The following is a 57,671-nucleotide window of genomic DNA, read 5'->3' as shown; positions in this document are numbered from 1 at the left end:
TGGTCGTTATGGCAATCGAGATGCCGGACGGTTCTATTGTAACAGGAAGAAGCTCCCGCCGTATGGTTGCGGCAGCAGCGGCAATCCTCAACGCGATTAAGAAATTATCCGGTCTTGCCGATGACATGCTGATTATCACACCGCAGGTGTTAGAAACTACCCAGAAGCTGAAGACAGATATTCTGGACTATGATAGGACAAGCCTGAACTGCGAAGAGGTTCTCATGGCATTGACCGTATCCGGCACACAGAATCCATTTGCATCCGTTGCAGTCAGCAAGCTGCCGCTTTTGAAAGGCTGCCGTGCCCACTGCACTGCGATTTTGAGTGACCGTGACGAGCAGACACTGCGCGCTCTGGGCATTGATGTAACCTGCGACCCGGAATACGTTACCACTAACTTATATACGAATTAAGATGAAGAACAAGACGAAAATTACGTTAGAACGATTTGAAACTTCAAAATACAGGCTCATTGTAGAGGGGATTGGGGTCGGTCTTTTGACCGGGCTATTGGTATCTTCTTTCCGCATGGGTCTTGAACAGGCAGAGTCTCTCAGAGGCTCTGTTCTTCTTGCAGTGAAAACTGGTGGGGTGAGCAGCCTTATTTGCGCATTGGCAGCGCTGATCTGCGCTTATATAGTGGTCTGGTACGCAAGCCGCAGGGTGCCTCTGTGCACCGGTTCCGGCATTCCCCAGGTCAAAGGGGAGCTGCTGGGACAGATGGAACAAAACTGGTGGCAAGTCATCTGTGCCAAGTTTATCGGCGGCGTCTGTGCAATCGGCGCAGGACTTTCTCTCGGTCGTGAAGGCCCGAGCATTCAGCTGGGGGCTATGGTTGGAAAGGGCTTTTCACGTCTGTCGGGCAGACTTCGCACTGAGGAGAAAATGCTCATGACCTGCGGCGCTGGTGCAGGTCTTGCCGGCGCTTTCGGTGCACCTCTTGCCGGCGTGGTCTTTTCTCTGGAAGAACTGCATAAAAATTTTTCCACGGAAATACTGCTGTCCACCATGGCGGCGTCCATTGCCAGCGATTTTGTTTCTTCCTATATCTTTGGGCTTAGCCCGGTATTCGGCTTGTCTGTAGAGGGAAAACTGCCGCTGTCCCGGTACTGGATGATTATTCTTCTGGGGATTGCGCTGGGCGTCTTCGGCGTATTTTATAACTGGGTCACTGCAAAGGTGCAGGATGCTTATGACAGATTGCCGCGGCGCTCTATGCGCATTGCAGTGCCTTTCGTCTGCGTTATAGGACTGGCGGCATTTTTTCCTTACGCCCTTGGCAGCGGTCATGGGCTGGTAACGGAAGTTGCTGCCGGAAACTTTGGACTGTCTATGCTGGCGGTGCTTTTGATACTGAAATTCTGTTTTTCCATGATGAGCTTCGGCTCCGGCGTGCCGGGCGGTATATTTCTGCCTCTTTTGGTACTGGGCGCAATCAGTGGCGGGCTCTTTACAGTGGGAGCCGGAAATATTTTCGGATTCGAGGATATTTACCTTGCCAATTTTGTAATCCTGGGCATGGCGGGACTGTTTTCTGCAATTGTGCGTGCGCCGGTTACCGGTATCATTCTGATTACGGAGATGTCAGGTGACTTTAAAAATTTCCTTTCTGTTGCGACAGTGGCGCTGGCTGCTTATATTACAGCGGACCTGCTCCATGGAAAGCCTATTTACGATCAGCTTCTTTCTCGCATGCTTTCAAAGCAGACAGCTTACGGGACTACAGAGGAAACCCGCGGACACAAGGTGCTGATGGAAGCGCAGGTTTATATCGGCAGCCGTATGGACGGTGAAAAGATCGAAAAAATGCTGCTGCCGCCGGGCTGTCTGGTAGTCTCTGTGGAACGAGAGAGTAGGGAAATCGTGCCCAGCGGCAGTACCGTGCTGCGGGGCGGCGATAAGCTGATTTTGCTGTGTTCCCAGGGAGATGTGCAGAAAGTAGAGGAGAAGCTGGATAATATTTGTAGGAAGATTAAGATGTAGTTTTGCGTACCGGTGAGGTTTTATGGAGAGAATACGCTATATCGACAACCTGAGAAGCAGCCTTATTCTGTTTTTGATTCCCTATCATGGGGCAATGGCTTGCAATTGCTGGGGTGAGGGTAACTACGTGCTGGCTTATGTATTTGCTGTGATACTGAGCAGTCACAGAGTTTGCCAATGTACAGGAAATGGAGAAGTGTGTAGAACTGATTTTGCGCTTTGTGAAAAGGTTTGCAGAAACAGCATAGGCAGTTTGAATTGTGAAATAGTAAAACCCCTGGGGCAGCGGCAATGATGATAATGCTGTACCGTCAGGGGTTTTAATTATTGAAAAAACTGCTGCTCGCTCATAAAGCGTTTTAGCATAAACAGACAGAAGTACGGAAAGGTGTAAATTGGATCGTTATGACCGATATTTCCAGCTGTAAATTTGATTCCATGGCAAATATCGGGATAGTGTTCGCTTGTAATCAACTGCTGCAAAGATTTAGAGCGGTTGTGATTTGATTTGATTTCGACGGGAATCAGTTCGTTTGCTGAACGAATAAAGAAATCTTCTTCTAATGTCGAGTTTTCCTTCTTATAGTAATACAGACTGTATCCCTGCTTGATCAAAGCTTCCGCAGCAAAGTTCTCATATAATGCACCTTTGTAAACACCGAGGTTTCTATTGGCACGCAAATCTTCTTGTGCTTCATCGTCAAGGGAGGCAACGAGAAGCCCTGTATCGGAAACATATACTTTGAATTTATTTTCATCAATGTTTCCTTTTAAAGGAAGTTCTGGAAAACTCATGCAGTAGCAAATGTTAATGAGCCCTGCGTCGCTGAGCCAGTCGATACACCCTATGTATTCCTTTGACCGGGCGCCTTTTACCACTTTGGAATACTGAAATTTCTTGTTTTCTTTTGCAAGCTGCGCAGGGATAGAGCGATAGACGTTAATGATTTTAGTTTGGTCAAGGCCCTCTGCATATTTTCTGACATCGCTTTCATAGTCAATCAGCAGCTGCCTCTGCAGGGCGAGGGAGTCCTGAAAATGATTTTGCTCAATGTATTTTGATACAATATTGGGCATGCCGCCGAGAATACAAAATTCCAAAAATAGTTTTGAGTAGATATCGTATTCTAATGATGAAAAGGCTTTTCCATTCAGCATGTGGGAAAGGATGTCATCTGTGGTATCAGAGCAATATCCCTTTGCCCAGAGGAACTCCTCAAAATCCAAAGAGTGCATCTGATAATCCATTTTATAGCCGACACTGATACTGGCAATGTGCTTGTATTGGATGCCTAAAAGAGAGCCAGAGCAGATAACATCGAATCGACCATCTTCTTTGAAAAATTTTAAAGATGTTGCTATTTCAGGAAAATCTTGAATTTCATCAAAAAAGAGAAGGGTTTTTCCGGCATAAAATTTCTTGCTTGGATCAATTAGGGTAATAAGTTTGACAATTTCATCAGCAGAAAATCCATTTTCGATGATGGTTTTATACTTTGGTTCTGTAACAAAATTGATTTCTACAACATGATCGTAGTTTTCAAAAGCAAATTTGCGAATTGTTTCTGTTTTTCCAATTTGCCTTGCACCTTTTATGATAAGGGGAAGGCGGCTTGGCTGAGCTTTCCAGGAAAGCAGATATTTGTCAGCTTTTCGTTCTAAGTATTTCATGATAATTTTCCTTTCAGGTATAGTGTAACACGATGTTAAGAAAAGAACAACACTTTCATGAGCGTATTTTTTATGAAAATCACATTTTCATGAGCGTATTTTCGACATTTTTCGCATTTTTATGAGCGTATTACCACTTAAGGCGGATTTTCTACAGCTTATTGCTGCGTTGTTTACTTCTTTTTAGGGATGTGATAGGATTGGTGCAGGAGGTGGAATGTGAGAATCAGGGTAGAACAAATAGCAAAAGGGCAGGAAGAAGAAATTATCCTCCGATGTTATGAGGTCAGCGATGATTTGCAGAGACTGGTGCATCAGATAGAAAATTTACAGTCCGGTCTTACAGCTTATCGCAATGGGGAAATTCATCGCCTTTCTTTTGATGAGGTATACTATTTTGAAGTTGTGGACGGAAAGTCCTTTCTATATTGTAAAGACTGCGTCTTTGAAAGTAAATTAAGGCTTTATGAGTTCGAAAGGCTGAGCGCTGAAACTAAATTTTTGAGAACATCCAAATCCATGGTACTCAATGGGGATAAAATTGACTTTATTAAGCCGTCCCTTTCGGGACGGTTTGAAGTGACACTGCTGAACGGCGAAAAGGTTATCGTTTCAAGGCAGTATGTCAATGCTTTGAAAAAGAAAATGGGACTATAGGAGGACGATAGATATGAATATGCGAGAATTAGTGCGAATGATGCTGCTGCAATTTTTCATATGTTATACATGCACCATGGCGGCGACCTTATTTTTCTGTAAATTTGTTAATACGCCGCCGATTATGATGCTGGAAATTGATTATCTTTGGCATTGTGGAATTTTTTCCATTTTTGCAATTTTGCCGGGCGCTGTTTACTACAGCGGAGAAGAACTGAGCACGAAACAATGGAAGAATCGCACTATTGCACATACGATTTTGCTTTTAGCGGTTTTGATGACGGCGGGCAGAATCATTAATATGTATGAGGATTTGATTGGAGGGGTTCTCTTTTTTATCACAGTGTTAGTTATTGATGGTTTGGTACGGTGGCTGACCTATTTGGGCGATCAAAAAATTGCAGATACAATCAATAAAGAATTAAAGGAAACGAGGGAAAGAGATGAAGCATATCATTGAGATCGAACATCTGAGCAAAAGCTTTGGTGATGTGAAGGCGGTACAGGATTTGAGCTTTCACGTGAAAGAGGGAGAGTTGTTCGCTTTTCTGGGTGTCAACGGTGCAGGCAAGAGCACGACGATTTCCATTATTTGCGGTCAGCTTTCGAAAGACGCCGGAACGGTACTTGTCGATGGCAAAAATACCGATGAAAGTATGAGTGCTGTAAAGCGGGAGCTGGGCGTAGTGTTTCAGAATTCGGTGCTGGATAAAGCGCTTTCTGTGCGCGACAATCTGAAAAGCAGAGCAGCGCTTTACGGTATTTGCGGAAAAGCCTTTGAGGAAAGACTCGCAGAGCTTGCAGAGCTGCTGGATTTCGGCGATCTGCTGAAGAGAACCGTGGGAAAGCTTTCGGGTGGTCAGAGACGGCGCATTGATATCGCCAGGGCGCTTTTACATAAGCCTGGCATTCTGGTGCTGGATGAGCCGACGACGGGTCTTGATCCACAGACGAGAAGGCTTCTTTGGGATGTGGTGCGCGAACTTCGCCGCAAAGAGAACATGACGGTATTTCTGACAACCCACTACATGGAGGAAGCGGCAGAGGCGGATTATGTGGTGATTTTGGACAGCGGAAAAATTGCTGCGGAGGGAACGCCACTTGCACTGAAGAACGCTTATACAGGTGACTTTATTATCATGTATGGTATCTCAGAGGAGCAAGCAGCAGGTTTTGGTGTGCCGTATGAAAAAGTACCTGGTGGCTACCGGCTGACGGTTGCGGATACAGCGGCGGCAACGAGTTTTATTGTAGCGAAGCCGAAGCTTTTTACGGATTATGAGATTACGAAGGGAAAAATGGATGATGTATTTCTTGCGGTAACGGGCAAGGCTCTACAAGGAGGGGAAGAAAAATGAAGGGATTAAATGCGCTAGTGTGGCGAAACACAAAGTTGTTTTTTAAGGATAAGGGAATGTTCTTCACATCGCTGATTACACCGCTGATTTTGCTGGTGCTATTTGTAACGTTTTTGGGCAATGTGTACCGGGATAGTCTGGATGCGACTGTTGCTGATATTCCTGGAGTTACAGAGCTGGATAGCAGTTTGGTCGAGGGATTTGTTGGCGGCTGGCTTTTTTCCTCCCTTCTAGCGGTTTGCTGTGTGACTGTGGCTTTTTGTGCTAACATGCTGATGGTACAGGATAAGGTGACGGGTGCAAGGATCGATTTGACCATGGCGCCGGTTGGTCACGGCACTCTTGCTATGGGATATTATATTTCCACGGCAATCTCTACGCTGATCATATGCGTTGTGGCGCTGGGCGCGTGCCTTGTTTATCTGAGGAGTTTGGGATGGTATTTGTCAGGGGAAGATGTGCTTTTGACTTGTCTGGATGTGGTGCTGTTGACCATGTTTGGCACGGCGCTTTCGTCAGTGATTAACCACTTTCTTTCAACGCAGGGTCAGATGTCTGCGGTCGGCACAATCGTCAGTGCAGGATACGGATTTATTTGTGGCGCCTATATGCCGGTTTCTCAGTTTTCAGAAGGCATTCAAAAATTTATTTCATTTCTGCCCGGCACTTATGGCACTGCGCTTTTGCACAGCCACCTGATGCGCGGCACATATGAAGCCATGGAGGAGGTGCTGCCCTCTCAGGCGGTGGACGGTTTGCGCGGCGCTTTTGACAGTAATCTTGAATTTTGCGGACACGAGGTCACAGAGCCTGCGATGTATCTGGTGCTTGGCGGCGCTGTGGTGATTCTCATTGGCGTATATGTGGTGCTGGGGAGAGTGCGGAAAGCGTAAGCGAAAAGTCTCAAAAAGAAGAATATGTTTCAGGAAAATCGCATATAATAAAATTAACTCTCGAAAATATTGATTTTTTGATAGTTAGATGATAAAATATAGTAAAAACTATCTGAAAGGACGTATTTTTATGGGTTATGAACTTCTGAGTAAGATTTATTATAAAAATAAAGATATTTTTGAGACTGAATTTGCTGCACGAAAAAATCGAGCGGATACGATTTCTCTGGGTTTTCAGATTGGTGACTATGAGGCCTTTTATGTGAATCACCCGGAATTTGCGTTGCAGATGGCACGCCTTTATAAAAAATTTGCGCAGCTTGAAAAGCTCTGCGCTGTGCTTCCTGGGGTCGCATATAAGTTTTACGAGAGAAACTGCCTGATCGATGAAATTATCATTACTAACGATATCGAAGGAATAAGAAGTACGCGCAAAGAAATTATCAGCGTCATGGAGACAGATGAGCATGCACCCAAGAAAGGACGGTTCGCCGGACTCGTTGAAAAATACATGTTCCTGGAGAATGGGAGTGCACCTTATGAAATTGCCCTGGAGACGAGTCAGGATGTTCGGAATCTGTATGACGAAATTGTTCTTGCTGAGATTGAGAAGCCAAACTGGCCGGACGGAGAGATTTTCAGAAAAGATTTGGCGGAAGTTATCTCTGGTACGCAGCAGGTAAAACACAAAGGCGTCTATCCAGAACAGAAAATCATCGAATATATAGATCAGACGCTGGCGCTTTTTAAGCGGCAGGACATTCTGAACCTTCATAAGGTTGCTATTTTGCATTACATGATTGGCTACGTGCATCCATTTTATGACGGAAACGGAAGATTGAGCAGATTCCTGAGCAGTTATCTTTTGAAAAAAGAGTTCAACACGCTGACTGCTCTTCGCCTTGCCTACACTATTAAGGAGAACAAAAGCGAGTATTATAAAGCTTTTGATATTTGTAACAATGGGCTGAACAGAGGAGAACTGACCTATTTTCTCATCTATTTTTCTGAAGTTGTAGAAAGGTCAATTGATTCGCTCATAGAGAAGCTGGAAGAGGGAAGAGATATGCTGAATGCATATAGGAAAGCGCTGAAAATAAAATATGACGGATGTAATGAAAACGAGCGCAGAAGAACCATTGATGTTTTATGGTTTTTGATACAGAATGCAATCTTTTCCAACGAGCCTTTAGGTAAAAGCCAGCTTGCCGGACTTTTGCGGGTTGGGGTATCTGCTGCGCACTCATATGTTATGGATTTGATCAACTCTGGTGTACCTATCGCTATCGAAAAAGAGGGACGCAAGCTGGTTTATAAATTAGAACCTGCGTCACTTTTAGAATTTCTGCGCAGCTAAAGTAATAGAAAGGGACTGACTCATCTTGAGCCGGTCCCTTTTAATGTTGTCATTCATATGTTTATGCGGCGAGTTCGCCTTCATTTTCGAAGAAGTAAACAGTAACGATTTTCTTATAAAGACGTTCGTGCTTTTCAAAGTAGAGTTCGATTTCTGTTTCCTCTCCGGAATAATAATCCTCTGGCGCAAGCAGACAGGTTACGGTGATCGGATACCAGCCTGTGTCATTGGCATCCTCAATTTCTAGTTCGATATAGTAATCGTCATAAGCTAAGGTTAAATCGTCCTCAGTATTAATTCCTTTGACATAAATCTTAAAGGACGGATTTTCCGGCGTCAGGTTAAAGTATTCTTTCGATACCCGGATTTCTCCAGCGAAACTGATTTTGCCGGACTTAGGGATGCTCATTTTGCTGTTATATTTGGAAGACTTACCGAGTGCTTTAACCTTATAGTAGTAGGTCTTGTTATTATCAACGGTTTTGTCGTTGTAGTAGGTTCTGGTAGTAGTAGCGATTTTTTTATAAGTGCCGCTCTTGGACGTGGCGCGGTAAACATTGTATTTGACTGCCTTGGTGCGTTTGCTCCATGAAACTTTCAGGTAATTGTCGTCTATGTTCTTTACGGTGACGGTAGGCTTGGTGATTGGAGTCTGCTTGGACGTGGCGGCAAAGGACAGTGATGTGGTTGCCATCATAACGATTAAAAGCAGTCCAATTAAACGAAATACTTTCTTTTTCATTGCAATCTTGTCCTTTCTTTAATTTTACATGATTTTCTAAATTTTACCATAGACAGGGCGGTTTGTCCAGTAGGAGAAGATAAAAACGGTTAGAAATTTTATGGAAATATGAAATAGTTATCGTTGAAAAATAATGGGTCAAATTGGTTTTTATAAAAAAATGTAAAATTTTTTTGAGAAAATATAACCAAAACTACTGGAAACTTCGTCAAGATGTGCTAATCGTATGATTGTAATTTAAAAGGCAAAATCGTTGTGAGGCGATGCTGGCAAGCATTGGTATTATACGTGCTTTGTAGAAATGCGGCGATTTATTACAAGCAATGCTTATTTATTTGAGGAAATTAGCAACGTGGAGCTACAGCAAAATGTTTTGATATCAATTTTATTCAGGACGAAGGCATTATTAGAGATATTTTACAGCGCCTGAATTTAGAGATGGAAGAATAAGTATCCAGCAAAATTCCTTATTGGAAATAGGCTTCTACTCATGGTATACTAATATCAACGTTAGGTACGTAAATCGCTGAAAAAGAAGATTTCTTCATGGGCGGACTTATTAACAAACTGAATCAAATTATGCAGATTGATAACACCAAATATGATGGTATTCTAATTGTCAATAAGAATGGGATTGTGGAATACAGCACATGGTTTGGAAGAATGTCTAATTCTGTCATTCCGGAGTGGGAGAGGTCGATTATAGGCGAACACCTGACGGATTTTTATGAAGAATTATCTGAAGAGACAAGCACTGTATTGCAGACTCTTAAGACGGGAAAAATGTCCATAGACGAGCCTCAGGTCTTAACGTGGAAGCATTGATGGTACTTCGAGGCAGTACCTATCCGATTGTGGAAAATGGCTTGATTGTAGGCGCTGCTAATGTGGCGCAGCTTCTCTATTTGCAGAATTTAAAGACTTCGGAGTATATTAAGCAGAAGCTGTATGTAACAGACGATATTATTACGCAGAATAAAAAAATGGAAGAAATCAAGGCGTTGATTTTAGAAGTCAGCAACAGCGATTCTCCGGTGATGATTTACGGGGAAACAGGCACCGGGAAAGAGATGATTGCTGAATCAATCCATTCAGAGGGAAAGAGAAGAGCCAAGAATTTCATTGCACAAAACTGTGCAGCGATTCCCCCACATCTTTTGGAAAGTATGTTTTTCGGAACGGAAAAGGGCGGCTTTACCGGGGCAGAGTCCAGAGAAGGGCTTTTTGAAATGGCAAGCGGCGGCACACTGTTTCTTGATGAAATCAATTCCCTCGACTTAGGGATGCAGGCAAAACTTTTGAAAGCAATTGAAGAACAAAAAGTGAGACGAATCGGGGGCAGCAAAGATATTCCGTTTAATGTGAGGCTGATTTGTGCTACCAACGAGCCTTTGGAAAAACTTTTGAGAGAAAAGCGGATTCGTGAGGACTTGTATTATCGCATTTGCGTTCTCCAGATTGAAATTCCGCCTTTGCGACAGCGACCAGAGGATATTCTTCTTTTGGCGGAGCATTTTATCGCTTATTATAATGAAAAGATGAATCGGAGCATTAAGGGTATCAGTTCTTTAACTGAGCAGGTTTTTGTTCAATGGGATTGGCCGGGTAATGTGCGGGAACTGAAAAACATCATCGAAAGCGCATTTAATCTTGAGAAGAAGGCGCAAATTAGTTTGGAAAGTGTAAATCCTTTGTTTCGAAGAATGCAGCTTGTAAAAACAATCAGTGATGAACAGAAGGTAAAAATACCGGAGCATAAACCTGCACCGCTGGGAATTCAAAAAATAGAGCCGGGCAGTCAGCACAGCTTAGAGGATATGCTTAAAGCCTATGAGAAAGAAATTATAGAGATGATAATGGAGCAGGAAGAAAAACTGAGTGATGTGGCAGCACGCCTTGATATCTCGCCGCAAAAGCTGCAGTATCGCTTAAAAAAGCTGGGCATATCCCATAAAAAATATTTATTTATAAAAATATTTTTATAAATAAATATTTTTTTACAGATATTCCAGGATGGAACCAAGCTGCAATAAATATGTAAAATCAATGAAACGCTTGAAATTCAAGCGTTTTTTGTTGTGCTTTTTTTAGAATTCTCGGTTGGCATACCCTTTGCGATAGGTAATCGTAAAAAGGAATTGAAGGAGATGAAAGTGTGAAGAAGAATTTACCAAAACAGATTGATGTAATTGATGTAACTCTTCGAGACGGATTTCAGCATGAAGAGCTGTTTGTGCCAACTGAGGCGAAGCTTTGGATTGCGGAAAGACTGATGAATGCCGGCTTTAAGCGGATTGAAATCGGCACGTTCAGTCATATTAAGTACGTGCCCCAATTCAAAGACATTTTAGAAGTTCTGAAATGTCTTCCTCACCGTGAGGATGTGGAGTACACGGTTCTTGCGCTGAATACAAAGGCTTGCGAGCGAGTTGCGCAGGCTCTTGAAGAAGGTGTTCAGATAGATAGAGTTCTCTGCGGACAGCTGGCGACCAGCGAGGCTTATGCCAGAAAGAATATGAACAGAACCCATGAAGAGCTTTTCCTTGAGGCGGAGAAGAACGTAAAATTTCTCCATTCCCTGGGAATTAAAAAAGTCTTTGCGAATATCGGAACCATTTTCGGCTGTCCGATTCAGGGAGAAGTCCCTATAGAAAGGGCATATGAATTTGTAGACAGAGCCTTTGATATCGGATTTGACGAGATTGAACACTCCGATCCTGACGGCATTGCAGATCCGGAGAGGGTTTATAACTACTTTTCACATGTGATGAAAGCCTATCCGGATACGTCCATGCATTCTTTCCATGTGCACGATGTGAGAGGAATGGGAATGGCGTCCTACTATGCGGCGATGGAAGCAGGCGTTGAAACCTTTGACTGCACCCTGGGCGGAATCGGCGGTCAGGTAGCAAATATTGTAGACCGTGTGCCGGTGAAAGGGATTGGCTCATATTACTTTGATACAAAGCGTACAGGCCTTGTGGAAACATGCGACTTCGTATCTATGTTAAATACAATGGGTATTGAAACAGGGATTGATGAAAAGAAGTGTTACCAAATTGAGCAGATGGTGGAAAGAATTCTGGGAAGAACCCTGGACTCCTTTACCGCCTCAATGAAAGAGTTAGGAGAGTAAAGAAATGAAAACAAGCAGTTATTCAGGATTTTTCAAATTATCCGTAGAAGAAAGAATGAAAGAAGTTGCGGAGTTCGCAGCGCTTTCCGCCAAGGAGCAGGAGATTCTTAAGAATGCAGACGCTTTAGATATGGATAAAGCAGATCATATGGTGGAAAATGTAATCGGAAAATTTGCTTTGCCTATGGGCGTTGGAATCAACTTTGTCATCAACGGTAAGGATGTGGTGATTCCTATGGTTACAGAAGAGCCCTCTGTTATTGCAGCCTGCAGTAATGCCGCAAAAATGGCAAGAGGCGCAGGCGGCTTTGTTGCAAGCACTTCTGGAAATATTATGATTGCGCAGATTCAAATCCTTGACATGGCGACGCCCTTTTGCTGCAAAGAGCGCTATTTTGGAAAACAAGGAAGAGATTATCAAAATCTGTAATGAAAAGGATCCGGTTTTAGTTAAGTTCGGCGGCGCAAAGGATGTAGAGGTTAGAGTCATCGACTCAATCGTAGGACCGATGGTCATTGTACACCTTTTAGTTGACACTTTAGATGCAATGGGTGCAAATGCCGTAAATACCATGGCTGAAGCGGTATCTCCATATATTGAAAAATTAACAGGCGGCGTTGCAGAGCTGCGAATTTTATCCAACCTGGCTGACCACAGAATCGTCAGATCCAGAGCAGTATGGAAGAAAGAAGCTATCGGCGGTGAGGAAGTTGCAGATAAGATTATCAACGCATATGCCTTTGCCGCGGCAGACCCATATAGAGCGGCTACCCACAACAAAGGCATCATGAACGGCATTATTCCGGTAGTAATGGCAACAGGAAACGATACTAGAGCCATCGAATCAGGTGCCCATTCCTATGCAGCAAGAAATGGAAAATACACTTCTTTGACCACATGGGAGAAAAATGAAAACGGTGATTTGGTTGGTTGTATTGAAATGCCAATGGCAGTAGGTCTTGTAGGCGGAGCGACAAAGATTCACCCTGCGGCACAGACAGCTGTAAAAATCTTGGGCGTTAAGACAGCGGCAGAGCTGGGACAGATTATCGCCTCAGCAGGTCTTGCAAATAATCTGGCTGCGATGAAGGCTCTGGCAACAGAAGGTATTCAGAGAGGCCATATGTCTCTGCACGCTAGAAATCTGGCAAATACAGTAGGCGCAAAGGGCGAGATCTTAGAGAAGATCGTAGCGAAAATGGTGACGGAGAAAAACGTCAGATTAGAGTACGCACAGGAATTATTTGACCGCTATCAAAAGGCATAATAAAAAGGAGCGAACAAAGTGAGTAATCAAGTTTTCATAAACGGTAAGGTATTTACCGCAGATACAAAGGAGCCTTTTGAAGAATGCTTTGTGGTAGAGGACGGCGTTATTTCATGGATTGGAAAACAGGAGGACTTGCCGGAAACAGGATATCCCGTTACGGATTTAGGCGGGAAGCGGGTGATACCGGGCCTAGTGGACAGCCATATGCACCCCGTCATTTTGGCGGACTGTGCCGCTAAAATTTCCTGTCTGCCTCCAAAGGTACATTCTATAGAAGAACTTACGGAGGTTATCAGAGAGAAAAGCAGCGATAGCAAACCAAATCAATGGATTCAGGGCTGGGGCTATGACGAAGAAAAATTTGCAGAGCACCGCAGCCCAAACAGATGGGATTTGGACAAAGCGACGACAGAATATCCTGTGGAGCTGCTTCGTTCCTGCTCCCATATTCGCAGTGTGAACAGTAAAGCGCTGGAACTTGCCGGAATTACAAAGGATACACCTGACCCGCCGGGCGGGGAAATCGACAGAGATGAAAACGGCGAGCCTACAGGCATTTTAAAAGAAAATGCAAGACATCTGGTTGGGGAGATTTTGCCGGAAAAATCCAAAGAGCAGGTCATCGAAAGTCTTGTTTCTTTGGGAGAACTACTGCTTTCACAGGGCATTGTAGCTGTGACGGATATGGGAAATCTGGACTCTGTGGACTATTTTGAGTACTATGAGGAAGCCGCAAAGAGAGGCTTTAAGCAAGATGTAGCCATGTATTATATTTGGGATTTAATTCGTAAAAATCCTGAGTTTAAATGGAGCGAGGAAATTGCAGAGCCAAAGCGGCAAATCCGCAAAGCCGGAATCAAATTGATCGGTGATGGAAGCGTAGGCGGCAGGACTGCCTGGATGGATAGACCTTATTTGGGCAGCGATACGGAGTACGGCATTTCAGTCTGCAGCGATGAGGAAGTAGAAAGTGCGATAGCCTTTTGTAAGAAGAATCATTGCCAGCTTTCGGTACACACGATGGGAAAACGTGCCATCGACCGTATGACTGAAATTACATGCAGAGAGGGTCAGTGGCTTTCAGATAAGCCGTCTATAAGGCTGGAACATATCACTGATCCGTCAGAGCAGGCCATCGACAGGGCGGCGAGGGAAAACATCGCATTTTCCACCCAAAGTATTTTCATGTATGCGGAGATTGAAAGCTATCGGAACAATCTGGGAATGGAGTGGATAAAGGAAATTTATCCGATTAAGCATTTGCTTGCCCGTGGGGTTAAAGTAGCCTTGTCCACAGACGCACCGGCCACATCCTGGGCAGAACCGTCAAATCCGTTTCCAAACATAAAATGTGCAGTAACAAGAACTGCCTATGACGGAACGGACTGCGGCAGAGAAAACTGCATAGATGTAGAAACTGCTCTTCGCATGTATACCAAAGAGGGTGCGGAGATTGCAGGTTTTAGAAATCTGGGACAGCTGACCGCCGGCTATCGTGCCAGCTTTGCAGTTATATCTGAGGATATTTTTACAATAGATCCACAACGCATCGATGAAATCGTTGTAGAAAAAACCTATTTAGACGGTGATTGTGTATATGATAAAATGAAAAAACAATAGATATAAGGATCGAGATTTAAATTTACAGGATATATTTTTTGATACATAGAAAGGATTTACTATGCAAGGTATTATAAATTTTTGTGTCGCATGTGCGAACTGGTTTTGGGGGCTCCCCATTTTGATTTTAATCGTTGGCGGTGGACTGTATATGAGTTTTCGCTTAGGTTTTCCTCAGATTACAAAACTCCGTTACATCTGTTCACAGACTTTTGGAAAGATGTTTGCCAAAGGGGAAGATGATAAAATTTCTTCTTTTGCAGCAGCATGCTCTGCTTTGCTTTGGCTTCCTCCATCGGAGCCTCCAACATTGTAGGTGTGCCGGTAGCCATCGCTTTAGGCGGTCCCGGAGCGATTTTCTGGATGTGGATTATTGCGATTGTAGGCGGCTGTACAAAGTATGTTGAAATTGCGCTTTGTATGAAGTACAGGACTAAAAACGAAAAAGGTGAATGGGTCGGCGGCGCTTTCAGCTATGTAAAGGAGTTATGCGGAGGGAAAAAGGCAGGACATGCAATCGCTATTTTCTGTGCATTTTTCACCATGATTGCAGGTATTCCGTCTGTAGCGTCTCAGACTTTGTCTGCCAGTGCGCAGGTTTCTGTTTTTGGTATTAACGGAACAGTATTCGGTATTATCGTTGCAGTAATTGTTGCAGTTATTGTTTTCGGCGGAATTAAAAGAATTGCCAAGGTTATGGAAAAAGCAGTGCCGATTATGGCAGCGTTGTACCTGTTAGGTGTAATTATCATTCTGGTACTTAATGCTGGTGAAATTCTTCCATCACTGGGAAGCATCTTTGTGTATGCTTTTGCACCGCATGCGGCCGTTGGCGGCTTTGCAGGATCCACTGTAGCGCTGGCGCTGCGTTGGGGTTCTGCAAGGGGTGTGTACTCCAATGAAGCGGGATTTGGTTCAGCTCCGTCAGCTCATGCGGCTGCAGATGTTGATCACCCGATTAGACAGGCAATGTGGGGTGTTTTTGAAGTAGGCGTAGATACGATTTTAGTTTGTACGGCTACAGCGCTTGCAGTGCTGACTACAGGCGTTTGGAAGATGCCCGGTATTGATGCCGGCGCTTTAGGACAGGCGGCATTTCACACTGTCTTTGGTGTGGCTGGAGATTACTTTGTAGCGATTTGCGTGTTACTGTTTGTAATTACGACGATTACTGTGGTTATTTTCTACGATGAAAGACAGGCAGAGTTCCTGTTTAAAACACCAAAAGCCGGTGTTGCATGGAGATTTATTGCAATTGCAACGATGATTATTGTAACCTTCGGTATGGAATTGACCGTGGTATATCAGCTCAATGACTTCTTTAATGCGTTGTTTATCATACCGAATATGGTTGCTGTTATCTGGCTGGTGCCGCAGGTTGTTAAGCTGCAGGATGAATTCTTCCATACACCGGGCAAATACTATCTTGCCGACATGGAAGAAAAGAGAGCGAAGAAATAGAAAGTATGTTGTTAAACAAAAAATATATTCTGTAAAGTAATGAATCTTATTTTGGGTAGGTACCGGAAAATCGAAGAAATTACGGTTTTTCGGTACGAATTCATGGAGGAAATAGGTATGAAACCATTAGAAGGTGTAACAGTACTGGATTTAACAAGAGTAGTAGCAGGCCCTTATGCGACTATGATTTTATCAGATTTAGGCGCACGGGTCATTAAAATCGAGAATCCGAAGGACCCGGATTATACCCGCGACTTTGAGCCGTATCTTGTAGACGGCGAGAAAAAACAGAGCGCCTTTTTTGCACAGTATAATCGAAATAAGCAGGCCATTACCTTAAATCTCAAAGAGGAGAAGGGGAAGGAGCTTTTTAGAGAGCTGGTTGAAAAGGCAGATATTGTCATTGAAAATTATCGAGCAGGCGTGATGGATAAACTGGGCGTCGGCTATGAAGATTTAAAGAAATATAACCCTAAAATTGTATATACTGCGATTTCAGGATTTGGACAGACGGGACCGTACTCCTCATGGCCTGCTTATGATAACAGCGGTCAGGCTCTCAGCGGTCTTTGGTCTATGAACGGTATGCCAGGGGAACCGACTAGAATTGGAACGATCATCGGCGATTTGGCAGCCACCTTTTTCGGCGCCATTGGAACACTGTCAGCGTATATTCATGCCCAAAAAACCGGAGAGGGGCAGCTTGTCGATGTAGCCCAGCTGGACTCCTCTTTGGCGCTGACGGAAAATGCAGTGTCCAATTATACTGTTGGAGGCAAGGTGCAGACGCCTCTCGGCAATGATCATCCCCTTTGCAGACCTTACGGAAAATTTAAAGCCAAGGACGGGGAAGTTTTCTTCGGTGGCTATACAGACAGATTTTGGAAAACTACCTGCGAATTCTTCGGCGAGCCGGAGCTTTTATCCGACCCTGAAATTGACACCATGCCGAAACGTTTTGACGAAGAGGTGTACGAGAGAAGAGTTTTGCCTAAAATAAATGAATGGTTTTCTAATTATACATGTCAGGAGCTGCAGGACGCCCTTGCCGACAAGTTACCACTTACAGCAATTCATGCAATTGATCAGGTGCTGGAGGATCCGCAGCTCAATGCCAGAGAGATGTTTATCGATTATACATACGGCAGTGCGCAGGGGAAATTATTCGGAACGCCGATTAAACTGAGCAAAACGCCGTGCGATACATCGGGAAAAGCACCGGAAATCGGACAGCACAATCAGGAGGTTTATAAAGAATTCCTTGGGCTTTCTGGATCGGAGATTGAGAGATTGCGTGAGAAAGGAGTTCTGTAATGAAAAATATCTCTTATGAAGTGAAAGACGGGATTGCCGTTATAAAATTTAACAGACCGGAGAAATTGAACTCTCTCACCCTGCAGATGTATGAGGATTTAGGAGAAGCCTTTAAAAAGGCGCAGGCAGATAATCAAGTTGCGGCGTGTATTTTAACCGGCGCAGGAGAGAAAGCCTTTTGTGTTGGTGCGGATTTGACAGAATCCATTCCTTATTTAGGACAGGGTCATTATATTGACGAATGGGATCCAGCCCATCTCAAGCATGTGGATATGTATAAACCTGTAATTTGTGCAGTCAATGGACACTGTATGGGCGGAGGCTTTGAAATTATGCTGGCGTCAGACATCCGAGTAGCGTCCAGCGAAGCCACATTTGCTCTTCCGGAGGTTTCTTTAGGCATTGTACCGGCAGGAGGAACTCTGGCGAGATTGGCAAGACAGATTCCTTACATCAGAGCGATGGAACTGATTTTGATGGGTGAGAAAATCAGCGCCAAAACAGCTCTTGACTACGGGGTGCTGAACCATGTTGTTGCACCGAAGGACGTGATGGATAAGGCAATGGAAATTGCAAAGAAATTTTGCACTCTAAGTACGACGGCAGTGCAGACTGCGAAAGAATCAGTACTGAAGCTGCGGGAAATCCCGCTGGAGCAGGCTTTTGAGACGGAAGCACTGCTTGGATACAAAGCTTTCACCAGTGAAGACGCAAAAGAAGGCCTTGCTGCATTTTATGACAAGAGAAAACCGGAGTTTCCTTCTCGGAAATGGTAAAAGAGGGGGGTTCTGCTACAATGATTTGAGGAATTGAGCGGAGCCCTTATGTTAATTTTTGATACTTCTACCGCAGAGATTTCTGTGGTATACTGTGAAAAATGGAAAGAAAGGTAGGCAGGAAGGTTATGTTGTGCACAATAGAACTGATTTTAAAGCAGCCGTTATTTGAAAATGCGAAGGTTCTTGCAGGAAAAAAGTATCTTGATAATGTAGTCAATCGAACCTCTGTCTATGACTGTTCGGTGAAATCCGGCATCTTTGACAAAAGTATTGTGAAAAAGGGAGATTTGTATATCTCCGGTCTCGATCAATTTGCAACACAGCCGCAGGAGTTTACGAAATTTATTCAGGTCTTGGTTAATTTTCAATGCAGTGCGCTGATTATCACAGATGAGAATGCGCACCTGATTACCGAAGAAATAAAAGAGCAGTGTAATAGAGGAAAGCTGCCATTGATTATGGTGAGCTGGACAGTTTCTTATGCGTCTATTATGGAGACAATTAATAATATAATCATTCAGAAGTATTACCATATTTTTAATGGGAATAAATTAAATGAAATTCATACAGGAAAGCTTAACGATGCAGAGAAAAAACGGGTGTTAGAGAGTATTAATCCTAAATTTAAAAAACTGTTGCAAATAGTTATTGTTCGCGGAAATCTACATTCACCTATGATGGAGAATGATTTGATGGCGTATTTTTTAAAAAGGCAGAAGGACGTCTATATTTTCCACGATAATCTGCATTATTTTTTAATCAGTCATGACAGTGAAGAGGAGCTTAATCAAATCCAAACAATTTTTTGTAACTATTTGGAACAGTATTTTTCCAATTATACGGCAGGGGTCAGTGCAGTACACCCCAAGAAGGAAGTGAATCTTTGCCTCGATGAGGGACTTCTTGCCCTGGATACCGCCTATTATCTCCAGGAAAAGAGAATTGTCTATGACAACAAATCCATTTTGACGTTGATTATGAAGTTGAAGGATAGCAGTGAATTATACAGTTACTATGACAGCCTGAAATCTTTGATTTCTATCTATCGAAGTGAAAATGACTCGACCTTGTTTAATACATGCAAAATGTTTGTACAATGCAAAGGCTCTTACCGTGAGACGGCGAATCTTATGGGGCAGAGTGAAGCAACAATTCGGTATCGTATTAACAAATTGCGCCAGATTTTAGGATTTGAAGATGATATTGTCCAGTTTCATACCTGTATTACCATGCTTACGATGATAGATCGAATGTTATAATAGCTTTATCCCAAAAGGGCTTCGGAGGATTATCCGAAGCCCTTTTGGCAGAAGTATCATACAAAAGGATACTATGCAAGGTATGGGTTTCTTAGTTGTGTGGATACATTGCTTCCAGCTCAGGGTCAACCATTTTACCCTTATCCATAATCTGAACGCCGTCAATCCATACGGAAGTATCGATACAAATACCGTCAGTATGAGAAATCGCCTGCTGACCATCAGGTGGAGCAATAATCGGGCTTACATAACCGATTCCCCACTCCGTAACGCCCCAAACTCTTTCGTCTTCAACAACGTTACCTGAAAGCTGCGCGCCAGGATTGAAGCCGTATGCGACATGAGCCATCTTCAGCATGCCCGGATCGTCAAAGCTCTTTAACCATTTTTCGTATGCTTTTGCGTCTGCGCCGCCTTCAACTTTTACGATTTCGCTGTTCTTTACAGTTAATCTGATAGGAACATCAGGATTTCTTCCAAAAGGAGGAGTAACGGTGCCGTCGAAGACGATGGTTCCGTTTACAGAACCAAACTTAGGTACTACGTTGAGCTGACCTGCCATCATGTAGATACCGCTCTTTGAAGCAAGACCTGCATCTACTAAAATTGTGTGTTCCGGATTGGTTTCAAAGGTAACGTCAGTCCCTGCAGGGGTCGTCATGCGAGTCACCTTTGCAGCTCTGTTTAAATCAGCAACCTTATTCATAAATGCTGCCAGCTTTTCGCTGTTAAGATCTTTTAAAGTACGGATCAAAACATCTTCGGTATATTCTACCAAGCACATGTAGCGCATTTTTTTGTTTGCTTCAATTGCACGCAGGTATGGGGTAGAATAGAGCAGCCATTTCTGGTTGAATTCAATCCATACGTCGCAGTTGGATACGGCGGCAGTTAACGGCTCAATTGGCAGTTTTGGGTCTGCGGCCTGTCCAATGCCGTCCGGTGCAGGAAACTTAATCATCATAGGAAGAGCTCCTGCAGCGTGAGCGCTGGACATAACAGCGTTTACCACATTCATACATGAAAGGGAATCGCAAGTGATAACAACAGTTTCGCCCGGCTTTACCTTAAAAAGATCGCCAATTAAAGTGTCCGCAGCTTTTTGTAATTCGTAATCGTACATTTTATAACCTCCTTGTTTACAGTGAGTGTTTTAGTGCATTCTTCGAGGAAAAGTATAGTGGACAGAGGAAAAATTGTCATTGAGAATATTTGAATATTTTTAAGTTTTCATTCAAAATATTTTAATGCGGAAAAGACAGATATTATATAAAATGAAAGCACCGTAACAGGTGCACGCATTTCGCTGCTAAAAGGTGCATTCTTTGAAATCTAATCAGTCGCCAAGGGGCGGGGCGGAATTGCGGAAGGTATTCATTAAAGTATATTTGTTATCGAGAAAAGAGGATGAGTTATGAACGAAAACGAAAAGAAACGTAGTGGCGTTGAAACCACCACACTAACTCAAGTTGCACCGGAAGAGAAAAAGGGCTGGATTGAAATGGCTTTTTTACATGCCGGCGTTATGATTAGCGTTCCGAGCATGCTGATTGGAGGATTACTTGCTTCTGCAATGCCGCTGACACAGGCTCTTTTGGCAGGCTGCATCGGATATGCTTTAGTTATTGTTTTTACTTGCTTGGGAGGTATGGAGGGAAGCGACCTCAGCGTACCGGCATGTGTGATACTACAGTCCAGCTATGGTAAAGCGGGCTCAAGATATTTAAACAGCCTCTTCTTTACCATTTCAATGCTCGGATGGTTTGGCGTTAATACCGCAGTTTGCGGCAGTGCATTTACAAATCTGATGGCAAACTCTTTTGGAATTCACGTTCCGGAGGTTGTATCCATTTTAATCTGGGGAACAATCATGCTGGTTACAGCAGTATACGGCATTAACGCCATTGGAAAAATCAACACACTGGCTGTACCGGCACTGTTGATTGTTTGTGTAGTAGGCTGTTATTTGGCGCTGCGCAATAACGGTACTGCAAATCTCAATGCGCAGACAGAAACGACGATGACTTTAGTACAAGGAATTACATTGACGACAGGATTTATGAGTATGCAGACTATGACAGTTGCAGACTTCTCCCGTTATCAGAAAAACCGTGGAGATACACTGAAATCAACCGTATTTGGCGTACTTCCTGCGGGAATTCTCATGCTGGTAATCGGAATTCTGATGGCTAAGGCTGTGGGTCAGTATGATGTCAGTCAGGTTTTATGCGATGTAGGTCTTCCGATTTTAGGTATGGTTGTACTGATTTTAGCGGCATGGACTACAAATACAAGCAATGCTTACCTTGCAGGTATCAACCTTGTAAATATTTTGAAACTGAAAGATGAAAAGAGAGCTATGGTTACGCTGATTGCCGGTGCAATCGGAACTATTTTAGCAGTTCTTGGAATTATGAACCAGTTTGAGGGATTCATTACATGGCTGGGTGCTGCGTTTGCTCCGATGGGCGGCGTAATGTTGTCAGACTACTGGCTGCTGAGAAAAGGTACTGCTTCAAAATGGGAGCCGGTCGAAGGCTTTGTATGGTATGGAATTATTTCCTGGTTAGCAGGATTTGTGATGAACATTTTCGTAACAGACGGACTGGTTCTGGTACAGAGCATCGCTTTATCCGGATTACTGTACTATGTTCTTTGTAAAGCCCTTAAAAAAGACGCTTCTCTGCTGAGCTAAGAAACAGGAGGCTGTGATGAAACGAGAATTTGAAAAATTTTACGAAGAAAATAGAGGGGCTTTGCTTGGAGATATTTCTGCACTTATAGAGATTCCCAGCATTGCAACCCAAAGTGATGATTGCAGTGCACCTTTTGGAAAAGATGTTGCAGATTGCCTTGCAAAGATTTTGCAGCGTGGTGAAGAAATGGGACTTCACACTGAAAATATCGGCAACTATATCGGGGAGATTACGCTGGGAGAGGGGAATCATTTGATTGGAATTCTCTGTCATGCCGATGTAGTGGACGCCGGTGAAGGCTGGGAAACTGAGCCTTTTAAGGGAATCATCAAGGATGGAGAAATGTACGGACGAGGCTCCATTGACGACAAAGGCCCAATGGTTTGCTGTATGTACGCAATGAAGTATATCAAGGAGAACAATTTGCTTCCGCCTGATTTCAGACTGAAAATGGTAATTGGTACAGATGAGGAAGTAGAGTGGAACAGCATCGCCAGATATCTGGAAGGGAAACCGGAGCTGCCGGAAATATCCATTGTTCCGGATGCTAACTTTCCTGTGATTTTCTGTGAGAAAGGGCTGATCAATGCGGATTTATCTTACCCGGTTATAAATGAAGGCGGTGCGGCTAAAGCCTTGCTTTCTCTGCAGGAGCTCTGCGGCGGTGAACGTGCAAACGTAGTGCCTACTGGCGCAAGATGTAAAATCTCATGGACAGATGAGAGCATCCGGGCAGAAAAATTGATAGAAGAAATCAGCGCACATGCAGAAAAGCTTGGGGCGGAAACCGGTGTTTGTTTGACGAAAGAGGGCGAAGTTTTTGTTGAAGTAAAGGGCAGAGCTGCCCATGCGATGACACCGGAAAAGGGTGTCAATGCGATTTCTGCTTTGATGGAAATTTTGTATCTTCTGAGTGAGGGAGAGCGTTACATTTTTGTGCAGCAGAATTTGATTGAGAAGTATCATACTTATATAGGTCTTGACTATAACGGAGAAAAGATGGGAATTGGGTGGGAAGATGAGGCTTCCGGCTTGATGACTGTCAATGTAGGTTTGATGAAAATGGAAAAAGATGCGTTGACGTTGACGATGAACATCCGTTATCCGGTAACCAAAACCTTTGAAGATGTTGATGCGAAACTGAAGCCGCTTACCAGAGCGTTGAACGGAAAATTGGAATATGGCGTCTGCATGGATCCAATCTATTTTGAAAAGGACAGCGAGATTGTAAAAACGCTCATGAAGGTATATCAGGACGCGACCGGAGATATGCAGTCTCAGCCGATTTCTCTGGGCGGAGCAACCTATGCGCGGGCAATTCCTAACGCCATTGCTTTTGGACCGGTGTTTCCGGATCAGGAGGAGCTTGCTCACGAAGCCAATGAGCACTACAGTGTTGCTGATTACGAGAGAATTACGGAAATCTATGCAAATGCTTTGCTTGAGCTTTGTAAGACAATAAAATAATCTGCGATTTCCTGAGAAATTTTCTGCAAAAATTACTTGTATCCTGCAAACAAGTGTGATATAGTATAAAAGCTGTAGTAGATACAGATAAATTATGCACGGGCATTGCCTGAGCAGGAAAGAGGTAAGAAGCATGAAGGAAGGAATCCATCCTGATTATAAGGAATGTAAAGTAACTTGCGCATGTGGTAATTCTTTTGTTACGAAATCCGTAAAAGAAGAAATGAGACTTGACGTTTGCTCAGCATGTCATCCGTTCTTTACAGGACAGCAGAAGTTCATCAACCGTGGTGGACGTGTTGAAAAGTTCAAGAACAAGTACAACCTGTAAATATAATCAGAAAAACCAGAAGCCGGAGATTTGTCTCCGGCTTTTTAGTTTTATGCATTAGAATGTCTGTGTTAGCATCAAATAGAACACATAAAAAGAATTTCTTCATTGCAGAACTATACCCTTTCTTCTTTCAAAAAAAGGAAAACTTTCAGGCGGCAAGGCATGTGACAAGCCAACAAGAGGAACATTTCACCTAAATCTTAAACTTCTCTTTGCATATTATCCGTTTTAAGTCGTATTTTTGCTCCAAAAACAAAAGGTACTGCACTACAGGCGTTCGTCAAAACGCTTGGAGTGCTTTTTTGGGGAGATTTTTTGCTTTTTTCTGCAAAGCGGATTTGGGTTTCGTTTGGTTCCTATATAGAACAGCACATTCAGCAGGACCTCGTTCCGGCTTTATTTTCTTACAGCTTTTCCTAATCGGTTATTTACGATTTTATCATTCTGCAGAGCAATTTCGCCGCCGATGAGGACATAGCTGAATCCTTTGGATGGGATTTGTCCGTTTTCGTAAGTAGCGCAGTCCTGCACCTTTTCCAGGTCAAAAATGGTAATATCAGCATCGCTGCCCGGCAAGAAATTCCCCTTGTTCGGCAGATGCAGACGATTTGCTGCCATAGTGGTCATTTTGCTGATTCCCTCAGAAAGACTGATTTTTCCCGGACGGATGTAATTTGCAATGAAACGTGCGAAGGAGCCGGAAGCGCGAGGATGTCCCATGCCGTCGGTTCTGATTCCGTCGCTGCCCAGCATAATCAGCGGTGAAGTCAGCGCCATTTCGATATCTTCTTCTCGCATAAAATAGCCGACTGTAGCTGTGTCCGGTGCAGTTGCCCTCAGCTCATCAAAGATTTCTTTGGTACAGCGCTTGCCTGCATATTTTCCGCTGGCAATGAGAATACTGTCGTAGTCAGCGTGGTAACGTTCCAGAAATCCGTCGTCATAGGTAGTTTCGCCGATTCCAGTACTAAAAGCGCTGTAAGGGTAACAGTCGCAAAGCATGTCGATTCCCTTTGCACGGTAATTTCTGATATTTTCAAGAAGCTGCGGCATTTGCCCGTAGCCACCCATACTGCCTATGTGAGAAAATTGTACGCGAATCCCGCAGCTTTCGCCTATGGCAGCTAGCTCATCTGCTGCAGCAAATACTTCGTTGACGTCTTGACGAACATGGGAAGCTGCGATTTTATCTCCCTTGCGGCAGAGTTTTGCAAGAGCAGCGATTTCTTCTGGTGTTGTACCTGGCACGTATTTTACTCCGAAAGAAATACCGAGGCAGCCTTTATCCAGAAAATCCTCGCATACAGCAGTCATTTCCTTTAAGATGGTTTCGTCAATGGGGCGGTACTTATCCTGCTTTCCGCTGCGTCCCCTTAAATAAGTATGACCGGCTAAAAGACCGAGATTTACCGGCGCACCGTCTCGATCGGTAATATCCAGATAGTGGTCCGGATCGCAGGCGTTGTTGCCGCAGTTGCCACCGATATCCAGTGTTACTCCCATATGAAGTGCTGATTCTGCCATGCTTACGGCAGTGGTGTCTGTCTTTGGATCGTAGTCGTCTTCGTGCATATGAATGTCGATAAACCCGGGGCAGACGATTTTACCAGCAGCGTCGATGACTAAATCGGCATTTGGCGATTCATCTGTAAGTTCGACGATTTTTCCATCTTCGATATATATATTGGTGATTTTTTCGATTGCTTGCGCAGGGTCGACCACCGTTCCGTTTTTTATTAGTGTTCGTTTCATAAAAAGTCAAACCTCCTATTTTACGATAAAATATTTTACGCTTATAACGGTGGCAAGTCAATGGGGAAATAGCTTGCATCATGGCAAAGACATCGACAAAGGCTGCACAGAAATAATTGGCAGCTTTGGGTATTTTTCAATTGTAGGAAATTGCAGTTTGTGGTACAATATATGTTTAGATAGATATGGAAATTTTTATTTTGAGGAGATAGATATGTTTGATAAGTTAGACTTTATTGTTGAGAAATATCAGGAATTGTCCCTGAAGGTTTCTGATCCGGAGGTCATAAATGATCAGCCGGTCTGGCAGAAATACATCAAGGAAATGGGCGAGATGGAGCCGATTGTTAAGAAGTACGAAGAGTACAAGAAAGCAAAAGAAGGTCTCCGCGATGCCAAGGATCTCGTTGAAAACGAGACAGATGAAGAGATGCGTGATTTGGCAAAGATGGAAATCAACGATTTAGAGGAACAGATTGAAAAGGACGAAGAAGAACTGAAAGTTCTGTTGCTGCCAAAAGACCCTAACGACGAAAAGAACGTAATTCTGGAAGTCAGGGCAGGCACTGGCGGTGACGAAGCCGCATTATTTGCACAGGATCTTCTTAGAATGTATATGCGATATGCAGAACGCCACAGATGGAAGACAGAACTGATGGATGTCAACGACACTGGAATCGGCGGTATTAAGGAAGCCGTAGTTCTGATTAAGGGTAAGGGTGCATATTCCAGACTGAAATACGAGAGCGGCGTACACAGAGTGCAGCGCGTGCCAGAAACGGAGTCTGCAGGTCGTGTTCATACTTCTGCAGCAACGGTAGCTGTTCTGCCTGAAGTCGACGATGTGGAAGTGGATCTGAATCCAAACGATGTCAGAGTGGATGTGTACCGCGCTTCCGGTAACGGCGGTCAGTGCGTAAATACCACAGATTCTGCAGTCAGACTGACCCATGAGCCGACTGGACTTGTAGTAACCTGTCAGGATGAAAAGTCCCAGATTAAGAACAAAGAAAAAGCCTTCAAGGTTTTGAAAGCAAGACTCTATGACCTGAAACTACAGGAACAGAACAAAGAGATTTCTGAGGCCAGAAAGAGCCAGGTTGGTTCCGGCGACAGAAGTGAGCGAATCAGAACCTTTAACTTCCAGCAGGGCAGAGTATCCGAGCATAGAATTGGTTTGACTCTGTACAGACTGGATGCAATTTTAGATGGTGATTTAGATGAAATCATCGATGGCTTGATTACTAGTGATCAGGCAGAGAAAATGAAGAACTTCTAATCAGACTTGCTAAATCCGCCCGCAGCGTTGTCAGCTATGCGGGCATGAAACTATGATGAATACAAAATTACTAAAAGATACAACTGAAGATATTGCAGCGGCAGCGGATATTTTGGCAGCGGGAGGGCTGGTTGCATTTCCTACAGAAACGGTCTATGGACTGGGTGCCAATGCCCTCGATGCAGAAGCTGTGGGTAAGGTGTATGCGGCAAAGGGTAGACCTTCTGACAATCCTATGATTGTCCACATATCGTCAAAGGACGATTTGCTTGCACTGACCCCTGAAGTCACCGCTGATATGCAGCTTTTGATGGAGCATTTCTGGCCGGGTCCCATGACCATGATTGTGCCAAGGCTTTCCCTGATACCTGATACGACTACAGGCGGGCTTGATACGGTAGGGGTTCGTATGCCGGATCATCCCGTGGCGCTTTCTTTGATTAGCGCAGCGCAGTGTCCTGTTGCAGCGCCCAGCGCAAATCTCTCCGGAAAGCCCAGTCCAACGACGGCAAAAGATGTCAAAGAGGATCTCTATGGAAGAGTGGATGCGATTATAGAAAGCACCGACTGCCAGGTGGGAATTGAATCCACTGTCATCGATATGATGGGTGAACAGCCTATGATTCTAAGACCTGGCATTATTACCAGAGAGGATTTTGAAGAGGCGCTGAAAAAGCCGGTAGCACTTGATCCAACTTTGAATCAGCGACCGGATGTATTTAATAATGAAGATTTTAAGCCCAGAGCACCGGGCATGAAATATAAGCACTATGCTCCGAAAGCACAGATGACGGTCTTTGAAGGAAGCCCGCAGGCTGTGCAGGAGGTCATTTGCAGGGAGGCTGCAAAATACAGAGCGGAGGGCAAGAAGGTCTGCGTCATTTCCTTTGACGAAAAAGACCAGAAAGCTGCGGCGCACCAGTTTTTTGCACGGCTAAGAGAAGCGGACAGAGAAGGCGCTGATATGATTTTGGCATCGGCGCTGCCGGAAGAGGGCATTGGCTTTTCTGTCATGAATAGAATGCTGAAGTCCGCAGGATATAATATCAGAAAGGTTTAATACATATGATTATTGCAGTTGCCAGCGACCATGGCGGGTTCGCGTTGAAAGATATTGTAAAGAAACATTTATTAGAAAGGGGATATAAAGTAGTGGACCTCGGAACTGATTCCGAAGCGTCCGTGGATTATCCTGTGTATGGAAAGGCATGTGGGGAAGCGGTGGCTTCCGGAAAGGCGGACCTTGGAATTGTTGTTTGCGGGACAGGCATAGGCATTTCCATCGCTGCCAATAAAGTGAAGGGCATTCGCTGCGGGCTTTGCACTTCTGTAGAGATGGCAAAGCTGACCAGACAGCACAACAATGCCAACATCCTTGCGCTGGGCGGAAGAACCACTGCACCGGAGCTTGCTGTTGAGATTGTTGACGCATGGATGGATACTGAATTTGAAGGCGGTCGTCACGAGAGAAGAACAGCGATGCTGGACGAGATGTAGCCGCAAAGCAGCAGAAAGAGAGGTAAGAGAATGAGCAAAGTATACATTTTTGATCACCCATTGATTCAGCACAAGGTTGCGCTGATGAGAAAGACAGATACCAGCACCAAAGATTTCAGAGAATTGGCAAAGGAAATCGCCATGCTGATGGGTTTTGAGGCGACCAGAAATTTGCCGCTAAAAGAAGTAGAAATAGAAACACCGCTTTGCAGCACTAAGGTAAATATGCTGGAAGGGGAAGATATTGCTATCGTACCGATCCTTCGCGCAGGTCTTGGCTTTGTAGACGGTATGCTGGCACTTGTTCCAAATGCGAAAGTTGGACATGTGGGTCTTTATCGTGATCCTGATACCCATGAGCCGGTGGAATACTATTGCAAGTTGCCGACAGACATCGATAAAAGGCAGATTTTTGTCGTAGACCCTATGCTGGCAACTGGTGGAAGTGCGTCAGCAGCCATTGATTTTATCAAGCAGAGAGGCGGGAAGAATATCACATTCATGTGTTTGATCGCAGCACCGGAGGGCATTGAGGTACTGCAAAAGGCACATCCGGATGTGGATATCTACATCGCAGCGAAAGACGAGAGACTCAACGAACACGCTTACATTATTCCGGGGCTAGGGGATGCAGGCGACAGACTGTTCGGCACAAAATAAAGGGCGATTATTAATGAAATTCCAGGGCAAAATTCTAAGAAGAGAGGATATTTACCATGAAAAATTTTATTCCTGATTCCGTAAGCAAGTTTGATAATGTTTACGATGTACTGAAAGAAAGAGGCTTCATTGAGCAGGTAACCGATGAAGAGGCAGTTAGAGAGTTACTGGGCAAAGAAAAGATCAAATTCTATATCGGTTTTGACCCGACTGCAGACTGTCTGCATATCGGACACTTTATGCAGGTTATCATTTTGATGTACATGCAGAAATATGGACATACACCGGTTGTACTGCTGGGCGGCGGGACTGGTATGGTAGGCGACCCGTCGGGCAGACAGGACATGCGTCAGATGATGACTGTAAATACTATTGATGATAACTGCGCAGCTTTTAAAAAGCTGTTTGATCAGTTCCTTGATTTTGACGATGAATGGAAATACGAGGGCAACAACGGTGTATATGCGCCGGGTCATCAGAACAGAGAACCGCTTCCGGGCAAGGCAATCAGCATTAACAATGCAGATTGGCTGAGACCGCTCAACTATGTTGAGTTCGTAAGAGAAGTAGGAACACACTTTAATGTGAATAATATGCTACGAGCAGACTGTTATAAGCAGAGAATCGGCGACGGTTTGACTTTCTTTGAACTGAACTACATGCTCATGCAGGCTTATGACTTTACCGTTATGGCAAGAGACTTCGGACTGAAAATGCAGTTCGGCGGCAACGACCAGTGGTCAAACATTCTGGCAGGTAAGGACTTGTCCAGAAAATGGTGCGGTGTTGATGTAGAAGGTATGGTATTTGCACTGCTGACTAACAGTGAGGGTAAGAAAATGGGCAAAACCCAGAAAGGTGCGCTGTGGCTGTCACCGGAGAGAACTTCCCCATATGAGTTCTATCAGTACTGGAGAAATGTCGGCGATGCTGATGTGAACAAGTGTCTGCGTTTCCTGACCTTCCTGCCGATGGAAGAGGTAAACAGGCTGTCAGCTTTGGAAGGCGCGGAAATCAACAAGGCGAAGGAAGTGCTGGCTTACGAGGTTACCAAGCTGGTACACGGCGAAGAGGAAGCCAGAAAAGCCCAGGAAGGCGCTAGAGCTGCCTTTGGAGGCGGCGGTGATGCTGCTAACATCCCGACCACAGAAATGGCTGCTGCTGATTTTGACGGTGATGGTAAAGGTCTGGTTTCTCTGATTAAAGAGCTGGGTCTTGTGCCGAGCAATGGTGAAGGCTTCAGAACCATCGAACAGGGTGGACTTTCCGTAAACGGTGAAAAAGTAACCAATCCAAAGATGAACGTAACGGCTGATCTGTTTAAGGACGGCGAACTGCTGATTCAGAAGGGCAAGAAGAAATTCCATAAGGTTGTAATTAAATAAATAGAGGATGATGTGCGGTGAGCCGCCTGCGTGAACGAAAGGATTCGTTTATGCGGGCGGCTCCTTGTGTTTCATGGGTGCTGTTACTTAAGATGGATGGAAAAGTATGGATGGCTTAGTTCGCGGCCTTTTTGACAGCTTCTTCGATTTCTGCTACCAACGCGCTGGGCGAAACTTTTAACGCTTCCGCAATGCGAAAAAGTGTTTCCAACGTAGGTTTTCTGATACCTCTTTCAATTGCGGATAGATGCGTTCTTCCGATATCCGCAAAACCGCTGACAACTTCCTGCGATAATTGCTTTTCTTCACGAACTCTTTGGATGGTTTTCCCGACAATAATTGGATCTAGCATATGTATGATTCCTCCTTTACCAAAGAGTTTACATAATTTGGGCGATGGATATGAATACATATGTTGTTGTTCGGGGACAAACGTGGTATATTTTAAGTATGAAGAATTGTAAAAAAGGACAAATATAGGAGACTCGTTTACATGCTGTCAAAACTTGAAATTTCGTTTAAAAGAACGAACGACTTGAACTTTAATATGGGATCCATTTTTCAGAGCATCTTAATGGAACAAGTAAAGCCTGACTATGCAGAGAAGCTGCACTGTCAAGGAATTAAACCTTATGCGCAGCACTGCATTGCGGAAAGAGATTCTTTCAAATGGACAGTTGCAGCGATTAGTGAAGAAGCAGACCGAGAAATTTTGCAGCCACTTTTGAGTGATAATAAAGATGAAATATATCTGCGCTATAAAGACTTGAATTTAAAGATTATCGAGAAGAGATATTCGTCGAAGTCCTATAACCAGCTGATGTAGGAAACCTATTTTTCTGTATGTAAGCCATATATTAACCTTGCATTTCGTACTCCAACAGCATTTAAAGAAATGGAAGATACCAATTCTTTCCGACAGTGCAGAATATTTTCTACAGCTTGATTCAGAAATATGATGCAGTATCAGGAGAACCTCCAATTTTTTCTGAAAAAATAATGGAGGATATATCAAAATATGTAGAGATTAGTCGTTATGACTTGAGGAGTACACGAGTTCATTTAGAAGGAGCAAAAATACCTTCTTTTTTTGGAACGTTATCCATGCATAGTTATGGACCGCTGCTTTTTAGAAATTTGTTACATATGCTGGTTTCTTTTGGTGAGTATTCTGGAATAGGGATTAAGGCCGCTATGGGGATATGCGCAAATTGTGCAGCAGGTGAGGGATTCAGAATTCAATGCTGAACTGCATCGCAGGGAAAGAGAATTGTCGGAGAAGAGCGAGACGGAGAAGAGTCTTGCCATCAGTGAGGCTATTCAGAAAAAAGAAAAAGAAAGCGATCAGGCTTTAAATGAGATGAATAACCGATTAGCAGAAAAGGAACAGCTGATTTCTGCATTGAAGGCGCAGATTTCTGGCGCAGAGACGGAAAAGAAACTTGCAGTGGCTGAGGCCTTGCAGGAGAAAGAAAAGGAACTGTCTGAAAAGGTAAATCAGATTACCGTGCTGGAAGGAAAGCTTTCCAATGTAGAAAACGAAAGCGAGCTGAAAGAAAAGAATTTAAAGGAACAGTACGAGTTTAAACTGAAGGAAAAAGAAGAACAGATTGAGTACTATAAAGATTTCAAAGCGCGCCAATCAACCAAAATGATTGGAGAAAGCCTGGAACAGCACTGCTTAACGCAGTTTAATTCCATCAGAATGACAGCGTTTCCAAATGCTTACTTTGAAAAGGATAACGATGCGAAATCCGGAAGCAAGGGAGACTTTATCTTTAGGGAAGCTGATGAGGACAGCATCGAATATATTTCGATTATGTTTGAGATGAAAAATGAGGCTGATGAAACTGCAACGAAGCACAAGAATGAAGATTTTTTCAAAGAATTGGACAAGGACCGCAGGGAGAAACATTGTGAATATGCAGTGCTTGTGTCAATGCTGGAAAGTGATAGCGATCTTTATAATCAGGGCATTGTGGACGTTTCTTACCGCTATCCCAAAATGTATGTCATCAGACCGCAGTATTTTATTCCGATGATTACTTTGCTTCGAAATGCAGCAAGGAACTCTTTGCAATATCAGAAAGAACTGGCAATCGTTCGGAATCAGCAAGTCGATATCATGAATTTTGAAGAAAATATGAACGCTTTTAAAGAAGGCTTTTCCAGAAATTACAGACTTGCCAGCGACAAATTCCAGACGGCAATTGAGGAGATTGACAAGTCAATCGACCATCTGGAAAAAATAAAGAAAGCATTAACCTCATCAGAAAGAAATCTCCGCCTGGCAAACGATAAAGCGGAGGATTTGACGATTAAGAAACTGACGAAAAACGCACCGGCGGTGAAAGCTATGTTTGATCAGATAGGAAAGGATAGCGAATAACAGTGTTTTGAAGGAGACTGTGAAAAAAATCGTGTGCGGATAATTTTCTAGAAGTTGCCCTTAATAGGGACTTGTTTTTGTGGGTGCATGATATATACTGAATCTGTATTTACTGGGAATAAATTACAAAAATCACGAAAATGAAAGGAAGGTATCGTGCAATCGGAAATCAGGACAAATCAAACAAAACGGATTCAGTATCCCTTCAGTAACAGACTGGTATTCGCCATCATCATGCAGCAGGAGACCCTGTGCAAAGAACTGCTTCGGCGCATTTTCTCGAACAAAGAAATCTTACAAATCAAATTTCAGGAGGAGACGGAAGCGGAAACCAGCGATAATGGCGTGCAGGTGGAGAAGACGATTCTCAACGGGATTTCTGCCAAGAGCATTCGGCTGGATGTGCTTTTCAGCCATGAAATCGGATGGGCGGACATAGAACTGCAGGTGCAGAGAGAAAAACATCTGCCGAAGAGAAGCAGGTATTACCATGCCAGCACGGATTTACATATTTTACCGGCAGGGGAGAATTACGAAAGGTTAAAGTCGGTCTATGTCATTTTTATCTGTTTCTTTGACTTTTTCGGACTGGGAGAACCCGTGTATGAATTCGAGATGTATAATGTGAAAACCAGCTTGCCATTAGGAGATGAATCGTATACACTGATATTAAACATCATGTATGAAGAAGAGAAAGTGCCAAAGCAGCTGAAAACACTATACGCGTATTTGAAAAGCGGTGAGGCAGACGAGAAAGACACTTTCATCCAGAAAATACATGGAGAAGTTGCGGAGCTAAATCAGAGAGAGGAGCTGAAGCAAGTCATGACTTTGGAAGAAGAATATCGCATGGAGAAGCAGAGAAGCCTGGAAGAGGGTATTGAGATTGGACTGCAGGAAGGACGCCGGGAAAAGGAAGAAATGCAGAAATCCATTGCCTTAAAATTGAAAGAAAGCGGCATGGAGATTCAGCAGATTGTCGAAATGACGGATTTGTCCGTGGAAGAAATTGAAAAACTATAAATGGAAAATTAAACTATAGAGAACCGTGCGGCGGAGATTTTCGCAGTGCGGCTCTTTTTGCTTTTAGGAGTCGTATAAAATTTTACCAGGTAATTCAACAGCTTGAGTGACAGTATGGACGGCAACTTCAGCATCGATTTCAGACCGAGGAACCGAAATGTGAATTTTATGTTTTGAAATAATCATTACATTATATATAGATATAATGAAAATCATACATTGAATTTCGCGCGCGGCGAGGGCATGACTACTGTGTCTCAGAGCACAGACTGGGTGATGTGCATATAATTTAAATTTTTCTTCAAAATATGTACGTTTTCATGGAAAGCTGTGCATATTTTTAAAGAAATCGGCGAAAATACGTAAAATTTATATCACGTAGAACGATTTTCTAGACTAAGTTCGATGTTTTTGTGCATATTTTAATGATTTTTTGCGAACTTACGTACGGAGGTGTGCATATTTTGGGGATTTTTTTAGAATTTCTGCACTGATGGTTTTGTGGAGCTTATAAATCGAAAGGATTGCGCGGCGGCAGCAGACAGCGTGAGCCGTCAAGAGTAGCTGTGAGGATCTGTTTGGCGTTGCGGTTTCGCGATTGTCTTGGATTTTCAGCTGGCGTTTGAAGTTTTTGTGAAGGTTATTTTCTCCTGCGCCTTTTTGTGTTACAATAAAATGTATGTAAAAAAGGAGAGCAAGAAGACATGTTGGGATTAACAGCAAGAGAAGCAGAAGAGAGAGCGGCGCAGGGGCTTTCCAACGAGCAGGTGGACTCCTCGACGCGAACAGTAGAAGAAATTATAAAGAGCAACGTATTCACTTATTTTAACTTGATTTTTACGGTACTTGCGGTGCTTTTGATTGTAGTAGGTTCTTTTAAGGACTTGACTTTTATGCTTGTGGTATTTGCTAATACAGCAATCGGTATTGCCCAGGAAATCAAATCGAAGAAAACTTTGGACAACCTGAAACTTTTGAAAATGCCAAAGGCTCATGTTTTTCGAGATGGAAAGGAAGTCGAGCGGCCGGTGGAAGAGCTGGTGCTGGACGATGTGATTGTTCTTCGGGCGGGAAGCCAGATACCGGCGGATGCCATAGTGGTTGATGGCAGCGTACAGGTCAACGAGGCGCTGATTACCGGTGAGTCTGATGAGATTACTAAGACGGCGGATTCTCAGCTTTTGTCCGGCAGCTTTGTGGTATCCGGCACGTGTGCAGCGAAACTGACGGCGGTAGGCAGAAATTCTTACATTTCTAAGTTGACCATTGAAGCGACCAAGGACAAGCATGGCGAGCAGTCGGAGATGATTAAATCGCTGGATAAATTGGTCAAGGTGGTCGGTATTATTATCATTCCGGTAGGACTGATTCTTCTGACACAGCAGTACTTCATTTTAGAAGATGGATTTAGACATAGCGTGACCTCTATGGTTGCAGCGATTTTGGGTATGATTCCTGAAGGGCTTTATATGACGGCAAGTATCGCTATGGTGGTCAGCGCCATGCGCCTTGCCAGACAGGACGTGCTGGTTCAGAATATGCGATGCATCGAGACCTTGGCGAGGGTCAACGTGCTTTGCGTGGACAAAACCGGCACGATTACAGAAAACGAGATGAAAGTCGCGCAGATGCAGCGGATTTACGATGGGCTGACAGACGATGAACTGTCCCGCTTAATCGGTGATTTGGCATTTGCCCAGAATCCGGACAATATCACCATGGCGGCGATGCAGGCGTACTTTACAGAAAGGTCGGGAAGAGCCACCCTCAGCGTGTGCGGTTTTTCTTCGAAATATAAATATTGCGGCGCAAGCTACGAGGATGGTAATTTTGTGCTGGGCGCGCCGGAGTTTGTGCTGCGGGAAGCCTTTTCTCAGTATGAAGAAGAAATTACAAAAGTCAGTGAACAGGGATACCGCGTGCTGGCCTTTGCCCGGACAGAAGACGTGCCGGACGGACAGCCGCTTACAGGGCGAACCCGTCTTTTAGGACTTGTCTATCTGACGAATCCGATTCGAAAATCGGCAAGAGAGACATTTGCGTATTTTGCTGAAAACGGCGTAGAGGTCAAGGTTATCTCCGGGGATAATCCGGTGACGGTTTCCAATGTCGCCATGGAAGCAGGCATTGAGAACGCGGACAGATATATCGACGCAAGGCAGCTTGTGACAGAGCGAGCCGTTTATGAAGCGGTAGAGCGGTATACTGTGTTTGGCAGAGTGACGCCGGAGCAGAAGCGCATGTTTGTGAAGGCGCTGAAAAAGCAGGGCAAGATTGTGGGCATGACAGGAGACGGGGTCAATGATATTCTGGCTCTTCGGGATGCGGACTGCTCCATCGCCATGGCGTCGGGAAGCGAGGCAGCGTCCAATGCGGCGCAGCTGGTGCTGATGGACTCCGATTTTTCAAAGATGCCGTCGGTGGTGGCGGAAGGCCGCAGAGTCGTAAACAACATCGAGAAGACAGCGAGCCTGTTTTTGACAAAGAATATTTTTTCGTTGCTGCTGGCGCTCTTTTCCATCGTCAACGTGCTGTCATACCCGCTGACGCCGTCACAGCTTACCCTGATTACCATGTTCACCATCGGCGCGCCGTCCTTTGTGCTGTCGCTGGAGCCGAATCACGATAAAATTACGGGAACCTTCTTCGGAAAGGTCTTTAAAATGGCAACCCCTGCAGGGCTTACTACTTTTGTCAGCGTCAGCTCTCTGGTCATATTCGGAAAAGTCTTTGACGTTGATCCAGATTGTATTTCTACAGCCTGCACGATTTTAGTTGGACTGGTTGGCTTTATGATTCTGGGAAAAGTGGCAAAACCGACTAATAGCTTCCATGTAGGGCTGATTGCAGTCATGCTACTGGGCATGGCGTATTGCTTCTTTTTCCAGAAGAGCTTCTTTGGCATCAATCAGATTTCCACGCAGGCTATGATGCTTCTGGTGGTATTCCTCATTGCTACGGAAGGGCTGTTCCGCTATGTGTACAAGTTTACCAGCCTGTGCGGACGGATTCTCGATCGCGGCGGAAAAAGCCGCAAGACAAAGGAAAAGAAGCACAGAAAAAAGATAAAAATCAGCTGGCAGTAACCATTACCGGACACGGCAGGATGTGGATCACATGTAGTATAGGAGCAAATGAAAAGTGAAAGCTGAAATAAGGAATGTAGGAAAGACTTTTTTTGAGAATCTATATGATGGCGTACTGATGGTCGATGCAGAGTATGTGGTTCAGTACATCAATCCCGCTTACACCCGGATTACAGGGATTACGGCGGAAGACATTGTCGGAAAGCCGCTGAAAGATATCTGCCCCCGGCGCACGTCTTTTGGAAGTAGTCAATTCAGGTAAACCCATCGTTGGAGCGCTTAGAAGCGAACAGGGAATAGACTACACGGTAAATATGTCACCGCTCATAGAAAATCAAAAAATTGTAGGCGGTATTTCTATCGTCAGCAATATTGAAGACGTGAGGACGTTGTCTAATACGATAAATAAATACGAAACAAAATTCGGCGACTGGAGAATCGGATGCGGTCTATCCATCGGACTAAATATACGCTGGACAATATCATGGCGCAGGATCCGTTGTCAAAGAAGTTGAAAGAGGATATTAGAAGGCGGGCGCAGGAATGCTTTGAACGGCTCATAGAGGGCATGAAGCAGGCACAGGGTATTACGGAACAGCTAAAGGCGGATAAGCCACTTGAGTGGGTGCAGAAAATGAACAATATCCGAAATACAGTGGAGGAAGTTATCAATGCGGAATTGATTTACGCATTGAGTTGGCGGTAATGCAAAATAAGGGACAAAGTAGCAACCCTACCTTGTCCCTCTTAGTTTTTTATAGGCAAAAGCTTAAACAGGGTCGTTACAATTTGATAACGGTACAACCATTACGGATTTTACCGTCCTCGCCCATGATTTCATTTTTGGTGCGTACTCGTTTGCCTGTCTCGTCAAAAAATACACTTCGTGCGGCAATCTTGATTTCGGGTAGCAGTGTCCTTTCACTGAAAATCAGATGTCAGAGGATTTGATATATAAACTGGGAGTTATCTCACTCCCGTCAAGATAAAATTCATTAACTGCTCTACATCATCAAAATCATCATAATCTCCGTTTATGCCATTTCGATGATACACAACTCCATTTTTCTCATTTCTCTCTAAACAGTCCAAAAGTTTTTCTTCTCCATATTTTTTAGCAAATAAAGTAAATGTGTAGGGTTTGATTTTACCTAATAATCCTTTCTTGCAATTTTCTTCGCACTTATAACAATGTGTCAGTCCTTTTGCAATCGAACATTTTTTATTCTCACAAACATCATTATCTGGACAACCGTTTGAGCCACATCCATTACAATCAGCATTTTCTGTGCATAAGCAACACGCAAGACCACATCTGGCAATTCCTAATTCTCGTTTCATAAGACACCTCCGCAACTTCTAATTTGTTCCTGTATAAAAAGTATATCACGAAGGCGTGAAGATTTCTATACTGTTGTTCATTTGCATAAGCAGTAGCGTGTCAATGTAACGCTATTGCCTAATGAGAAGCCTTGTTTTGTTACTATCTGCAAGCCCAAAATACAGTAGGGGAAGTATTATCCTCCACCCACTGTATTTTAAGGCAATAAGCGTTACGCTCATTAGTTATAAATCAGTTTGCTATATACAATTTCTCTCGCCCTCGCTTGTATTTCATTCATTCTTCCAATCCACAATATCATGCTTTCTGCTTTTAGTTGTTCAGTCACGCCCTCCTTGTCAGCCATTTGTTCGACCAATCGAAACATCATCTTCGTTGCTTGTTCGTCAATATCAGCAAGATAACAGTTCAATTTTCCGCTTGTGAGAAGCGTGGTGTAAACTGCCCGTTTATGTTCCTGCAAATAGTGTTTGTGTCGCTGCCCCCATAAGCCGATAGGCTTGTGTCCTTTTTCGGCTGGTAAAGTAAGGCAAGGAATATAATAATCTCCTTGCAGTTCATACCAAAGACCGTTGCTTTCATATAAATATACTTATCCATTAAAAAGTCCTCCGTTATAATATATTCGCACATATATCACAGTTCTCCGATTACCACACTCTGTTATAACTTGTTATGAGATTTTCTTGCCCTTGATTTTGCCCTTATGATTGTGCAGAACAAGGGTAACATGGTGTGAAATCATATAAAGAAATAAGGGGTGATGATTGCGATAAATCCTTTGTTTTCAAGGCTTTCGGAGGATTTTATTAAAACCCTATGAGGTGTGATAAACACCTGTAAAATTATGAGTTTCTAATTACGATGTATCAGTTTGTACTAGGGAGAATTATACCATACCCGATTACGAGAAACAATCCTCGCGCTATGTCCGTTCCGACTATCCAGACCGTCAAGGAGCGAGTAGTATTTTTCCACAAAGTGCGCGAAAAAATCTCCACCCTTAAACCCCTGACCGTCTGGAATTTTGCCGTTGCCATTGCGCCGCTGAAAACGGGGAACAGGATTTAACAATCTTGTCCCGTTTCACGCCGCACTAGCAAGGGCCTGCGTCAATAACGCAAAAAAGCATTTGACAAAACGCTTCATGACATGCTATGTATGAATTGACCTTGTTTTGTATGAGCAGATAGAATACTGCTAAACTTTAAAACAAGCTTGAAGAGTATCTGTTAAGTCTTTCGGGCGTAGCAACTCTCCCCCCCCACCATACACCGTTTTTTATTTGGTGGGCGTTTGCTTTAAAATCTTATGAAATGAAACAGAAGCGATAAATATATCAATTAGTTACTTCTTTCAATTTAATTTCTACTTTGTAATATTTTAAAAAATATGGTACAAACAAAAGAGCCCCTATTGTCAAAATCAACCAACCAATATATGTTCCTTGATTTTCAGGATAAAAATAATTTATAGCTAAATGAACTGGACATAGAATAATTGTAATCACTCCCCATAATATTTCCAATTTTCTTTTCATCTTGTTTGCTTGCGCTTTTTGTTTCTGTAATTCCACCAAATTTTGTTCTGCCTTTTTTTGATAATTTTCCACTATAATCCTTTCTCCTGATAACAATTCATTTACATTTATGCCAAGAATGTCACATAGATCCATCATTATCGCTACATCTGGACAGCTTTTTCCTGTTTCCCATTTTGAAACCGCCCTATTACTAATGTTAAGCTTTTCTGCCAGCTGTAGCTGAGTAAGATTTTTTTCTTTACGACATTCAGCAATAAATTTTCCAATTTTTTCTTGATTCATTTCTTACCTCCTAGTTTTATCATACATAATAAGCATTTTTTTTGGAAGGAACTATTGGTTGATTCTCTAATTCAGCCATCAGTTGACTACTAGTACATCGAATAATGAATGCCGGCTATTAATAGCTACTTGCAACTTTACTTTTATATTGGCGGTGGACTTTATGTTCCTTCGTTTCACACATCGGGATATGACTTCACTGACAGTATCATGGAAAATGCTGTGGAAATGTTTAAAAGTCTCATTGAAGAATAACGCTGGCTTGAGAGAGGAGGACGAAAGATGCAGATCGATTATAATGAAATCGAGATGGCAGCGATGGAAGCATATAAACGCGGAGATGAAAAGGAATCCGTTCGGCTGGGGATTGAATTTTCGAAACAGCTGCGGGAGGCTGTCGCCCGTGGGGAAGATTATTGCTCTTGCACCAGACCGTGTAGAATGCATGGAAACTGTGTTGAATGCGTAGCAGCGCATCAAGCGCATAGAGACCACCTTCCGGTTTGTTTCCACGATATGATGAATGAAAGATTATATGGTCTTTCGGAATTGACAGAGCAGACTATTACAGAAAAAATAGAGGCAGAATCTCAAGGTGTGTGAACACAAGAAAAAACGGCGAGGTAATTCTCGTCGTTTCTTCTTTGGATTAGGACTTTATTATAATTTATTATAGGTATTTGCGAATTGTATAAAATATATTATCCACATCAAATCTGTGAATCATGCTGTAAATATAATACCGTTTTTTGCGGGTTTGTCAAGGGGTTTGGGAATATTTTTTTGTCCATAATGCAAATGCACGATTTATAATAATATATTGCATGTAATCTATGCGTATGAGTCAGGGCTGCGTTTATGACAGCTCTGAAATTTGATTTTTATTTTTCAGTTTGCGAGCCAGATACACTGCAGGGGTGTCCAAAACGCTGGTGAAAATGAAGATGACGTAGCTGGACATGCAGATGTGAATCAGTGTAGAAAAACTGTGTACTCCTACAAAAGCACCGAAGGTGAATAGTACGGTATTCATAAGCTGAGACAGCAAGGTGGAGCCGTTATTGCGGATCCAAAGTCCTTTCTGGCTGTCACCGAGTACCTTTTCCGTGCGTTTCCAAATCAGATGGTAAGCGCAGACATCAAACATCTGTACGATACCATAGACTGCAATGCTGACCAGCATAAGCCGCGGTGTGTTGGAAAATACCGACTGAATGGAAGGCATTGCCCAGTCGTTTGCATTTGGCGTGTATAAGAACCAGGACTGGGAAATCAGAATGAAAGCTATGCTGACACAAATGCCGATTTTTACAGCAGTGTTTGCGTATTTTCTGCCTTCTGTTTCACTTAAAATGTCAGTGACCAGGAAAGTAGAGGCAAACAGGATATTGCCCAAAGTCTGTTCCATGCCGAAAGCATCTACCAGAATCAGCGCTTCAATATTAGCTGCGATAGTGGCGACCACAGTCCACATATAAAGACCGGTCTTACCGAAAAATTTATAAAAAAGAACAACTGCTGCATAAATGCAGACTAGACTCACGATTAAAACTAATTCATTACTCATTAGATTTACCTCCTACTCCGAAATCTGTATTATTCATTAAAATATCTACCCGCTCATTATGCAGGTATTTTGGCATGATGGTGTTTTTAAAAAGCTCGATAACGCGGGGATCAGGCCGCACCGGGGTAGAGTTTTCTACCATAATATTGACACAAACCCGCTCAAAGTATGCCAGCCCTGTTTCGATGTCGGATCTCATAGAATCCGCCGTTTGTCCTGGAATACCGAAGAGCAGACAGCATTCGTTGAAGTCCTCAGCGATTTTCTCAGGGTCTGTTTCGTCGATGCCCTTTAATAGATAGGATTCTCTAAAGAGAGAATCAAAGGTTTCCACTCCGATTTTAAATTTTAGAAGAATGCCGGCAGCAGCAAATTCTTCCCGGAGGTGGCTGATACAACTTCTGTCTGTCCAGTGACATTCAAAGTGAACCTGCTTGATGTTTTTCGTCTTGCAGACTGTTTTAATCTGTGCCATGGTAGCCTTGTCCAAATCACAGATGCTGCCGGAATTGATTACCTCCAGCTTGTGGTAAAGCCCTGTAATTTTGCCAAGCACTTCCCGGTTTAGATTGAAGTTTGCGGTTTCGTCTTTGGAAAAATCCAGATGATAATCGCAGAATCTGCATCTGCGCCATTTACATCCGCTGCCGCGCAGGAGGACGATCTCCCGCGGATTCTTGTCAGAAATGATGGAATAACGTTCCATTTTTTGTCCTTTCCCGGAACAAAAAATGCGCCTACAGAATCTGCAGGCACATTAAAATAATAATCAAAAATAATGTTGACTTTAGTTCCGTAGTTTTGTTTATAGACAGGATGGTCACGAACTGTCTTATTTTATTTTCGTAAGTACTATAGCACAAATTAGCGGCGTTGTCAAAGAAAAGTGACAAATTAAAATCTTTATGATATACTGAGTAAATAGTTTTTAAGTAGGAGTTAAACGATGATATATAAAAATGTGTTAGACGCCATGGGTGAAACGCCGATGATTCAGCTGAATAAAATGGTTAGTCCTGAAAGTGCGAGGGTGCTTGTAAAATTTGAGGGGCTTAACGTAGGCGGTTCTGTAAAGACGAGAACTGCTTACAATATGATTACAAAGGCGGAGGAAGACGGAATTTTGCGGCCGGATTCTGTGATTGTTGAACCGACCAGCGGGAATCAGGGAATTGGGCTTGCCCTTGTAGGCGCAGTAAAAGGCTATGAGACTGTTATTATCATGCCGGATTCTGTCAGTCAGGAACGTCGTTTCCTTGTGGAGCATTACGGCGCAAAGGTGCTGCTGGTACATGACGAGGGCAATATTGGCGACTGTATCGAAGAGTGTGTACAGATGGCGAACCGCATGGCTGCCGAGAATCCGAAAGTTTTTGTACCGCAGCAGTTTGAAAATGAAGCAAATCCAATGGTGCATCGTCACCATACCGGGCTTGAGATTTTGGAACAGGTGGCAGGACCTATTGACGGATTTTGTTCTGGTATTGGCACCGGCGGAACCATTACAGGTATCGGAGAAACGCTGAAAGCTTTGAATCCGCAGATTGAAATCTGGGCAGTGGAGCCGCAGAATGCTGCGATTTTAGCAGGAGGTACGGTGGGAACACATATACAGATGGGAATTGGAGATGGTATTATCCCAAAGGTTTTGAATCAGCAGATTTACGATGATATCTATATCGTCAGCGATGAAGAGGCGCTGCAGACGGCCAAGGACTTGGCACGCAAGGAAGGGCTCATGTGCGGTATCTCCAGCGGTACCAATGTGGCAGCGGCGCTTAGGCTGGCAGAAAAACTGGGAAAAGGCAAGACCGTCGTAACGATATTGCCTGACACTGCAGAGAGGTATTTTTCTACGCCGCTGTTTGAGTAGGGAGATAGTAGAGCAGTATTCTTAACCTAAAATCCAAAAAAATGAATTTTGTGTATAACGAAATTACAAAAACTTAACCGAAATCCAGAGAAACATCAAGAAATGTATAAGTTTTATGATGAATGTCAACTGCCTCGCTTTCAAAATTGCAGAAATCCTGGGATTTCGGTTATTTTATCGTGTAAATTCCGATTCAGTCTAAACCTAGACGATGATATTTATACATTTTTTGCAAAAATTTTAGATTTAGGTTAAGCTTTTCTAAAGAGAGGGAGAAGTTGTCCTTTGATGATTCGATCAATAGCAGCAACATCCAGTGTGCCATCGGGGTTGTCCATTGTGACAATCAGATTCTTCGGCATTACAATATTGTTGTGATGATATGTAGTAATTTTATTGAAAAAGCTTTCCCTGTATCTTTCGTTGTGCAAAAGTCCTGCATGCTCCCAGAAAATGTCTTCATATAAAGGTGGTGTGATCTCAAAATCTGGTCTGTAGGTAATCCAGTGCCCGTCAGGTGTTTGCAGACGAACCTTTGGCTCATATCTAAAATCAATATTCGCAGCGTGCATTAGCTCTGCAATAATGACTTCGGATTTCGAACGCAAATATAAACCAAAAGAAGTCGAGTAGGTTAAGCCTTCCGGACGGTAACTCGGCTCTGCACCGTCATGATGTGGAGATTTGCTCTTGAGGTTAGAGGGGAGAACGAGGTCAGAATAGGCCTTCGGCAGACGCTTTTGAATAGAGAACGGATCGTAGGGACCATAACGCGTTAGAACTTTTTCCTGTATATGAAGATTTTGTTCAATCTGGCAGGTGGCCTCCTCTAAAAATCTTCGATACTTTAAGTCATAAATCAGGTCGGAATTTTTACTATGAATGTAATGTTGCTTTTTGGCAGAGTCAATCCAATAATAATAAAGTCTGCCGTTGATTGTTTTATAAGTGAGTTTACCCTGCGGCAATTTTTGAAGCGCTGTGTGATATTGATGTAGAAGTTTCTTTTGCAGTGCGATATCTTGCTGTGTTAATTCGATGTATCCCATGATAACCTCCTTCGATGAATGTATTTTATAGGAATATTTTACAATAAATGTAAATAAAATGCAACTAAAAAATCGAATTTACCAGGGCGAGCAGAGGCAAATAGTTATTATGACAGTTTAACGGGGAAGGGATTTAACCTAAAACGAGAAATTTTTAAAAAAGTGTATAAGAGAAGAGAGCAAATCTTAACCCAAAATAAGAAACCGCTTAAAAAATGTATAAAACTGTTGACATTATTTAGGTAGCGGCGCTTGAATTTCTATTCATATACAGTTTTCTGAGACTTCATGCAATATTCTTGTTAATTTATCTATCAGCTGGCATAAAATCCAAACAGATTGCCGATACAGAGGATGACTCTTATACACTTTTTGGAGAAAATCAAAATTTAGGTTAAGGTTCGTGTTAAAGGTAAGGAACACCGCTCTGATTTGATTGCAGTTATAAAATTTCCCGCATTTGTTGAGGATTTCATGCAAAAAGATGTTGCAATCTCAAGGGTTTTGCTATATAATAGTCGTGCACTGTGCTTTCACAGGCGATTTGCATGCGTAGAACCGCCAGGGTTCGGCAGCGCTGCAAGCTAAAAGTTAGTTTTAGTCATGCCGAAACAAATTCCTTGTGGAATTTCAGTAGGCAGAACCGAAAACGATACCGGCGAAGGTATCTTAGTAGGTAGAAAGGAAGAGACAATGAAATCTTACATTGCAAAACCTGCAGAAGTAGAACGTAAATGGTACGTTGTTGATGCAGAAGGTAAGACTCTCGGCAGACTGGCATCTGAAGTTGCTTCTGTTCTGAGAGGAAAGAACAAGCCAATCTACACTCCGCACGTTGACTGTGGCGATTATGTAATCGTAATCAACGCTGAGAAAGTAGAAGTAACCGGCAAGAAGAGAAAAGAAAAGATTTACAAGAGACATACTGGATATCCAGGTGGTCTGAGAGAAATCACTTTCGAAAAGTTACAGGCAAAGAAACCAGAAGAAATCATTAAGCACGCAGTGAAAGGCATGCTTCCTGATGGAAAACTGGGCAGACAGATGTTTAAGAAGTTAAAAGTTTACGCAGGTCCTGAGCATGCACATGCTGCACAGAAGCCGGAAACTTTGGAAATCTAAGGAAAGGGAGGAATAGACAATGGCAAAATTACAATATCAGGGAACTGGTAGAAGAAAACATTCAGTTGCTAGAGTTAGATTAATCCCTGGAACTGGAAAAATCACTGTAAACAAGAAAGATTTAGAAGATTACTTCGGAATGGAAATCGTTAAGAGAGAAGTAAGAAGACCTTTTGAAGTTGCAGGCTGCGAAGGCAAATTCGATGTAATTGCTACAGTAGCAGGCGGCGGATTTACAGGTCAGGCTGGTGCGCTGAGACACGGTATCTCAAGAGCACTTTGCCAAGCTGACAAGGAAAGCTACAGAGCGCCTTTAAAAGCTGCTGGATTCTTAACAAGAGACCCAAGAATGAAGGAAAGAAAGAAGTACGGTCTGAAAAAGGCAAGAAGAGCTTCTCAGTTCTCCAAGCGTTAATCAGAACTATATTTGGACTTTCGAAATCGAAACAAGCAAACCCCATCGCAAGGTGGGGTTTTGTGTTGCTTTGAAAAAGTAATGCCAGAAAATCCGCCCCTTTGTTCCTAAAAAAGTAGAAAAAGGGGCAGTTTAACAGATTATAAAGGCTAGGCGAAAATGAAATTTACATTGCAGACTTTACATCTCGGCGGAATCCGTCCATCGTGTAGTCTGTACCAAGTCCTTGCCAGAAATGCTCTGGATCTTCGTGGTCAGAGGCAGTGCCACGAAGATAACCTTCGTAGTGTGAAACGATGACGCCGTCTGCCAGCGGATCTAACCCGTATTTATGGCAAAGCCATGCGAAAAGTTCCACCGCAGTATCGTAAGTCAGCTTTGCACAGGCGAGGGCTTCTTCCCTGTTATCACAGGTAAACCCAAATTGACTGGTATAGGAAAGGGAGGCGGGTTCACACATTTCTACGCCGATGTGGGTGCTGTTGTAAGTGCCGCCGCAGTGCCAGGCACGGTGATTCCACGGCAGTGTCTGATAAATTTTTCCGTCTGTGCCGTCGATAAATGCGTGAACGCAGGCTTCCTGACAGTCGGGATTGTTCCACTTTTCCATAAAGTAAAAAGGCTGCTGATAGGCGCAGCCTACTGAGTGCAGCATGAGTCCTTTCACCTCAATGGTATCGCCTTCTAAAAAGCAGGCACTTTTTGTTAGATAAGATTCTATAATTTCCATGATAAATTCCTCCGGGGATTAATGTAGTTTCATTATATCCTATGGCAAGAAATTTTACAAAATGATATTTCTATGGTTGTATTTTTGCCATTACCATGTTATGGTCATACCTAAATATCATGTGGTTGCGAGGAAAATATAAATTATGCTATACTGTTATAAAAGTTCATGAAAGGAACGATGTAAAAATGACGAATTTCTATGTAACATACACACTAAAGGATAAAGCGGCGCGAGACGCTTTTTACGGGGAAGTGAAAACCTGCGGCGTGATAGAAAAATCGTTGGCGGAGGATGGGTGCATCAGGTATGCCTATTATTATCCGGCAGATTCGGAGAACCAGATTTTGCTGTGGGAACAGTGGGAGAGCAGGCAGGCACAGAAAAACCATACAAAGCAGCCGCATTTTAAGAAGCTGGGAGAGATTAAGGCAAAGTATCCAATGGAAACGGAAATTCTTATCGAAGATGTTCAGGTCTAACTTTACTATTTCGTAACGCAAAAGACATGGAAGCGATACGATTCCTTGACAAAATCATCACATTTCCTTGCTATACTAAACTTGTCAAAAGGAGATAGGGTTACACGAGATAATTTCTTTTTGAACGTTCTTTCTTAATTAGATATCGCAGTCAGAAGACTCCATCGGATGATGGAGTCTTTTGACATGTGGGGAAGAAATTGTTTTCAGCGGCGGAAAGTAAGCTGGGATTTCTTGAAACCCCACTGGATTCGTGATAAAATGAGAAAAAGAAGCCTGACAGACAGAAAGGACGGAAAGCTATGGAAAAACAACTTTTCACCAACGAAATTATTTTATCGTGGCTGCAGTATTTTGCAGATAATACACCGATTGACTTGGAACAGATTAAGATGATGGATATCACCAAGAGAAATAAGAATCTGATTCCGACAGTAGAGGCGCATAAGGCAGTGCTTGCTTTTATGGAAGCAGGAGACGCTGAAATTTTTTATCATATGTGGAATGCAGGGCTTGGTGACTGCGAGGTCTGGTACAACGAGGGTTCCGCGCCGGAAGGTCCGATTAAGCACGATAAAGTCAGCGATATGATTAACCGCGGCATTAACGCTTCTGCGGGTATGCTGGTGGTAAATCCGAGCTCTCGCAATACCTATAAGATGGGCATGGACAATTTGAATTTCCGCAAAGATTCCGGAAGAGGCGTGGGAAGCGAAGTTCGTTCCATTATTTTGAACAAAATGGAAATCGGAAGAGAAGATACGGTCTGTGTGATTGGAGGCGAAAGCCTTGCCATTGAGGCTGCTTTTATGGCAAATGAAGGTACTGTTATTGCAGTGGAATACAATCATCGCAATAGAGATGCCATGATGGATAATATGGCATATTTTGATTTGCGCAATATGAAAATCACAGATCATGTGGATGAAGAAACCTTTGAGAATTACCCGACTCCTTCGGTGGCATTTATGGTCGCTTCTGCCAGCATGGAGCAGGAAATCAAGTTTCTTCTCTCCATGAATCCACAGATGAATCTAGTAATCTATACTTTGGATTTGAGTGTGGCAGGGGCTATGAGAGGCATTTTGGAGGCTAACGGCATCAAGGAAGCAGAGGTGATTCAAGTAGCGGTGTCCAGACTGAACGCAAAGAACGCTTTTGAAGTGCAGCCCGCTCCATGGATTATCACGGGAAAAGCGGAAGCGTAATCATGAGCACTGTATTAATCACCTGCAGCAATATGAGCGATCATGTGAGGGCAGCGCAGGAGAAAGAGGGAACGGACTATCCGGTCATTGAACTGGACAGCAAACTTCACGCAGAGCCGAGGGATATGCGTGCAAGGCTCTTTGAGACGCTGGAAAAACTGGTGGGCGGCAGATGGGACCATCAGTTTATCATAGCCGAAAAAGGCAGAGTTTTGCGAGAGGAAGATTTTTTAAGATGAAAAAGGTAACAGCGATTTATTTCAGCCCGACCCGGGGCACGAAGAAATATGTGGAAGCGGTGGCAAAGGCACTGGATCCGGATTTTACCGTGATTGACCTGACTAGTGCGAAGGCGCGCGCTGGCAAATACCACTTTGGCGCTGATGATTTGGTCATCTTTGGGGCGCCGGTGTATGCCGGAAGGCTTCCCCTTTATCCGGAAAAACTGTATGGGAACATTACAGGTGATGGAACGCCGGCGATTTTTACGGTGACCTACGGAAACAGAGAGTTTGATGATGCGCTTTTGGAAACCAAGGACATGTGCGAGGCGAACGGATTTGTAGGAATTGCAGCGGCCGCATGGCTTGCGGAACACACCTATTCTGCGAAGCTGGCGGGAGGGCGTCCGAGTCAGGAGGATCTGGCGAAAGTGGAAGACTTTGCCGAAAAGATTACCCAGGCAAGTTTGTTTGAGCCTTTGGATGTACCGGGAAACCGCCCGTATAGAGAAGGCAGCCGGCATCCGATGAACACTGTTGCTGCAGAGCGGTGCAGTGAGTGTGGTCTTTGTGCGCGTATATGTCCGGTAGGTGCTATTCATGATGGAGCAGGCTTTGAAGCGGACCAGTCCAAATGTATCGGCTGTCTTGCCTGTGTAAAGCGCTGCATGCGCAGCGCGCGGATTGTAGACGACCCGGGACTTGCAGCGATAAGACAAAAATTGGAACCGGCATTTGGCGGTGTACATAAGGAGAATCAGTATTTTCTGAATACAAAATAAAACAAATTTAATGCAACTTCTCTATTGCTTTTTATACAGAAAGGCATATAATTTAATATTAGCGATAGGAGAAGAAGTATGACAGAGAAGAAAAATTTTGAAATGGATATGGTGAGAGGACCAGTGCTAAAAAAGATGCTCAGGTTCTCTCTTCCTTTAATGTTTTCTAGTATTTTGCAGATTCTGTTTAATGCTGCAGATATTATTGTGGTGGGACGTTTTGCAGGGGACCATTCGCTGGCGGCGGTGGGTTCTACCACGGCGCTGATTAATCTTTTAGTAAATCTTTTTATCGGGCTTTCCATCGGCGCCAATGTAATGGCAGCTAAATACTACGGTGCGCGGCGCAGTGAGGCCTTAAAAGAGACCGTACATACAGCCATTGCGCTTAGCTTTGTCAGTGGAGTACTGCTGACGATTATGGGGATTTTGGGTTCGAGACAAATTCTAATCTGGATGAAAACGCCGGAGGAGGTTGTGGATCTTGCAGCGCTTTATTTGCGCGTATATTTTCTTGGCATGACCGGAGTTATGGTCTATAACTTTGGCGCATCTATTCTCAGAGCGGTCGGTGATACCAAAAGACCGATGTACTATCTGGGATTTTCCGGTGTTATTAATGTGGTGCTTAATTTGATTTTTGTAATTCCGCTGCGGATGGATGTGGCGGGTGTTGGTGCTGCAACCGCAATTTCTCAGTGGGTTTCGGCGATTTTGATTATCCAGTGCATGAGAAAAGAAGAAGGCACCATGAAATTAGTTCTGCGGGAGCTGCGCATTCATGGAGACAAGCTGATTGCTATTGTAAAAATTGGACTTCCTGCGGGCGTACAGGGGATGATTTTCTCCCTGACCAACGTGATGATTCAGTCCTCCATAAATTCTTTTGGCGCGACTATCGTGGCAGGAAACTCGGCGTCCAGCAACGTGGAGAATTTTATTTATTTCCCTATGAATGCTTTTTATCAGGCGACGATTTCTTTTACCAGTCAGAATGTGGGAGCAAGGAGAATCAGCAGAATCGACAAGATTTTGACAAGAGGCGAGATGTGCGCCATCGGAATAGGTTTGATTACAGGCCTTTTGGAACTGGCATTTGCACCGTTTCTTCTGGGGATATACTCTTCCAGCGGCGCGGTGGTTGCAGCAGGTATGCGCAGGATGCGAATTATAGCGCCGACCTATGCGCTTTGTGGCGCTATGGATGTTATGGTAGGCGCACTGCGCGGCATGGGCTATTCTGTTATGCCAATGCTGGTTTCGCTGGTTGGTGTTTGCGGTCTTAGAATTTTGTGGATTACGACACTGTTTCAAATGCCGCAGTTCCATACGCTGGAGATGCTTTACATCACTTATCCGGTGACTTGGGGTGTTACAGCGACAGCACATTTGATTACTTTCTTGGTACTGCGTAAAAAGCTTCGCGAAAAGGCGGTAGCGAGACGGCTGTAATGAGGCGGGTGCTGCGAATTACATATATTCAAGAAAAAGTCCTAAAATATGCACGACGTTGTGCATATTTTCTTGGGAAATTCTTAAAATATGCACAAACAAAGCTGCTTATGAAGAATTTTACTGTTCTTTCGGCAGCTTTTTCAATGTGAACAGTACCAATGTGCATATTAAAGATGTTTTTTTTAAAAAATATGCATACCGATGTGCATATAATCGACATAATCGCTGAAAATATTCACAACGAAGCTTGGGTAGTCTGAAAAGCTGCCATACGGTTAAATCTAATAGGATTCAGCCGTATGGCAGCTTTCCTGTTTTTGTAAGGGGAAAATCTAACCAAAATCTAACGAAAGTGTTGAAAAATCAACGATTGACAGCGATAGAAAAAGCGAATATAATAATATTGGAAATAATGAGAAGAAAGAGTAATGAAGGAGGGGAACCTGTGAGAAAAAGGCAAAAACCACAATCACAGAATAGAAAACGAATCATTGCAATTGGACTCTCAGTGGCAATGCTTCTTTCGGTACCTACGATGCAGGCGGCTGCTTTTGAATCGGAGGATTCAGAACATGCAGCTCTACTAGCAGAAGAAACGTCTGACGGCAGTGGAACTTTGACAGAAGAAAATTCTGAAGGAGAAAATTCCGCAGAAGAGGAAAAAAACGTAGTGCTTGCAGAAGAAGACAGTGAAACGGGTATGGACACTGCAGTACAGGACAGGAGCGAGGCTACGGAAACATCAGAAGCAGCAGAAACGGCAGAGGCTTCTATCGGCGAAAATGCGTATGATACGCTGCAGGAAGCTTTGAATGCGGCCAAAGAAGGGGATACAGTCTGTCTGCACAAAGATATAAACAAATCTGTCGTAATACGCAAGGCGATTACATTGGATTTGCAGGGACGTAGTATTTCAGGAAATGGTTCCTGCGCGGTCTATATCAATGGTGTGGACGCAAAGATTATAAACGGAACGATTAAGGATACGACTGCAACCAATGGCGCAGGCATTTATATCAGTAAAGCAGATGTCTTGCTGGAAAATATAAATGTGATAGGAAATACAGCGACCGGAGGATGGGGCGGCGGTATTTATGCCGCTTACAGCAGTGTTACTATGAACAACTGTGAAGTTTGTGATAATGTCAATACTTATTACGGCGGTGGCATTGCGCTGGTTGGAAGCAGTCTGAATGCGGATAAGACAACGATTGAGAATAATGAGATTCGGGAAAAAGTCTATAGCACCCAGGTTGGAGGCGGAATCTATCTTCATGATGAAGACAGTACCCTGAACCTGAAGAACTGCAATCTGAACGAAAATAAAGCCTGTCAGGGCGGCGCGATTTATGCAAAAGGCGCTGTCACATTGGAAAATTGTTCTATAATAGGTAATGAAACAAGCTATCAGGGTGGCGGCATTTACGCCAACGCGTCAGTCACTTTGAAAGAGTGCACAGTAACAGAAAACAAATCAGATAGTCACGGCGGCGGTATCTTTGCAAACGGTATTAAGCTCAGCCTGAAAAGCACTACGTTCAGCGGCAACTATGCGAACGGCAATGGTGGCGGCATAATGCTCAGCGGCGGAAGTAGCAGCGCGGAAATTGCTGATAGTACCTTTTCACAAAACAGTGCAGGCAGCAGTGGCGGCGGGATTGGTAGCTATGGAACAATTGTGCTGGAAAACTGCAGCCTGACAGAAAATACTGCTGACAGCAATGGTGGTGGTATTTTTTCCAGTAGTAGTTACGGTGGCGGCAATGTGACCATGACTGGGGGCAAACTTGCAGGCAACGAGACGGTTCTCCGGGGAGGAGGTCTTTATCTGACTGGCGATGGCGCGGAGATAAGAGATCTGGAAGTATCAGGAAATCAGGCGGCCTCTGGTGGCGGTATGCATATCAGCACAGATGAAAATACTATCATTGAAAATGTTGTGTTTACCGGAAACAGCGCCAGAGAAGCGGCGGCGGTTTCTTCCAGAGGCATCAGTGGTAGTGGGGATAAGCCGATCGTATTGAAAGCCTGCACTTTTACTAAGAATGCCGGTGAAAATACCGAAAGTATTTTCGTCGGAGGTTTAAAGAATATCTTAAAGAACTGTATTTTCTCTGAAAACAACAGTCCGCAAGGATGTATTGTAAATGTTTATGGGAACAGTTCGGAACTGTTCTTAGAAGATTGTCTTTTAGAAAAGAACACTTCAAAGTACGCGACGGTGTATAGCAACTGTAGTAAGCCAAGGGATGGTATAGAATTGAAGAACACCGTAATCAGGTATAACGAGGCAACCGGAACCGAAACAAATGCGACTGGAGGTGTTGCTGCGGACGGTAAAGGCTATCTGCGCATGATTTCCGGTGCGATTTATGAAAACACCAGCGGTGCGGACAGCGGCGCCAATGATTTGTTCCTCAGTGCAAACAGTTCGGTAGACGTTATTAAGGCTGAAGCTATGGAAGACGGCGAAACGTCTTTTGAGGGCTACACTTGGCATGATGAGACGAACTATATCAATGAAAAAGAAGGGCTGAGCACAGACAGCACCAGTGACAGATATTTTACCGCGGGTAAATACGATGATAGAATTGTTGCCCGCATTGGTGATGAAACTTTTAGAAGTCTGCAGGCGGCTGTAGACGCTGCAAAGACAGGAGATAAGATCGTTTTAATCGCAGGGGAATCTGACGGAAGCGCTGCTTTAACGACAAAATCCATTCGCGTTGAGAAGGATTTAACTATTGACCTAAACGGTCATACTGTGTGGATTAGAGGCAGCAGCGGGATTTCAACAGCAGCGGGAAAACTGAAGCTGGAAGGAACGGGAACTATTCACGGCACATTGAGAGCCGTTGAAGAGGGACAGCTTTCCGTAGCAGAAGGTGTTGTTGCAGAAAATCTGGTGATGAATGGTCAGAAAGCGTATCTCGATATGAGGCAGGATACTTTAAACCTGACTCTCGGCGCAGGCAAATCTGTGGCACTAGGTCAAAACTTCGAGGTGGAAAATATTTCCATAGAACTTGATAGTACAGTACTGGCGCAGCTTAACGGAGACGGATTTTTAGAACAGAATATTACGCTGATGACCGGTGCCCTCGATAAAAATCTTTCGGATAAAATTAATGTAAAAGGTTTGAAAAATCCTTTAGTAAGACTTGTGCAGAAGGATGATAAAATTGAACTTGAGAAGAAAATGCTTCAGGGTGTGTATCTGGATGGAAACAAAGGCAGCGACAGCGCCGATGGTCTTTCCAAGACGGCGCCTGTAAAGACTTTTGAAAAGGCAAAAGAAATCCTGACTGCTCACGAAGAATTAGATACTATCTATATCATGGGAACGGTTAGGATAAGCGGCAGCGCGTCTTGGACTTTGGAAAAAGGACAGATTATGCGCTATCCGGAATATAACGGAAATTTAATTTCCGTACCGAGCGGAAGCAATTTTGCACTTTCCCATATCACCATCGACGGTGCGGCGTCCTACGGTCTGACTAATACGAAAGCGTTAATCAGTCTCGGCGGTACTATGGAAATTGGCGAAGATGCGATTTTGCGAAGCAACAACGTTTCAGCAGCTTCTGGCGTGGAGTCACGGGGCGGCGCAATTATGTGCAGCGGAAAACTTACTATGAACGGCGGCGTAATTTGCAACTGCAGTGCAGAATTCGGCGGTGGAGTGTTCCTTTATGGAGACGGCGTATTTACCATGAATGACGGCGTAATGGAATCTAATATTGCCACTGGAAAGAGCAAAGCAGGTCAGGGCGGCGCTGTGATGATTACACATGATTCACAAATGATTATGAATGGCGGTGTGCTGCGTGGAAATCGTTCAGAAAGCAGCAACGGCGGCGCAATCTCTGTCGGTGGCTTGGCAGAAACAAATGCTTATCCACTTTTAAAAATCAATGGCGGCTATATTGCAGAAAACTATGCGAAGAGCTGTGGCGGCGGTATCTATGTAGAATGTAACGGTAAGGCGATTGTCAATGAAGAGATGAAGACCGGAGAAGTCGTTGGTATTCTCAACAATCGCTGTGACGGTGAACGCGGCTGGTTTGGCGGCGGCGGTATCTATGTCAACGGTGGTTTGCAGGATCTCGGTTATAAAAATGGCGTATTATATGTTTACAATGTGGCAGTATACAACAACGCCGCAAAAGGCATGCTGGGTGAGTACGGTGCAGGTCTTGCGGGCTGTGGTACTTCCAATACAACGATTTACGTGACCGATGGAGGCGTGTTCTATCAGAATCACAGCACAGAAGGAATTGCAGAGGATATTCTTTGCTCCAATGTAGATCATGGAACCGGCGTATCTTCTGTGCATGTGACTCCGGGCAGCCATATTTCCGAATATATGCTGGGCGGCGGCGCTTACCACTGGAAAAGTGTGAGTGGTGAAGAAATTACGCTCAGCGGCGTGCACAAAAGCGGTATTCACGCAATGCATACGGATTTAACGGCAGAGGCACCGGAAATTGAGAAAGCTATGGGTCTTGCTGGTGTGTTTATTGCTGGCAATACTTCCGGTACTCGCGGCGGCGGTATTGGAAGCAATGGTGATGTGATTATTGGTCATCCTGATGACGAGAAAGATTTGAGGGACATCAAGGCTACTAAGGTTTGGGACGATAATGACGACCAGCACAAGTTAAGGCCCGAATATATCAAAATCTGGCTGGTAAGAAACGGAGAGAAGGTCGCATATGAAATCTGCAGACCTGACGAGAATGACGTATGGCAAGAAGTAACTTTTAAAAATCAGCCGATTGCTGACGAAAATGGAACTCCATATGCATATACAGTTGTCGAGGACAGAGTCGGACTGGATTACCGCTATGTCAGCAGCGTGGAGGAAGTCGAGGAAGTGCTGGTAATTACCAACACCTTTAAGCCAAATATACCGGTGATACCGACTACGCCTGATGATTCGACTCCGGATCCTGACGATCCGAACCCACCAATCGATATTGAGGATCCGGATGTGCCGTTGGGACCGGGACCTGGATCTGATGATCCTGAGCCACCAATAGATATCGATGATCCGGATGTACCGTTGGGGCCGGGACCTGGACCTGATGACGATACATCCAGTAAATTCTCGCCGGAAACAGGAGACGATACGTCGCTTATGCTGCTTTTAGGCATCCTCGGTGTTTCAGTTCTGACACTGGGTATGGCAGTATACAGCAGGAAAAAACGGATGCAATAAAGGATTACCGGCAGAGGGGAGTAATTTAGCGAATTAATTAGGAAAACAAAATACAAAAAAAGAACATTTTATTGAAAGTGTTCTTTTTTTGTGATAAAATACTATCATGTATTATAGCATATAGGATAATAAATATAATTACTATTATTTACTAAAGGAGAGAACGAACAATGCAAAAAATCATGGGATCACTGGTTACGATTTCAGACGCTATTGACGGCTGGATGTACAGTAACTTGTTATTTTGGGCACTGATTGTAGCAGGCCTTTTCTTTACAATCAGAACCAAGTTTGTTCAAATCAGACTGTTTCCGGAGGGCATCAGGGTTTTAATGGAAAAAAGTCATGATGGAGGAATCTCCTCCTTTCAGGCGTTGATGATTGCAACCGCCTCTCGTGTAGGAACTGGTAATATTGCGGGGATTGCAACGGCAATCGTAGCGGGCGGTCCTGGAGCAGTATTCTGGATGTGGATTATGGCGATAGTCGGAGCAGCATCAGCTTTTATCGAATCTACCCTGGCGCAGATTTATAAGCAGAAGGACGGAGAGATTTTTAAAGGCGGTCCGGCTTACTATATAGAAAGAGCAATGAAAGCAAGATGGCTGGGTGTAATCTTTGCGATTCTTTTGATTTTGACTTTTGCTTTTGGATTTAACGGACTGCAAGCATATAATATCGCTTCTTCTTTGGAGCATTATGCCGGGGACAACTATGCTGCAGCAGCGCTGATTGTTGGCGTAATTCTGGCGGGAGTTTCTGCAATTCTGTTTTTTGGCGGCGCACAAAAAATTAGTACGGTATCTTCTGTACTGGTACCGATTATGGCTTCAGTCTATATTTTAATCGGCATTATCATTACCCTCTCTCACGTAAAAGACTTGCCAGCAATTTTCAGCATGATATTTGAGGAGGCTTTTGACTTTGAGGCAATCTTTGGCGGTTTTGCGGGTTCTTGCATGGTATGGGGCGTAAAGAGAGGTCTGTTCAGTAATGAGGCAGGTATGGGGTCTGCGCCGAATGCGGCTGCTGCAGCTGATGTCAGTCACCCGGTAAAACAGGGTCTGGTACAGGTTATTTCCGTATTTATTGATACACTGATTATCTGTACGACCACAGTATTTATCGTACTTTGCACGGGAAAGTACACTGTAGGCGGTGAGCTCAACGGTATTCCACTGGTGCAGGAGTCTGTGAAATCCATGTTCGGCGAGATTGGTGTAGGGATTATCACTGTGTCTGTTGCACTCTTTGCTTTTACATCTCTCATCGGCAATTACTTCTATGCAGAAGCTAATATTAAGTTT

Annotated in this window: 54 protein-coding genes and 1 pseudogene (2 of these 55 cut by a window edge); 43 read left to right on the top strand and 12 right to left on the bottom strand. The window is 43.7% G+C overall.

Annotated features, from left to right (window positions below):
- On the top strand, positions 1-416 hold the 3' portion of the coding sequence (locus D1151_RS08475) for a DUF1846 domain-containing protein (protein ID WP_161908601.1). 1,099 nt of this gene lie to the left of the window's left edge; 416 of the gene's 1,515 nt are visible here — the last part of the coding sequence; its start codon lies beyond the left edge, outside the window; it ends in the stop codon at positions 414-416.
- Position 417: 1 nt separating this feature from the next.
- Positions 418-1,986 (top strand): ClC family H(+)/Cl(-) exchange transporter, encoded by a 1,569-nt coding sequence (locus D1151_RS08470; RefSeq protein ID WP_161908600.1) that lies wholly within the window; start codon positions 418-420, stop codon positions 1,984-1,986.
- Between the two features lie 324 nt (positions 1,987-2,310).
- On the opposite strand, the gene D1151_RS08465 is transcribed toward D1151_RS08470, so the two are convergent.
- A complete protein-coding gene (locus tag D1151_RS08465) occupies positions 2,311-3,657 on the bottom strand; it encodes an ATP-binding protein (RefSeq protein WP_161908599.1) in 1,347 nt (448 codons plus the stop codon).
- Between the two features lie 219 nt (positions 3,658-3,876).
- On the opposite strand from D1151_RS08465, the gene D1151_RS08460 reads away from it, so the two are divergent.
- From D1151_RS08460 to D1151_RS08440, 5 genes are all read left to right on the top strand, one after another.
- Positions 3,877-4,314 carry a LytTR family DNA-binding domain-containing protein gene (locus tag D1151_RS08460; RefSeq protein WP_161908598.1) on the top strand — a complete coding sequence of 146 codons (438 nt, stop codon included), beginning with the start codon at positions 3,877-3,879 and terminating at the stop codon, positions 4,312-4,314.
- A 13-nt stretch (positions 4,315-4,327) separates the two neighbouring features.
- Positions 4,328-4,774: a hypothetical protein gene (locus D1151_RS08455; protein ID WP_161908597.1), complete on the top strand. Its 447-nt coding sequence runs from the start codon at positions 4,328-4,330 to the stop codon at positions 4,772-4,774.
- Positions 4,758-5,672: an ABC transporter ATP-binding protein gene (locus D1151_RS08450; protein WP_161908596.1), complete on the top strand. Its 915-nt coding sequence runs from the start codon at positions 4,758-4,760 to the stop codon at positions 5,670-5,672. The genes D1151_RS08455 and D1151_RS08450 overlap by 17 nt, the downstream gene beginning before the upstream one ends.
- A complete protein-coding gene (locus D1151_RS08445; protein ID WP_161908595.1) occupies positions 5,669-6,565 on the top strand; it encodes an ABC transporter permease in 897 nt (298 codons plus the stop codon). The genes D1151_RS08450 and D1151_RS08445 overlap by 4 nt, the downstream gene beginning before the upstream one ends.
- A gap of 130 nt (positions 6,566-6,695) precedes the next feature.
- Positions 6,696-7,922: a Fic family protein gene (locus D1151_RS08440; RefSeq protein ID WP_161908594.1), complete on the top strand. Its 1,227-nt coding sequence runs from the start codon at positions 6,696-6,698 to the stop codon at positions 7,920-7,922.
- 61 nt (positions 7,923-7,983) lie between these two features.
- Here D1151_RS08440 and D1151_RS08435 read toward each other — a convergent pair whose 3' ends face one another.
- Positions 7,984-8,664: a hypothetical protein gene (locus D1151_RS08435; protein WP_160201667.1), complete on the bottom strand. Its 681-nt coding sequence runs from the start codon at positions 8,662-8,664 to the stop codon at positions 7,984-7,986.
- 546 nt (positions 8,665-9,210) lie between these two features.
- Between D1151_RS08435 and D1151_RS08430 the strand changes: the two genes are divergently transcribed.
- The 10 genes from D1151_RS08430 (at position 9,211) to D1151_RS08390 (ending at position 19,504) form a co-directional block, all read left to right on the top strand.
- On the top strand, positions 9,211-9,489 hold the full coding sequence (locus D1151_RS08430) for a hypothetical protein (RefSeq protein ID WP_160201668.1): 279 nt from the start codon (positions 9,211-9,213) through the stop codon (positions 9,487-9,489).
- Complete coding sequence (locus D1151_RS08425) at positions 9,489-10,649, top strand: sigma-54-dependent Fis family transcriptional regulator (protein WP_161908593.1); 1,161 nt, start codon at positions 9,489-9,491, stop codon at positions 10,647-10,649. Before D1151_RS08430 ends, D1151_RS08425 begins: the two co-directional genes overlap by 1 nt.
- 170 nt (positions 10,650-10,819) lie before the next feature.
- Positions 10,820-11,800, top strand: coding sequence for a hydroxymethylglutaryl-CoA lyase (locus tag D1151_RS08420; RefSeq protein ID WP_160201670.1), 981 nt, complete (start codon positions 10,820-10,822; stop codon positions 11,798-11,800).
- Positions 11,801-11,804: 4 nt separating this feature from the next.
- Complete coding sequence (locus tag D1151_RS16890; RefSeq protein ID WP_243151186.1) at positions 11,805-12,230, top strand: hypothetical protein; 426 nt, start codon at positions 11,805-11,807, stop codon at positions 12,228-12,230.
- Positions 12,196-13,068, top strand: coding sequence for a hydroxymethylglutaryl-CoA reductase, degradative (locus tag D1151_RS08415; protein ID WP_243151185.1), 873 nt, complete (start codon positions 12,196-12,198; stop codon positions 13,066-13,068). Before D1151_RS16890 ends, D1151_RS08415 begins: the two co-directional genes overlap by 35 nt.
- Positions 13,069-13,086: 18 nt before the next feature.
- Positions 13,087-14,691 (top strand): amidohydrolase, encoded by a 1,605-nt coding sequence (locus D1151_RS08410; protein ID WP_161908592.1) that lies wholly within the window; start codon positions 13,087-13,089, stop codon positions 14,689-14,691.
- Positions 14,692-14,958: 267 nt separating this feature from the next.
- Positions 14,959-16,152 carry an amino acid carrier protein gene (locus tag D1151_RS08405; protein WP_330588318.1) on the top strand — a complete coding sequence of 398 codons (1,194 nt, stop codon included), beginning with the start codon at positions 14,959-14,961 and terminating at the stop codon, positions 16,150-16,152.
- Between the two features lie 117 nt (positions 16,153-16,269).
- Positions 16,270-17,466: a CaiB/BaiF CoA-transferase family protein gene (locus D1151_RS08400; protein WP_201759548.1), complete on the top strand. Its 1,197-nt coding sequence runs from the start codon at positions 16,270-16,272 to the stop codon at positions 17,464-17,466.
- Positions 17,466-18,242, top strand: coding sequence for an enoyl-CoA hydratase/isomerase family protein (locus D1151_RS08395; protein WP_161908591.1), 777 nt, complete (start codon positions 17,466-17,468; stop codon positions 18,240-18,242). Before D1151_RS08400 ends, D1151_RS08395 begins: the two co-directional genes overlap by 1 nt.
- 128 nt (positions 18,243-18,370) lie before the next feature.
- The gene (locus D1151_RS08390; protein ID WP_161908590.1) at positions 18,371-19,504 is read left to right on the top strand and encodes a PucR family transcriptional regulator; all 1,134 of its coding nucleotides are present in this window, start codon (positions 18,371-18,373) and stop codon (positions 19,502-19,504) included.
- A 91-nt stretch (positions 19,505-19,595) separates the two neighbouring features.
- Here D1151_RS08390 and D1151_RS08385 read toward each other — a convergent pair whose 3' ends face one another.
- A complete protein-coding gene (locus D1151_RS08385) occupies positions 19,596-20,627 on the bottom strand; it encodes an aminopeptidase (protein WP_160201675.1) in 1,032 nt (343 codons plus the stop codon).
- Between the two features lie 291 nt (positions 20,628-20,918).
- On the opposite strand from D1151_RS08385, the gene D1151_RS08380 reads away from it, so the two are divergent.
- From D1151_RS08380 to rpmE, 3 genes are all read left to right on the top strand, one after another.
- Entirely contained in the window at positions 20,919-22,199 is a 1,281-nt protein-coding gene (locus D1151_RS08380) for a cytosine permease (protein WP_160201676.1), read from the top strand.
- A gap of 16 nt (positions 22,200-22,215) precedes the next feature.
- Positions 22,216-23,667, top strand: a complete 1,452-nt coding sequence (gene pepV, locus D1151_RS08375) for a dipeptidase PepV (protein ID WP_161908589.1) — start codon at positions 22,216-22,218, stop codon at positions 23,665-23,667.
- A gap of 133 nt (positions 23,668-23,800) precedes the next feature.
- The gene (rpmE, locus tag D1151_RS08370) at positions 23,801-23,998 is read left to right on the top strand and encodes a 50S ribosomal protein L31 (RefSeq protein WP_160201678.1); all 198 of its coding nucleotides are present in this window, start codon (positions 23,801-23,803) and stop codon (positions 23,996-23,998) included.
- 399 nt (positions 23,999-24,397) lie between these two features.
- Here the strand turns inward: rpmE and D1151_RS08365 are convergent, their stop codons facing one another.
- A complete protein-coding gene (locus D1151_RS08365; protein WP_161908588.1) occupies positions 24,398-25,753 on the bottom strand; it encodes an amidohydrolase family protein in 1,356 nt (451 codons plus the stop codon).
- Between the two features lie 214 nt (positions 25,754-25,967).
- Here D1151_RS08365 and prfA point away from each other — a divergent pair, with 214 nt between their 5' ends.
- From prfA to tyrS, 5 genes are read left to right on the top strand one after another with little or no spacing between them, the layout of a single operon-like run.
- On the top strand, positions 25,968-27,032 hold the full coding sequence (prfA, locus tag D1151_RS08360; RefSeq protein ID WP_161908587.1) for a peptide chain release factor 1: 1,065 nt from the start codon (positions 25,968-25,970) through the stop codon (positions 27,030-27,032).
- A gap of 52 nt (positions 27,033-27,084) precedes the next feature.
- Complete coding sequence (locus D1151_RS08355) at positions 27,085-28,092, top strand: L-threonylcarbamoyladenylate synthase (protein ID WP_243151184.1); 1,008 nt, start codon at positions 27,085-27,087, stop codon at positions 28,090-28,092.
- 5 nt (positions 28,093-28,097) lie between these two features.
- Entirely contained in the window at positions 28,098-28,529 is a 432-nt protein-coding gene (gene rpiB / locus D1151_RS08350; RefSeq protein ID WP_161908586.1) for a ribose 5-phosphate isomerase B, read from the top strand.
- Positions 28,530-28,559: 30 nt separating this feature from the next.
- A complete protein-coding gene (gene upp, locus D1151_RS08345) occupies positions 28,560-29,189 on the top strand; it encodes a uracil phosphoribosyltransferase (RefSeq protein WP_161908585.1) in 630 nt (209 codons plus the stop codon).
- 56 nt (positions 29,190-29,245) lie between these two features.
- Positions 29,246-30,574, top strand: a complete 1,329-nt coding sequence (tyrS, locus tag D1151_RS08340) for a tyrosine--tRNA ligase (RefSeq protein ID WP_160201683.1) — start codon at positions 29,246-29,248, stop codon at positions 30,572-30,574.
- Positions 30,575-30,689: 115 nt separating this feature from the next.
- Here the strand turns inward: tyrS and D1151_RS08335 are convergent, their stop codons facing one another.
- A complete protein-coding gene (locus D1151_RS08335; protein WP_161908584.1) occupies positions 30,690-30,926 on the bottom strand; it encodes a helix-turn-helix domain-containing protein in 237 nt (78 codons plus the stop codon).
- A gap of 141 nt (positions 30,927-31,067) precedes the next feature.
- Between D1151_RS08335 and D1151_RS08330 the strand changes: the two genes are divergently transcribed.
- From D1151_RS08330 to D1151_RS08300, 7 genes are all read left to right on the top strand, one after another.
- Positions 31,068-31,400, top strand: a complete 333-nt coding sequence (locus D1151_RS08330; protein WP_161908583.1) for a hypothetical protein — start codon at positions 31,068-31,070, stop codon at positions 31,398-31,400.
- 95 nt (positions 31,401-31,495) lie between these two features.
- Positions 31,496-31,822 (top strand): CRISPR system precrRNA processing endoribonuclease RAMP protein Cas6, encoded by a 327-nt coding sequence (cas6, locus tag D1151_RS17335; RefSeq protein ID WP_161908582.1) that lies wholly within the window; start codon positions 31,496-31,498, stop codon positions 31,820-31,822.
- Complete coding sequence (locus tag D1151_RS08320; protein ID WP_251630823.1) at positions 31,788-32,963, top strand: DUF2130 domain-containing protein; 1,176 nt, start codon at positions 31,788-31,790, stop codon at positions 32,961-32,963. The genes cas6 and D1151_RS08320 overlap by 35 nt, the downstream gene beginning before the upstream one ends.
- A gap of 156 nt (positions 32,964-33,119) precedes the next feature.
- The gene (locus D1151_RS08315) at positions 33,120-33,986 is read left to right on the top strand and encodes an Rpn family recombination-promoting nuclease/putative transposase (RefSeq protein WP_161908581.1); all 867 of its coding nucleotides are present in this window, start codon (positions 33,120-33,122) and stop codon (positions 33,984-33,986) included.
- A 704-nt stretch (positions 33,987-34,690) separates the two neighbouring features.
- Positions 34,691-37,072, top strand: coding sequence for a cation-translocating P-type ATPase (locus tag D1151_RS08310; protein WP_161908580.1), 2,382 nt, complete (start codon positions 34,691-34,693; stop codon positions 37,070-37,072).
- Positions 37,073-37,127: 55 nt separating this feature from the next.
- On the top strand, positions 37,128-37,334 hold the full coding sequence (locus D1151_RS08305) for a PAS domain-containing protein (RefSeq protein ID WP_161908579.1): 207 nt from the start codon (positions 37,128-37,130) through the stop codon (positions 37,332-37,334).
- A 180-nt stretch (positions 37,335-37,514) separates the two neighbouring features.
- Positions 37,515-37,778, top strand: a complete 264-nt coding sequence (locus D1151_RS08300) for a TnpV protein (protein WP_161908578.1) — start codon at positions 37,515-37,517, stop codon at positions 37,776-37,778.
- Positions 37,779-38,038: 260 nt separating this feature from the next.
- Here the strand turns inward: D1151_RS08300 and D1151_RS08290 are convergent, their stop codons facing one another.
- The 3 genes and pseudogenes from D1151_RS08290 to D1151_RS08280 form a co-directional block, all read right to left on the bottom strand.
- Positions 38,039-38,413 (bottom strand): DUF3795 domain-containing protein, encoded by a 375-nt coding sequence (locus tag D1151_RS08290; protein WP_160201697.1) that lies wholly within the window; start codon positions 38,411-38,413, stop codon positions 38,039-38,041.
- Between the two features lie 221 nt (positions 38,414-38,634).
- A pseudogene (locus D1151_RS08285) lies at positions 38,635-39,014 on the bottom strand (TnpV protein).
- A gap of 739 nt (positions 39,015-39,753) precedes the next feature.
- A complete protein-coding gene (locus tag D1151_RS08280) occupies positions 39,754-40,239 on the bottom strand; it encodes a helix-turn-helix domain-containing protein (RefSeq protein ID WP_161908577.1) in 486 nt (161 codons plus the stop codon).
- 282 nt (positions 40,240-40,521) lie between these two features.
- Between D1151_RS08280 and D1151_RS08275 the strand changes: the two genes are divergently transcribed.
- Positions 40,522-40,842 carry an LPS biosynthesis protein gene (locus tag D1151_RS08275; RefSeq protein ID WP_161908576.1) on the top strand — a complete coding sequence of 107 codons (321 nt, stop codon included), beginning with the start codon at positions 40,522-40,524 and terminating at the stop codon, positions 40,840-40,842.
- A gap of 253 nt (positions 40,843-41,095) precedes the next feature.
- Here the strand turns inward: D1151_RS08275 and D1151_RS08270 are convergent, their stop codons facing one another.
- Positions 41,096-41,806 (bottom strand): queuosine precursor transporter, encoded by a 711-nt coding sequence (locus D1151_RS08270; RefSeq protein WP_161908575.1) that lies wholly within the window; start codon positions 41,804-41,806, stop codon positions 41,096-41,098.
- Positions 41,799-42,512, bottom strand: a complete 714-nt coding sequence (locus D1151_RS08265) for a radical SAM protein (RefSeq protein ID WP_160201157.1) — start codon at positions 42,510-42,512, stop codon at positions 41,799-41,801. The genes D1151_RS08270 and D1151_RS08265 overlap by 8 nt, the downstream gene beginning before the upstream one ends.
- A gap of 240 nt (positions 42,513-42,752) precedes the next feature.
- Between D1151_RS08265 and cysK the strand changes: the two genes are divergently transcribed.
- Positions 42,753-43,679, top strand: a complete 927-nt coding sequence (gene cysK / locus D1151_RS08260) for a cysteine synthase A (protein WP_160201158.1) — start codon at positions 42,753-42,755, stop codon at positions 43,677-43,679.
- A 251-nt stretch (positions 43,680-43,930) separates the two neighbouring features.
- Here the strand turns inward: cysK and D1151_RS08255 are convergent, their stop codons facing one another.
- A complete protein-coding gene (locus D1151_RS08255; protein WP_161908574.1) occupies positions 43,931-44,728 on the bottom strand; it encodes a hypothetical protein in 798 nt (265 codons plus the stop codon).
- Between the two features lie 693 nt (positions 44,729-45,421).
- Between D1151_RS08255 and rplM the strand changes: the two genes are divergently transcribed.
- Positions 45,422-45,850: a 50S ribosomal protein L13 gene (gene rplM, locus D1151_RS08250; RefSeq protein ID WP_160201169.1), complete on the top strand. Its 429-nt coding sequence runs from the start codon at positions 45,422-45,424 to the stop codon at positions 45,848-45,850.
- Between the two features lie 19 nt (positions 45,851-45,869).
- A complete protein-coding gene (gene rpsI / locus D1151_RS08245) occupies positions 45,870-46,265 on the top strand; it encodes a 30S ribosomal protein S9 (protein ID WP_160201160.1) in 396 nt (131 codons plus the stop codon).
- Between the two features lie 166 nt (positions 46,266-46,431).
- Here rpsI and D1151_RS08240 read toward each other — a convergent pair whose 3' ends face one another.
- The gene (locus tag D1151_RS08240; protein ID WP_160201161.1) at positions 46,432-46,995 is read right to left on the bottom strand and encodes an N-acetylmuramoyl-L-alanine amidase family protein; all 564 of its coding nucleotides are present in this window, start codon (positions 46,993-46,995) and stop codon (positions 46,432-46,434) included.
- 188 nt (positions 46,996-47,183) lie between these two features.
- Here D1151_RS08240 and D1151_RS08235 point away from each other — a divergent pair, with 188 nt between their 5' ends.
- From D1151_RS08235 to D1151_RS08210, 7 genes are all read left to right on the top strand, one after another.
- The gene (locus D1151_RS08235) at positions 47,184-47,477 is read left to right on the top strand and encodes a putative quinol monooxygenase (RefSeq protein WP_160201162.1); all 294 of its coding nucleotides are present in this window, start codon (positions 47,184-47,186) and stop codon (positions 47,475-47,477) included.
- A 302-nt stretch (positions 47,478-47,779) separates the two neighbouring features.
- Positions 47,780-48,685: a precorrin-6B methylase gene (locus tag D1151_RS08230; RefSeq protein ID WP_161908573.1), complete on the top strand. Its 906-nt coding sequence runs from the start codon at positions 47,780-47,782 to the stop codon at positions 48,683-48,685.
- A gap of 2 nt (positions 48,686-48,687) precedes the next feature.
- Positions 48,688-48,924, top strand: a complete 237-nt coding sequence (locus tag D1151_RS16650) for a hypothetical protein (protein WP_202620403.1) — start codon at positions 48,688-48,690, stop codon at positions 48,922-48,924.
- A complete protein-coding gene (locus tag D1151_RS08225; protein WP_161908572.1) occupies positions 48,921-49,688 on the top strand; it encodes a 4Fe-4S binding protein in 768 nt (255 codons plus the stop codon). Before D1151_RS16650 ends, D1151_RS08225 begins: the two co-directional genes overlap by 4 nt.
- Before the next feature lie 78 nt (positions 49,689-49,766).
- Complete coding sequence (locus D1151_RS08220; protein ID WP_161908571.1) at positions 49,767-51,140, top strand: MATE family efflux transporter; 1,374 nt, start codon at positions 49,767-49,769, stop codon at positions 51,138-51,140.
- A gap of 448 nt (positions 51,141-51,588) precedes the next feature.
- The gene (locus D1151_RS08215; protein ID WP_161908570.1) at positions 51,589-56,364 is read left to right on the top strand and encodes a right-handed parallel beta-helix repeat-containing protein; all 4,776 of its coding nucleotides are present in this window, start codon (positions 51,589-51,591) and stop codon (positions 56,362-56,364) included.
- Positions 56,365-56,534: 170 nt separating this feature from the next.
- Positions 56,535-57,671, top strand: the 5' portion of a protein-coding gene (locus D1151_RS08210; protein WP_243151011.1) for a sodium:alanine symporter family protein. The gene runs 270 nt beyond the window's last position; 1,137 of the gene's 1,407 nt are visible here — the first part of the coding sequence; the start codon lies at positions 56,535-56,537; its stop codon lies beyond the right edge, outside the window.

The organism is Emergencia sp. 1XD21-10 (assembly GCF_009936045.1).
Classification (GTDB): Bacteria; Bacillota; Clostridia; order Peptostreptococcales; family Anaerovoracaceae; genus Senimuribacter; species Senimuribacter intestinalis.
This window is presented reverse-complemented; position numbering and strand designations above follow the sequence as displayed.

What these genes read in the sequence shown, in the direction of transcription:
- rpiB (WP_161908586.1), top strand. Translation starts at nt 28,098, where the DNA reads ATGATTATTGCAGTTGCCAGCGACCATGGCGGGTTCGCGTTGAAAGAT.
- D1151_RS08390 (WP_161908590.1), top strand. Translation starts at nt 18,371, where the DNA reads ATGTTGTGCACAATAGAACTGATTTTAAAGCAGCCGTTATTTGAAAAT.
- cysK (WP_160201158.1), top strand. Translation starts at nt 42,753, where the DNA reads ATGATATATAAAAATGTGTTAGACGCCATGGGTGAAACGCCGATGATT.
- D1151_RS08435 (WP_160201667.1), bottom strand. Translation starts at nt 8,664, where the DNA reads ATGAAAAAGAAAGTATTTCGTTTAATTGGACTGCTTTTAATCGTTATG.
- D1151_RS08270 (WP_161908575.1), bottom strand. Translation starts at nt 41,806, where the DNA reads ATGAGTAATGAATTAGTTTTAATCGTGAGTCTAGTCTGCATTTATGCA.
- D1151_RS08220 (WP_161908571.1), top strand. Translation starts at nt 49,767, where the DNA reads ATGACAGAGAAGAAAAATTTTGAAATGGATATGGTGAGAGGACCAGTG.
- D1151_RS08385 (WP_160201675.1), bottom strand. Translation starts at nt 20,627, where the DNA reads ATGTACGATTACGAATTACAAAAAGCTGCGGACACTTTAATTGGCGAT.
- D1151_RS08445 (WP_161908595.1), top strand. Translation starts at nt 5,669, where the DNA reads ATGAAGGGATTAAATGCGCTAGTGTGGCGAAACACAAAGTTGTTTTTT.
- D1151_RS08380 (WP_160201676.1), top strand. Translation starts at nt 20,919, where the DNA reads ATGAACGAAAACGAAAAGAAACGTAGTGGCGTTGAAACCACCACACTA.
- D1151_RS08450 (WP_161908596.1), top strand. Translation starts at nt 4,758, where the DNA reads ATGAAGCATATCATTGAGATCGAACATCTGAGCAAAAGCTTTGGTGAT.
- D1151_RS08255 (WP_161908574.1), bottom strand. Translation starts at nt 44,728, where the DNA reads ATGGGATACATCGAATTAACACAGCAAGATATCGCACTGCAAAAGAAA.
- D1151_RS08440 (WP_161908594.1), top strand. Translation starts at nt 6,696, where the DNA reads ATGGGTTATGAACTTCTGAGTAAGATTTATTATAAAAATAAAGATATT.
- D1151_RS08425 (WP_161908593.1), top strand. Translation starts at nt 9,489, where the DNA reads ATGGTACTTCGAGGCAGTACCTATCCGATTGTGGAAAATGGCTTGATT.
- D1151_RS08405 (WP_330588318.1), top strand. Translation starts at nt 14,959, where the DNA reads ATGCTCTGCTTTGCTTTGGCTTCCTCCATCGGAGCCTCCAACATTGTA.
- D1151_RS08400 (WP_201759548.1), top strand. Translation starts at nt 16,270, where the DNA reads ATGAAACCATTAGAAGGTGTAACAGTACTGGATTTAACAAGAGTAGTA.
- D1151_RS08465 (WP_161908599.1), bottom strand. Translation starts at nt 3,657, where the DNA reads ATGAAATACTTAGAACGAAAAGCTGACAAATATCTGCTTTCCTGGAAA.
- pepV (WP_161908589.1), top strand. Translation starts at nt 22,216, where the DNA reads ATGAAACGAGAATTTGAAAAATTTTACGAAGAAAATAGAGGGGCTTTG.
- D1151_RS08365 (WP_161908588.1), bottom strand. Translation starts at nt 25,753, where the DNA reads ATGAAACGAACACTAATAAAAAACGGAACGGTGGTCGACCCTGCGCAA.
- D1151_RS08240 (WP_160201161.1), bottom strand. Translation starts at nt 46,995, where the DNA reads ATGGAAATTATAGAATCTTATCTAACAAAAAGTGCCTGCTTTTTAGAA.
- D1151_RS08355 (WP_243151184.1), top strand. Translation starts at nt 27,085, where the DNA reads ATGATGAATACAAAATTACTAAAAGATACAACTGAAGATATTGCAGCG.
- upp (WP_161908585.1), top strand. Translation starts at nt 28,560, where the DNA reads ATGAGCAAAGTATACATTTTTGATCACCCATTGATTCAGCACAAGGTT.
- D1151_RS08265 (WP_160201157.1), bottom strand. Translation starts at nt 42,512, where the DNA reads ATGGAACGTTATTCCATCATTTCTGACAAGAATCCGCGGGAGATCGTC.
- tyrS (WP_160201683.1), top strand. Translation starts at nt 29,246, where the DNA reads ATGAAAAATTTTATTCCTGATTCCGTAAGCAAGTTTGATAATGTTTAC.
- D1151_RS08470 (WP_161908600.1), top strand. Translation starts at nt 418, where the DNA reads ATGAAGAACAAGACGAAAATTACGTTAGAACGATTTGAAACTTCAAAA.
- D1151_RS08280 (WP_161908577.1), bottom strand. Translation starts at nt 40,239, where the DNA reads ATGAATCAAGAAAAAATTGGAAAATTTATTGCTGAATGTCGTAAAGAA.
- D1151_RS08300 (WP_161908578.1), top strand. Translation starts at nt 37,515, where the DNA reads ATGCGGTCTATCCATCGGACTAAATATACGCTGGACAATATCATGGCG.
- D1151_RS08455 (WP_161908597.1), top strand. Translation starts at nt 4,328, where the DNA reads ATGAATATGCGAGAATTAGTGCGAATGATGCTGCTGCAATTTTTCATA.
- rpmE (WP_160201678.1), top strand. Translation starts at nt 23,801, where the DNA reads ATGAAGGAAGGAATCCATCCTGATTATAAGGAATGTAAAGTAACTTGC.
- D1151_RS16650 (WP_202620403.1), top strand. Translation starts at nt 48,688, where the DNA reads ATGAGCACTGTATTAATCACCTGCAGCAATATGAGCGATCATGTGAGG.
- D1151_RS08395 (WP_161908591.1), top strand. Translation starts at nt 17,466, where the DNA reads ATGAAAAATATCTCTTATGAAGTGAAAGACGGGATTGCCGTTATAAAA.
- D1151_RS08235 (WP_160201162.1), top strand. Translation starts at nt 47,184, where the DNA reads ATGACGAATTTCTATGTAACATACACACTAAAGGATAAAGCGGCGCGA.
- D1151_RS08230 (WP_161908573.1), top strand. Translation starts at nt 47,780, where the DNA reads ATGGAAAAACAACTTTTCACCAACGAAATTATTTTATCGTGGCTGCAG.
- D1151_RS08275 (WP_161908576.1), top strand. Translation starts at nt 40,522, where the DNA reads ATGCAGATCGATTATAATGAAATCGAGATGGCAGCGATGGAAGCATAT.
- prfA (WP_161908587.1), top strand. Translation starts at nt 25,968, where the DNA reads ATGTTTGATAAGTTAGACTTTATTGTTGAGAAATATCAGGAATTGTCC.
- D1151_RS08310 (WP_161908580.1), top strand. Translation starts at nt 34,691, where the DNA reads ATGTTGGGATTAACAGCAAGAGAAGCAGAAGAGAGAGCGGCGCAGGGG.
- D1151_RS08430 (WP_160201668.1), top strand. Translation starts at nt 9,211, where the DNA reads ATGGGCGGACTTATTAACAAACTGAATCAAATTATGCAGATTGATAAC.
- D1151_RS08225 (WP_161908572.1), top strand. Translation starts at nt 48,921, where the DNA reads ATGAAAAAGGTAACAGCGATTTATTTCAGCCCGACCCGGGGCACGAAG.
- D1151_RS08290 (WP_160201697.1), bottom strand. Translation starts at nt 38,413, where the DNA reads ATGAAACGAGAATTAGGAATTGCCAGATGTGGTCTTGCGTGTTGCTTA.
- rplM (WP_160201169.1), top strand. Translation starts at nt 45,422, where the DNA reads ATGAAATCTTACATTGCAAAACCTGCAGAAGTAGAACGTAAATGGTAC.
- D1151_RS16890 (WP_243151186.1), top strand. Translation starts at nt 11,805, where the DNA reads ATGAAAACAAGCAGTTATTCAGGATTTTTCAAATTATCCGTAGAAGAA.
- rpsI (WP_160201160.1), top strand. Translation starts at nt 45,870, where the DNA reads ATGGCAAAATTACAATATCAGGGAACTGGTAGAAGAAAACATTCAGTT.
- D1151_RS08330 (WP_161908583.1), top strand. Translation starts at nt 31,068, where the DNA reads ATGCTGTCAAAACTTGAAATTTCGTTTAAAAGAACGAACGACTTGAAC.
- D1151_RS08335 (WP_161908584.1), bottom strand. Translation starts at nt 30,926, where the DNA reads ATGCTAGATCCAATTATTGTCGGGAAAACCATCCAAAGAGTTCGTGAA.